Source organism: Mitsuaria sp. WAJ17 (genome assembly GCF_014174515.1).
Taxonomy (GTDB): Bacteria; Pseudomonadota; Gammaproteobacteria; order Burkholderiales; family Burkholderiaceae_C; genus Roseateles_B.
The window spans coordinates 1-56,394 of record NZ_JACJUG010000010.1 but is presented as its reverse complement, the minus strand read 5'-3'; the positions used below and the strand labels follow the sequence as shown (position 1 = coordinate 56,394).

Sequence of the window (56,394 nt, the reverse complement as noted above, 5' to 3'; positions counted from 1 at the left end):
AGCTCTTCCACCAGGACCTCGAAGCGGTCTTCTTTCAGCAGGTAGCCATCCGCGCCGCACTGCAGGGCAGGGAAGAGATGGTCGTCATCGGAGTACAGCGTGGTGACGATTTTGATGGCCGGGCTGTTGGCAATCTCGGCCAGCAGCTCCATGCCATTACCGTCTGGCAGCTCCAGGTCAACGAGGACCAGACGGAAGCCCTGTTCCGGCGGCAGGGAGGCCACGCGGGCCAACTGCTTGCGAGCGCCTTCCAGGTCGCCTGCTTCGACGAGTTCCATGGTGTCGCTGAAGCTTTCCCTCACCACGCGGCAAAGGAAGCTGCGGGCAACGGGGTTGTCTTCGAGGATGAGTACTTTGACGGCCATGGTCCGAGGGGCTCAGAAGATCTGCATCCTAGCGCACCGGACTCTCGAACAAAGCCCCTGAAAGCGGGGAGTCGACAAGCAGTCGTTTCCGGCTCGCGAAAGGCGCTCGCAGCCGAATGGGCCCTGCCCATGCGGTCTTTCGGGCGCCACGTTGCGTCAGTGATCGTTGAGCAGCAGCACCTTGCCCGTCACCTGGCGAGACTGCATGCGTTCGAAAGCGGCAGGAAGCTCGCGCATGGAGAAGCGCTGGTCGATCACGGGTGTGATGCGCCCGTCGAGGTGCAGGTGCACGAGATCACCCAGCATGACGGCATTACGCTGAGGTTCCCGCTTGGCAAACTCGCCCCAGAAGACACCGACCAGTGACGCGCCCTTGAGCAGGCAGAGGTTCAGGGGTAGGGCAGGAATCTGCCCCTGCGCAAAGCCCACGACCAGGTGCCTTCCGCGCCAGGCGATGGAGCGGAAGGCTGCTTCGCTGAGTTCGCCGCCCACGGGGTCGTAGATGAGGTCGGGCCCGCGTCCCCCTGTCAACTCTTTCAGGGTGGTTCGCAGGTCCTGGCTGGAGAGGTCGATGACGTGGTCGGCACCGATGTCCAGGCAGCGCTGGCATTTTCCAGCACTGGAGGCTGCGGCGATCACGCTTGCGCCAGCAGCCTTGGCCAGCTGGATGGCCGCGGTGCCTACGCCGCCTGCGGCGCCCAGCACCAGCACGGTCTCGCCGGCCTGCAGCTGGCCGCGGTCCATCAAGGCGTGCTGGCTCGTGGCATAGGTGCAGATGAAGGCGGCGGCCATGTCCAGGTCGAAGCCGTCCGGCAAGGGCAGGAGCAGGGCAGCGCTGATGCAGGCATGGGTGGCGAAGGCGCCGGTGCCGCTGAAGCCGGCAACGCGGGTGCCGGCGTGCAGGTGGCGCACGCCGGCACCCACGGCCTCCACGATGCCCGAGAACTCGGCGCCGGGCACGAAGGGCAGCGGCGGGCGCATCTGGTACTTGCCTTGCAAGATCAACAGGTCCGGGAAGTTCAGGCTGGCGGCGTGGATCCTGACGCGGACTTCCCCAGGGCTCGGCTCGGGCAGGGCCTGCGGCTCCCATCGCAGGGTCTGGACGCCGGCGGCGTCGGGGCTGATCCAGGCTTGCATGACGGTCTCCTTGTTGTCGGCTCGCGGGGCGGGAGCGGCATCGGTGTGCTAGCTCTCGGCTAGCGGTGCATGCTAGGGGCAAGTCGTGCGCCATGGCGTCACCCGCGTGACGCAAGTCAAGCCCGTGCCAGCACCGACCCGAAGCGGAGCGCCGCTCAATAGAATCGCGCCATGCGGATTCTCATTTCCAACGACGACGGCTACCTGGCTCCCGGCCTTGCAGCCTTGGTGAAGGCCTGCGAGGGCTTGGGGCAGATCGATGTCATCGCGCCTGAGCAGAATGCTTCTGGGACCTCCAATGCCCTGACCCTGTCCCGGCCGTTGTCGGTCTATACCGCAGCCAACGGTTTTCGCTATGTCAATGGCACGCCCTCGGACTGCGTCCACCTGGCCCTGACCGGTGTGCTGGGCTACCGGCCCGACCTGGTGCTCTCCGGCATCAACAACGGGGCGAACATGGGCGATGACACGCTCTATTCCGGCACGGTGGCGGCAGCCACGGAGGGCTATCTCTTCGGTATTCCGTCCGTCGCCTTCTCGCAGGCGGACAAGGGCTGGGCGCATCTCGACGCCGCAGCCGCCATGGCCCGTTCCCTGGTGGAGCAGCTCGTTGCGGGCGGGCTCGGCGAGCCCTTCCTGCTGAACGTCAATGTGCCCAACCGCGCCGACGCAGCGTCCCTGCCGCGGAGCCTGACGCGCCTGGGTCGGCGCCATGCCAGCGAGCCCCTCATTCACCAGTTGAACCCGCGTGGCGAGTTCATGTACTGGATAGGCCCGGCAGGCGATGCGCGCGAGGCGGGCGAGGGCACGGACTTCCATGCCTGCGCCAATGGCAGGGTGTCCATCACGCCGCTGCAGATCGACCTCACCGACCATGCCTGCCTGCCACACTGGCGCCAGCGCCTGGCGGGAGCGCAGCAGTGAACGCAGGCACGCCCAAGCCGCGCCGCTTTCCGCTGGGCCTGGAGCAGGTCCAGGCGAAGCCGTCCGCGCCCGCCCGTGAGCTGCTGCGCCCGCAGGCGCACCTGCACATGGCGGCTGCAGATGCTGCGCGGCTGCAGGTGCCCCAGGGCCTTGGGCTGGACTCCGTCGGCGTGCGTCAACGCATGGTGCAGCGCCTGCAGCGTGAAGGCCTGAGGGATGAGCGCGTGCTCCAGGCCCTTGTCGAGGTGCCGCGCCATGAGTTCGTCGATAGCGCACTGGCAATCCAGGCCTACGAGGACACCAGCCTGCCCATCGGCCATGGTCAGACCATTTCCAAGCCATCGGTCGTGGGGCGCATGCTGGCCCTGCTGCTGGCTGGTGAGGGGGCGCGCCAGCAGGGGCGCCTGGGCCGTGTGCTGGAGATCGGCACCGGCTGCGGCTACCAGGCCGCGGTGCTCGCCCGCCTGGCCCGTCAGGTGGTGAGCATCGAGCGGCTCAGGCCCTTGCATGACAAGGCCGTGGACACGCTGGCGCGCCTGCAGGTGCCAGGTCTGAAGCTCATCCATGGCGACGGGCGCCTGGGCGATGCGGGGGCGGCTCCTTACGATGCCATCATTGCAGCCGCAGGCGGCGAAGACCTGCCGCCCGCCTGGTTGGCTCAATTGGCGCCTGGCGGGCGTCTGGTCGCGCCCATGCAGGCGCCCGGTGGCAAGGGGCAGGTGCTGGTGGTCGTCGATCACGTGCGGGATGCGAGCGGTCAACGTTTTGTTCGTACCCAGCACGAGGCAGTGCTTTTCGTGCCCCTAAAATCCGGCGTCATGTGAGGGCGAGGCTTCGCCCTGTGATGTCGTCCCGCCTTGGCGGGCTTTCAGGGTGATTGCAAGAACATGTCTTTCCAACTCCGCCCACTGTCGCTCGTGCAGACGCCGTTGATGTCCCTCGGGGGGCGCCTGCGCGGCGTCGCAGCCTTGGGCTTGCTGGGCCTGCTGGTGGCTTGCGCCGTTCCGCCGCACCGCGCGCCAGTGGAGGATCGCAGCACCGGTTCTGCCGGCAAGTCCGCCGCCTCCACGCCTGCGTCCTCGACCACCGGTGCCGTGCCCGCCGTGGATCCCAAGCTCCTTCCCGGTGCCGAGAACGCCGGCAAGCCTGGCTACTACACGGTCAAGCAGGGCGACACGCTGATCCGCATCGCGCTGGACAATGGCCAGAACTGGCGTGATCTCGTCAAATGGAACAACCTGCCCAACGCCAACCTGATCGAAGTGGGTCAGGTCTTGCGCGTGATGGCTCCGGGCGCCAATCCCGTGGTGAGCACCAAGCCGGTGAACACGGCCAAGGTCGAGACCCGACCCCTGGATGGCAAGCCACCCGCTGTCGCGACTGCGGCTTCAGTCGGGGGCTCGGCGCCTTCGTCCGCGGCGGCCTCGTCCGCGCCTGCCAGCGCCCCGGCTTCCGCAGCCTCGTCCAGCGTGCCTGCCGCCGGCGTGCCTGCCGCCCGGGGTTCCGAGGACGAGGTCGCCTGGGCCTGGCCCGTGCCTGGTGCGGTGATCCAGTCCTTTGACGACAGCCGCAACAAGGGCGTGGATCTCGGCGGCAAGGCTGGCGACGCCGTGCTTGCCGCGGCCAGCGGGCGTGTCATGTACGTGGGCTCGTCCCTGCGTGGTTACGGGAACGCCATCATCGTCAAGCACGCGAATGACTACCTCAGCGTCTATGCGCATAATCAGACCATGCTCGTGAAGGAGGACCAACTGGTCCACCGCGGTCAGAAAATTGCCGAGATGGGGTCAAGCGATGCCGATCAGGTCAAGCTTCATTTCGAAGTCCGCAAGAGTGGCAAGCCCCTGGATCCCGCCAAGGTGCTGCCACCGCGCTGAACACGCCTAGCACAAGGGGCTGATCATGGAGAATCCTCTGGAATCCGCCCCCGAACTGCCGCGCCTGCCGCTGAACGGCGCCCCGGGCCTGGCCGATGAAAGCTCAGTACCTGATGATGCCGATGAAGCGGATGAGGCGGACGGTGTGCGTCCCCCCGATCTGCTGGCCCAGGGTGACGTCGAGCTGGGCAATGCCCTGCAAGCCTATCTTCGCGACATCCGGCGCACGCCATTGCTGACGCCTCAGCAGGAGTTCGATACCGCCATGCGGGCGCGGGCGGGCAGCTTCGAGGCCCGCCAGGCCATGATCGAGCACAACCTTCGCCTTGTCGTGAGCATTGCGAAGAACTACTTGGGCCGAGGCCTGCCGATGAGCGACCTCATCGAGGAGGGCAATCTGGGCCTGATGCATGCCATCGGCAAATTCGAGCCCGAGCGCGGCTTCCGCTTCTCGACCTATGCCAGTTGGTGGATCCGCCAGGGCATCGAGCGCGCCCTGATGCACCAGGCCCGACTGGTGCGTCTGCCCGTGCATATCGTGCGCGAACTCAACCAGGTGCTCAAGGCGCGCCGCGCGCTCGAGGCCCTGGCCAGTCAGAAGGGCGCCGAGGCGCAGGTCCGGGCCGATGAAATCGCCCATCTGCTCAATCGCCCGGTGGGCGAGATCAATGAGCTGCTGGCCTACGCCGAGCTGCCCAGCTCGCTGGATCTGCCCGTGGATCGTGGCAACGAGGGCGGCGAGGCCATGGTGGACCTGGTCGCCGACGAGCAGTCGCCCGACCCCATGGGCTCGCGCCTCAACCATGAGATCGAGGACCTCTTGGCGCATGGCCTGGCCTCGCTCAGCGAACGCGAGCGCGAGGTGCTGTCAGGCCGCTACGGCCTGGCGGACCGCGAGCCGGAGACCCTGGACGTGCTGGCGCAGCGTCTGGGCCTGACGCGCGAACGCATCCGGCAGATCCAGATCGAGGCCCTCACCAAGCTCAAGCGCAACATGATGCGGCACGGCATCAACCGCGACGCCATCTTCTGAGGGCTCCAGCCCGGGCTCCCCAGTCGGTATCGCCGGCCCTGGGATAATCGGCCCATGACGCAACAATCAGAATGGCTCAAGGTCGAGTCCCTGGACATCGAGGCGCAGGGCATCGCCCACAACAGCGAAGGCAAGGTGGTCTTCATCGAGGGCGCACTGCCTGGTGAAGAGGTGCAAGTCACCGTCGGCCGCAAGAAGAACAACTGGGAGCAGGGCAGCCTCGTCGCCCTGCGCCGCGAAAGCTCGCAACGGGTGACACCGGGCTGCCCGCACTTCGGCCTGCATGCCGGCGCCTGCGGTGGTTGCAAGATGCAGCACCTGCACGTCGCGGCCCAGGTGGCCGTGAAGCAGCGGGTGGTCGAGGACAACCTCTGGCACCTGGGCAAGGTCAAGGCCGAGCGCCTGCTGCGCCCCATCGAAGGGCCGGCTTGGGGCTACCGATACCGTGCGCGCTTGTCGGTGCGCTATGTCGCGAAGAAGGGCGAGGTGCTGGTGGGTTTCCACGAGCGCAAGAGCCGCTACATCGCCGACATGCAGCAGTGCCGCATCCTCCCGCAAAAGGTGAGCGACCTGCTGATGCCCCTGCGGGCCCTGATCGCCAGCATGGATGAGCGCGACCGCCTGCCGCAGATCGAGCTGGCCATGGGTGATGTGGATGGGCGGCAGATCACCGCCCTGGTACTGCGCCACCTCGAACCGCTGGGCGAGCCCGACAAGCAGCGCCTGCGCGATTTCGCCGCGCAGCACGAGGTGCAGTGGTGGCTGCAGCCCAAGGGCCCGGACACTGTCCGGCTCATGGACGACGGCGGCGCCGAGCTGGCCTACACACTGCCCGAGTTCGGCATCCTGATGCCCTTCAAGCCCACGGACTTTACCCAGGTCAATCACCACATCAATACCGTGCTGGTGGGGCGCGCGCTGCGCCTGCTGGAGGTGCACAAGGATGAACGTGTGATTGACTGGTTCTGCGGGCTCGGCAACTTCACGCTGCCGCTGGCCACGCAGGCGCGCGAGGTGCTGGGCATCGAGGGCAGCGAGGCGCTGGTGCAGCGCTCGCGTGAGAATGCCCGGCGCAACAAGCTGGACCACAAGACCCGCTTTGTGGCACGCAATCTCTTCGAGATGACGCCCGCCATGCTGGTGGCTGATGGCGATGCTGATCGCTGGCTGGTGGACCCGCCTCGGGAGGGCGCCTTCGCCCTGGTCAAGGCCCTGGCAGACCTCTGCGCGGATCCCAGCCTGGCACCGGGCTGGCAGCCGCCACGGCGCATCGTGTATGTGTCCTGCAATCCGGCCACACTGGCGCGCGATGCGGGTCTGCTGGTCAATGTGGGCGGCTACCGCTGCACGGCGGCCAGTGCGGTGAACATGTTCCCGCATACGGCCCATGTGGAGAGCATCGCCGTCTTTGAGCGCTGAGCCGCGGCGCCAGTGCCAAGAAAAAGGGCTCCGATATCGGTGATATCGGAGCCCTTTGTTCTTGAGTGCTCCCTGCACGCCTTGGCTCGCAGGGGCGCTGTCGCTCAGTCGCGTTCGCCGCCGAAGATGCCCAGCATCGCCAGCAGATTCTGGAATACGTTGTAGATGTCCAGGTAGATGGCGAGGGTGGCGCTGATGTAGTTGGTCTCGCCGCCATCGATGATGCGCTTGACGTCATACACCATGAAGGCCGAGAACACGGCCATGGACAGCACCATCAGCGTCAGCATCAGGGCTGAGGACTGCAGGAAGACGTTCACCAGGCCGGCCACGAACATGATGATCACGCCGACGAACAGAAACTTGCCCATGGCGGACAGATCGCGCTTGATCACCGTGGCGAGGCTGGCCATGGCGAGGAAGATGGCGCCAGTGCCTGCGAAGGCCGTCATGATCAGCGTGGGGCCGTTGGAGAAACCCAGCACGAAGCTCAGCAGGCGGGAGAGCATCAGGCCCATGAAGAACGTGAAGGCCAGCAACGAGGCCACGCCGGCTGCGCTGTTCTTGGTCTTTTCAACCAGGAACATGAGGCCGAAGGCGCCTACAAGGAACAGAAGCAAGCTGGGGCCGCTGCCCAGGGTGGCCAGGATGCCGGTGCTCACGCCGATCCAAGCACCCAGCACGGTGGGGACCATGGAAAGCGCCAGCAGCCAGTAGGTATTGCGCAGCACACGCTGCCGGTCGGCGGCCAGGCCTTGGGCAAAGCTGCCGATCTGACCTTGAACGTCGTACATGAATTTCTCCGGTTTTATTGACAGGCTGCCCGGACGGGGCAGGCCCGACCGATTCTAGGGTGAGCAGAGCGACAGTTTTGCCATCTGCGTGCCGAATCCCATGACGGGTCAAGGCTAAAGTGAGGCCTTGTCTGCATTTTTCAAGTTCACGAGATCCCCTATGAAGCATAAGCCCTATCTCGCCCTGGAAGACGTCAAGCGCATTGCCGCCGCAGCCGAAGCCGAGGCGGCAAAGAACAACTGGGCCGTCAGTATCGCCATCGTGGACGATGGTGGTCACTTGCTGTGGCTGCAGCGCCTGGACGGCGCCGCGGCCATCTCCGCCCAGATCGCTCCAGCCAAGGCGCATACGGCAGCCTTGGGACGTCGCGAGTCCAAGGTCTACGAAGACATGATCAACCAAGGGCGCGTCTCCTTCCTGAGCGCCCCCGGCCTGTCTGGTCTGCTTGAGGGTGGCGTGCCCGTGATGGTTGATGGCTTCTGTGTGGGTGCTGTCGGTGTCAGCGGTGTGAAGTCCAGCGAGGATGCTCAGATCGCACGCGCGGGCATTGCGGCGCTGGGCTGAAGCCGAGCCGTTGGGCGAGGCGAGGGTTCGTTTCCCGCGAATGTCCCTGCCGTCGATGACGGGACTTTTTGTGCGGAACTTCGCTCGGTAATTACCCTGCTCGGTTATACTTAGCAGGTTTACCCGCAACCACCCCGCACCCAGCGAAACTCGAACCGTTTCCCCATCGGATTCAGGTCTTTCGGAAGCACTTCCCAGGACCGCACAAGCCGCCTCAGACCTCTGGTGTGTGGCGGCTTTTTCAGAGCAGAGCTGGGTGCGCACAATAACGGAGAATCCCGTGCTGCCCGATCTGCTTTCCTCCCCCTCAGCGATCCTCGCCCTGGCAGACGGCACGGTCTTCAAAGGCACCTCGATCGGCGCCGCCGGTCATACCGTCGGCGAAGTGGTGTTCAACACCTCGCTCACCGGTTACCAGGAAATCCTCACCGACCCCAGCTATTGCCGGCAGATCGTCACCCTGACGTACCCGCATATCGGCAACTATGGCGTCAATGACGAGGATGTCGAGGCCCAGAAGATCTTTGCCGCAGGTCTGATCGTCAAGGAAGTCCCCGTCCTTGATTCCAATTTCCGAAAGACGCGCAGCCTCCAGCAGTACTTGAAGGATGAAGGCACGGTGGCCATCGCCGGCCTCGACACCCGGCGCCTCACCCGTGTGCTCCGCGCCCATGGCGCCCAGAACGGTTGCATCCTGGCGCTCCCAGTGGGTGAAGCGATCACCGAGACCCATGTTGCCGACGCCATCGCCCGCGCCAAGGCGGCCCCCAGCATGGCTGGCCAGGACCTGGCCAAGGTGGTGTCCCGCACGGAGCGCGAGAGCTGGACTCAGACCGAGTGGGTCCTGGGCAAGGGCTACGGCGACCAGGCTGCGCCCAAGTTCCACGTGGTGGCCTACGACTTCGGCGTGAAGCGCAACATCCTGCGCATGCTGGCCTCGCGCGGCTGCAAGATCACTGTCGTGCCTGCCCAGACGCCTGCCAGCGCGGTCTTCGATCTGGAGCCGGATGGCGTTTTCCTCTCTAACGGCCCCGGGGATCCTGAACCCTGTGACTACGCCATCGAGGCGGCCCGCCAATTGATCGATGCAGGCATTCCGACCTTCGGCATCTGCCTGGGTCACCAGATCATGGCCCTGGCCAGCGGCGCCAAGACCTTCAAGATGAAGTTCGGTCACCACGGCGGCAACCACCCCGTGAAAGACCTGGACAACCAGCGCGTCTCCATCACCAGCCAGAACCATGGCTTCGCTGTGGACGCCGCCACGCTGCCAGCCAATCTGCGCCCCACGCACATCAGCCTGTTTGACGGCACGTTGCAAGGCCTGGCCCGCACCGACAAGCCTGCCTTCTGCTTCCAGGGCCACCCCGAGGCGAGCCCGGGTCCGCATGACATCGCTTACCTGTTCGACCGGTTCATCGGTCTGATGGCCAAGGCCTAAAGCCGAAGAGAAGGAGAACAAACAATGGCAAAACGCAGCGACATCAAGAGCATTCTCATCATCGGCGCCGGCCCCATCATCATCGGTCAGGCCTGCGAGTTCGACTACTCCGGCGCCCAGGCCTGCAAGGCCCTGCGCGAGGAAGGCTACAAGGTCATCCTGGTCAACAGCAATCCTGCGACCATCATGACGGACCCGGACACGGCCGATGTGACCTATATCGAGCCCATCACCTGGCAGGTGGTCGAGAAGATCATCGCCAAGGAGCGTCCGGACGCCGTCCTGCCCACCATGGGCGGCCAGACCGCGCTGAACTGCGCCCTGGACCTGCACAAGCACGGCGTGCTGGCCAAGTACAACGTGGAGATGATTGGCGCGAACGAGAAGGCCATCGAGAAGGCGGAAGACCGCCTGAAGTTCAAGGACGCAATGACCAAGATCGGCCTGGACTCGGCCAAGTCCGGCATTGCCCACACCATGGAAGAGGCCTGGGCCGTGCAGAAGCGCATCCATGCCGAGATCGGCGGCGCGGGCTTCCCCATGGTGATTCGCCCCAGCTTCACGTTGGGCGGCACCGGCGGTGGTATTGCCTACAACCCCGAGGAATTCGAGGAAATCTGCAAGCGCGGCTTGGACCTCTCGCCTACCAACGAGCTGCTCATCGAGGAATCGCTGATCGGCTGGAAGGAATACGAGATGGAAGTGGTCCGCGACAAGGCGGACAACTGCATCATCGTGTGCTCCATCGAGAATCTGGACCCCATGGGCATCCACACCGGTGACTCCATCACCGTGGCCCCGGCGCAGACGCTGACCGACAAGGAGTACCAGCTGCTGCGCAACGCTTCCATCGCCATCCTGCGCGAGATCGGCGTGGACACCGGTGGCTCGAACGTGCAGTTCTCGATCAACCCCAAGAACGGTCGCATGATCGTGATCGAGATGAACCCGCGCGTGTCGCGCTCGTCGGCGCTGGCCTCCAAGGCCACGGGCTTCCCGATCGCCAAGGTGGCCGCCAAACTGGCCGTGGGCTATACGCTGGACGAGCTGAAGAACGACATCACCGGCGGTGCGACCCCGGCGTCCTTCGAGCCCTCGATCGATTACGTGGTCACCAAGATTCCGCGCTTTGCCTTCGAGAAGTTCCCGATGGCCGATTCGCACCTGACCACGCAGATGAAGTCCGTGGGTGAAGTGATGGCCATGGGCCGCAGCTTCCAGGAATCGTTCCAGAAGGCTCTGCGCGGCCTGGAGACCGGCATCGACGGCCTGACCGAGCGCTCGACCGATCGTGAAGAAATCGTTCAGGAAATCGGCGAGCCCGGCCCCGAGCGCATTCTCTTCCTGGCCGACGCTTTCCGCATCGGCATGAGCCTGCAGGAGGTTTTCGACGAGACCGCCGTGGACCCCTGGTTCCTGGCCCAGATCGAGCAGCTGATCCAGATCGAACAAACCCTCAAGGGCCGCGCCTTGGCCTCGCTGAGCAAGGATGAGCTGCGCTTCCTGAAGCAGAAGGGCTTTTCCGATAAGCGCATCGCCAAGCTGCTGGGCACCAACCAGCACGAAGTGCGCCGCGCTCGCCACGCACAGGGCATCCGCCCGGTCTACAAGCGGGTTGACACCTGCGCCGCCGAGTTCGAGACGCAGACCGCCTATATGTACTCCACCTATGACGAGGAGTGCGAGGCCGCGCCGACGGACAAGAAGAAGATCATGGTGCTGGGCGGTGGCCCGAACCGGATCGGCCAGGGCATCGAATTCGACTACTGCTGCGTCCATGCCGCTCTCGCCATGCGCGAGGACGGCTACGAGACCATCATGGTCAACTGCAATCCTGAGACCGTATCGACCGACTACGACACCTCGGACCGCCTCTACTTCGAGCCGGTGACCCTGGAAGACGTGCTGGAGATCGTCGATAAGGAAAGGCCCGTCGGCGTGATCGTGCAATACGGCGGCCAGACGCCGCTGAAGCTGGCCCTGGACCTGGAAGCCAACGGCGTGCCCATCATCGGCACGACGCCCGATTCCATTGACATCGCAGAGGACCGCGAGCGCTTCCAGAAGCTGCTGCATGAGCTGGGCCTGAAGCAGCCGCCCAACCGCACTGCGCGCAGCGAGGACGAGGCCGTGGCCCTGGCCCAGGAGATCGGCTACCCGCTGGTCGTGCGCCCGAGCTATGTGCTGGGCGGCCGTGCGATGGAGATCGTGCACGGCGACAAGGACCTGGAGCGCTACATGCGCGAAGCGGTGCGCGTCTCCGACAAGTCCCCCGTGCTGCTGGACCACTTCCTGCAAGACGCTGTCGAGGTCGATGTGGACTGCATCTCCGATGGTGAGGCGGTGATGATCGGCGGCATCATGGAGCACGTGGAGGCCGCTGGCATCCACTCGGGCGACTCCGCCTGCTCGCTGCCGCCGTACACCCTGTCTGCCGAGTTGCAGGACGAGCTTCGCCGCCAGTCGGCGGCCATGGCTCGCGCACTGAAGGTGGTCGGCTTGATGAACGTGCAGTTCGCGATCCAGGGTGACGTCACCAAGGGCCTGGGCGAGAACCAGGTCTACGTGCTGGAAGTGAACCCGCGCGCCTCGCGCACCGTGCCCTTCGTGTCCAAGGCCACGGGCCAGCAACTGGCCAAGATCGCGGCCCGCTGCATGGCCGGCCAGAAGCTGGCCCAGCAGAAGGACCGCAAGGGTGAGGTGCCCCACGAGGTGGTGCCGCCGTACTTCAGCGTCAAGGAAGCCGTCTTCCCCTTCAACAAGTTCCCCGGCGTGGACCCCATCCTCAGCCCGGAAATGCGTTCGACGGGCGAAGTCATGGGGGCCGGACGCACCTTCGGCGAGGCCATGCTCAAGAGCCAGTTGGGGGCTGGCAGCCGCCTGCCGCGCCAGGGCAATGTGCTGATCACGGTGAAGAACAACGACAAGTCCCGTGCGGTCGCCGTTGCTCGTGATCTGCATGCGCTGGGCTTCGGCGTTGTCGCCACCAAGGGCACGGCTGCGGCCATCAGCGAGGCGGGCGTGCCGGTGCAACTGGTCAACAAGGTCAAGGACGGCCGCCCTCACATCGTTGACATGATCAAGGGCGGCGACATCCAGCTCGTCTTCACCACCGTGGACGAGACCCGCACTGCCATCGCCGACAGCCGTCACATTCGCCAGGCCGCCCTGGCCAACCGCGTGACCTACTACACCACCATGGCGGGCTGCGAGGCTGCCGTGGAGGGGATGAAGCACAAGGATGGCCTGCTCGTGCAATCCCTGCAGGAACTGCACACCGAACTGCACTAAACTGCAGACCTGCCGGACCGCTCCCAAGCTTTGGGCGCCGGTCCGGCCTCAAAAACCGCCGCTGCGGCTCCTAGCGAGTCCCTGCGGCGGTCTTGTTTTGTCAATCAAGGTTCTATGTATGGCCACGATCCCTCTGACCAAGCGCGGCGCTGAAAAGCTGAAGGAAGAACTGCATCGACTCAAGACAGTCGAGCGTCATGCCGTGATCAATGCCATCGCCGAGGCGCGTGCCCAGGGTGATCTGTCTGAGAACGCCGAGTACGAGGCTGCCAAGGACAAGCAGGGCTTCATCGAAGGCCGCATCCTGGAGATCGAGGGCAAGCTGGCGGCCGCCCAGGTCATCGACCCGGCGGACGTGGATGCTGGCGGCAAGGTGGTGTTTGGCACCACGGTGGACCTGGAGGAGGAAGCCTCCGGCAACGAAGTGACCTACCAGATCGTCGGCGACGACGAGGCCGACCTGAAGCTGGGCCTGATCTCCATCTCCTCGCCCATCGCGCGCGCGCTGATTGGCAAGGAAGCCGGCGACGTGGCCGAGGTGCATGCGCCTGGGGGTGTCAAGCGCTATGAGATCGTCGAAGTCCGGTATGTCTGACCGCCCCCTACCGGCTTCGCCGGCCCCCTCGAGGGGGCAAGGCCGAGGGCCCGGTAGAGCCGGATCCCCGGCCTTCACTCGGGAAGGCCGTGCGGGGGCTCAGGGTGTGGTGGCTCCTGTCAACGGAGCCTGCCGATGCTGATACGTGTTCGGGCCTTGCTGGCCGCCCTGTGGGGCGGCTTTCTTCTATGCGTGGCTGGTGTCGCAGCGCCGGTGGCGTTTGGCGTGCTGGCTCGGCCGGAGGCGGGGCACTATGTGGGGCGGCTGTTCGAGCTGGATGCGCAGTTGGGTCTGCTGCTCGGGTTGCTGCTGGTGATGATGGAGCGGCGCGTGCAGCGCGAGGCCGAGGCTTCGCGCATCACCACGCCGGAGCTGTTGCTGCCGTTGGGGGCGCTGTTCTGCGTGGTGCTGGGCTACTACGGCTTGCAGCCGCTGATGGCTCAGGCGCGGGCAGGGCAGGGCGCCCTCAGCTTTGGTGCCCTGCACGGCCTCTCGTCCGCGGTGTTCGCGGTCAAGCTGGTGCTGGTGCTGGGCCTGGCCTGGCGCACCAGCCGCCGCTGAGTCATCGATTGCAAAAAAAGAGGACCGGCGCCCGAGGGCGGCGGTCCTGGCCGGCTGGTGTCGGCGGTGTTCAGTCGGCGACGCGCTTCTTCACGCTGCGCTGCTTGGGCTTGGCACGCTTGATCTCGCCACCTTGGGCCACGCGCTGGTTGCCCAGCAACTGGACCTTCTTGATGGTGGGGCGGCTGTTGCCGTTCTTGGAGAACTTGACGATCTTCACCACCTTGGGCGCGGGCATGCCGCCTTCGCGCTCGTTGCGCTCCTTCTCGGGGATGGGGCGCCACAGGATCAGCAGCTTGCCGATGTGCTGGATGGGGGCGGCGTCAAGCTCGTCGGCGAGCTGGTCGAGAATGGCGCCACGCATCTCGCGGTCATCCGACATCACGCGGACCTTGATCAGGCCGTGGGCCTTCAGGGCGTGGTCGGTTTCCTTCACGACAGCGGGTGTGAGTCCATCGGCGCCAATCATCACGACGGGGTCGAGGTGATGGGCGTCGGCACGTTTTTCCTTGCGCTGGGCAGGGGTCAGTTGAATCGCAGGCATGGCCGTATTATCGGGCCAGACGCTCCAAATCATGAAAATCGACAGCAAAAGCAAGAAGATCAACAAGGCGTGGCTCAATGACCACGTCAACGACCCTTATGTGCGCCAGGCCCAGAAGGAGGGCTACCGCTCCCGTGCGGCCTACAAGCTCAAGGAGATCGACGAAGAGCTGCGGCTGATCAAGCCGGGCCAGGTGGTCGTCGATCTGGGCGCCTCGCCCGGTGCCTGGAGCCAGTACCTGCGCCGCAGGTTCGCGCCCAAGCAGGCGGGGGCGGGTGGCGCTGCGGTGGGTGAGCTCAATGGCACCATCATCGCGCTGGACCTGCTCGAGTTCGAGCCCGTCGAGGGCGTGCAGTTCATCCAGGGTGACTTCCGCGAGGAGGCCGTCCTCCATGCGCTGGAGGCAGCGCTGGACGGCAAGCCGGTGGACGTGGTCGTCTCGGACATGGCGCCCAACCTTTCCGGCATCGAGATCACCGATGCCGCCCGTATCGAGCACCTGATCGAGCTGGCCATCGATTTCTCCCAGCAACACCTCAAGCCCGAGGGCGCTCTGGTGGCCAAGGTCTTCCATGGCAGTGGCTACAACCAATTGGTGGAAATGTTTAAGAAGGCTTTCAGGAAGGTGAGAGCCGTCAAGCCCAAGGCCTCCCGAGACCGCTCGGCCGAGACCTTTCTGGTCGGCATGGGTTTGAAGTAGATCAAGCCCCGGTGACGCCCAGATCGCAAGCGCGACTTTTGGCTATAGCGCGGCAAGGATTTGACAATCCGGCCTCAGCTCTTGACTGCAATAGAATCAACCCCATATGCCGTGCATCAGCCGCTCCCTGCGGCATGTGGAATGGAATAAGGAGTCGCGGTGAACAATCAGTGGTTCTCGAAGGTAGCTGTTTGGCTGGTGATCGCTTTGGTGCTGTTCACCGTGTTCAAGCAGTTCGACAAGCAGCGCCCTGTCGATGCCGTGACCTATACCCAGTTCATGGACGACGCGAAGGCCGGCAAGATCAAGCGGGTCGAGACGCAAGGGCGCGTGGTCAAGGTCACCCCCAACGATGGCGTGCCCTACACCATCGTCCAGCCGGGGCACATCTGGATGGTCGATGACCTGATGAAGTACGGCGTGCAGGTCGTTGGCAAGGCCGATGACGAGCCCTCCGTGCTGCAGACCCTGCTCATCAGCTGGGGGCCCATGATCCTGCTGATCGGCGTGTGGATCTACTTCATGCGCCAGATGCAGGGCGGCGGCAAAGGCGGTGCCTTCAGCTTCGGCAAGTCCAAGGCCCGCATGCTGGACGAGGCCAACAACAACATCACCTTCGCTGACGTCGCGGGCTGCGACGAAGCCAAGGAAGAGGTCAAGGAGCTGGTGGACTTCCTCAAGGATCCACAGAAGTTCCAGAAGCTCGGTGGCCGCATCCCCCGTGGCGTGCTGATGGTCGGCCCTCCGGGCACCGGCAAGACGCTGCTGGCCAAGTCCATCGCTGGCGAGGCCAAGGTGCCTTTCTTCACGATCTCGGGCTCGGACTTCGTCGAGATGTTCGTGGGCGTGGGCGCTGCCCGTGTCCGTGACATGTTCGAGCAGGCCAAGAAGAGTGCGCCCTGCATCATCTTCATCGACGAAATCGACGCCGTCGGCCGGCACCGTGGCGCCGGTCTGGGCGGTGGCAATGACGAGCGTGAGCAGACCCTCAACCAGATGCTGGTCGAGATGGACGGCTTCGACACCAACCTGGGCGTCATCGTGATCGCCGCCACCAACCGTCCGGACATCCTGGACCCGGCACTGCTGCGCCCCGGCCGCTTCGACCGTCAGGTCTATGTGACCCTGCCGGACATCCGCGGCCGCGAACAGATCCTGAACGTGCACATGCGTAAGGTGCCCATCGGCCAGGACGTCAATGCGTCCATCCTGGCCCGCGGCACGCCCGGCATGAGCGGTGCTGACCTGGCCAACCTGGTCAACGAGGCCGCGCTGTTCGCGGCTCGCCGCAACGCCCGCACTGTTGAGATGATCGACTTCGAGCGCGCCAAGGACAAGCTCTACATGGGCCCCGAGCGCAAGAGCATGGTGATGACCGACGAGGAGAAGCGGGCCACCGCCTACCACGAGTCGGGCCATGCGATCGTGGCCGAGTGCCTGCCAGGCACGGACCCGGTGCACAAGGTCACCATCATGCCGCGCGGCCGCGCCCTGGGCGTGACCTGGCAATTGCCCGAGCGTGACCAGTACAGCCGCTACTACAAGCAGATGCTCAACGAGATCAGCATCCTCTTCGGTGGCCGTATCGCCGAGGACCTGTTCGTCAAGGACATCTCCACCGGTGCTTCCAACGACTACGAGCGTGCCACCCGCATCGCCCGCGACATGGTCACCCGCTACGGCATGAGCGAGCTGCTGGGCCCGATGGTCTATGCAGAGAACGAGGGCGAAGTCTTCCTCGGTCGCAGCATGACCAAGACCGCCAACATCAGCGAGAACACGCAGCAGAAGGTCGATGCCGAGATGCGCCGCATCCTCGATGAGCAGTACGCCGTGGCGCAGAAAATCCTCGAGGACAACCGCGACAAGGTCGAGGTGATGACCGACGCCCTGATGAAGTGGGAGACCATCGACCGCGACCAGGTGCTGGACATCATGGCCGGAAAGCCCCCGCGCGGCCCTGGTGAATCCCCCAGCACCAGCAGCGGCCCCAGCAACGGCGGCACGCCGCCGGTCAGCACGGATGGCGCACCTGCCGCCGCCTGACCTGCTGCTTTGAAGCGCGAGGCCTGTCTCCCAGAGACGGGCCTTTTTCTTTTCACCGACCTGACGGAGCCGGCGCTGGCTCCCTTAACGATGTTCTGGCAGACCACCCGCTTTCGCATTGACCTCCGGACCCCGCAGGTCATGGGCATCGTCAACGCGACGCCCGATTCCTTCTCCGATGGCGGCCGGCATGCTGGCACTGCTGCGGCGCTGGCGCACTGCGAGCAGCTGCTGAAGGAGGGGGCGCACATCCTGGATATCGGGGGCGAGTCCAGCCGGCCGGGTGCGCCGCGGCTCAGTGCGGACGAGGAATGGCAGCGCATCGAGGGCGTGCTGCGCGGCGCGCTGAGCCTGGGCGTGCCGGTGTCCATCGATACCTGCAAGGCGGAGCTGATGCGTCGTGCAGCCGACCTCGGCGTGGACATCCTCAATGACATCCTCGCCCTGCGTGACCCTGGCGCCGAGGCGGTGATGCTGGCGCATCCGCAACTGGGCGCCTGCCTCATGCACATGCGCGGGGACTCCGGCAGCATGCAGTCCCTGACCGACTATGCCGATGTGGTGGCGGAGGTGGCTCAATTCCTGAGCGAGCGTGCCCAGGCCCTGCGGACAAAGGGCGTGGCCGCCGAACGCATCGTGCTGGACCCGGGCTACGGATTCGCCAAGACTGTCGAGCAGAACTTCGAGCTGCTGCGCCGTCAGGCGGAGCTGAAGGCCCTGGGCTACCCCCTGCTGGCGGGTCTTTCGCGCAAGTCGGCCATCGGAGTTGTTACGGGGCGTACGGTTGAGCAGCGACTGCCTGGCAGTCTGGCGGCAGCGCTGCTGGCCCTCAGCCATGGGGCGCGGGTGCTGCGCGTGCACGATGTGGCCGCCACCGTGGACGCCCTGCAGGTATGGGGGGCCGGCGGTGGCGCAGGCGCCTGAGCCGGTCTGATCGGCGAGAATGCCACCCATTCAAAATTCGGAGGAAGCTCGCAATGAGCCGTAGCTATTTCGGGACTGACGGTATCCGCGGTACCGTCGGCCAATCGCCGATCACGCCGGACTTCATGCTGCGCCTGGGCCATGCCGTGGGCAAGGTGCTGCGCCGCAATGGCGCCGCACGCCCCAGTGTGCTGATCGGCAAGGACACGCGCATCTCCGGCTACATGCTGGAGTCCTCGCTGGAAGCCGGCTTTGCCTCGGCCGGCGTGGACGTCTGGCTCACGGGTCCGCTGCCCACGCCAGGCGTCGCCTACCTCACGCGCGCTCTGCGCCAGGACCTGGGTGTGGTGATCTCGGCCTCCCACAACCCCTTTGCGGACAACGGCATCAAGTTCTTCTCCGCCAAGGGCGAGAAGCTGCCCGATGCCTGGGAGATCGCCGTCGAGCAGGCCCTGGAAGAGCCGGCCTCCTGGGTGGACTCCGCCAGCCTGGGGCGTGCCCGCCGCCTGCAGGATGCCCGTGGCCGGTACATCGAGTTCTGCAAGGCCTCCTTCAGCCAGGACTTGAGCCTGCGCGGCCTGAAGCTGGTGGTCGATGCGGCCCATGGCGCGGCCTATCACGTGGCGCCCGACGTGCTCCATGAGCTGGGCGCCGAGGTGATCTCCATTGGCTGCAGCCCGGACGGCTTCAACATCAATGATGGCGTGGGCGCCACGGCACCGGCTGCGCTGGTGAAAGCCGTCAAGGAACACGGGGCGCACTACGGCATCGCGCTGGATGGCGACGCTGACCGCCTGCAGTTCGTCGATGCCGCTGGCCGTCTCTACAACGGCGACGAGCTGCTCTATGTGATGGTTGCAGACCGCCTGGCCCAGGGCCAGCGTGTGCCGGGCGCCGTGGGCACCCTGATGACCAACATGGCCGTCGAGCTTGCCCTCAAGAGGCGCGATGTCGATTTCGTCCGCGCCAAGGTGGGTGACCGCTACGTGCTGGAAGAGCTGATCTCGCGCGGCTGGCAGCTGGGCGGCGAGGGCTCGGGCCACCTGCTGGCCCTGGACAAGCACACCACGGGCGACGGCATGGTCAGCGCGCTGCTCGTGCTGTCCGCCATCTGCCGCACCGGCAAGAGCCTGGCCGAGCAGTTGGAGGGGGTGACCCTGTTCCCGCAGACCCTGATCAACGTCCGCATGCAACCCGGGCAGGACTGGAAGGGCAACGCCGAGCTGGCCCGCGTGCAGGCCGAGGTGACGGCTGAGCTGGGTGAACGTGGCCGCGTGCTGATTCGCGCCTCCGGCACCGAGCCGCTGCTGCGTGTGATGGTCGAGGCTAGCGATGCGGCTCTGGCCCAGTCCTGCGCCGAGCGCATGGCGGCTACCGTGCGCGGCTGATTCGTTCAGCGCGCGGTCAAAAAAAGGGCGCCTGTGAAGGCGCCCTTTGCTTTGGTGCTTGGTCTTGAGATGCGCCGGCCGAGGAGCCGTCCGCCGGCTTACTTCTTGGCCGGCAGCAGCACGCGGTCGATCACATGGGCGACACCGTTGGTGGCGCCGATGTCGGCACGCTGGACCACGGCATCTTCCACCGTCACGAAATCACCCGCGCGCGCCAGGGCCAGGGCGCTGCCTTGCAGGCTCTTGGGGGTGCTGTTCTTCACCTCAGCAGCCGGCAGCTTGCTGGCCAGCATGTGCAGGTGCAGGACGGCCTTGAGCTGCTCCTTGTCCTGGCTGAGCTTGTCCAGGGTGGCGGCGGGCAGGGCCTTGAAGGCCTCGTCGGAGGGTGCGAACACGGTCAGCGGGCCGGCGGCGCGCAGTTCCTCGGTGAGGCCGGCCTGCGCGACCAGGCGGTTGAAGGTGCTCAGCTGGGGATCGCGGCCCAGGGTGTCGGCCAGCGGGGCCGGTGCCGGGGCGGTGGCGCAGGCCACCAGGCCGAACAGGGTGGCGCTGAGCGCCAGGAAGCGGGTCAGATGGGTCATGTCGAGTCTCCAGCTTGGCTGTAAAAGGGCGATGCCCGGCAGCGTAGGCAGGTGACATGACAGGGCGGTGAACGCCGTATGACAATTCAGCTGCCCCGGTCAGCAGGGGGAATGCGGCTGTCATCTGTGTCACGTACCCGTCACAGAGCGGTCATAGCATTGCGTTCATCGCTCAACAACCCATAACGCGATAGGACTGAAATGACAAACAAGCTGATCCGCACCGGCCTCCTGATGACTGCATTCGCCGCCGCCTGCGGCCTGGCTCAAGCGCAGGACGTGACGGGCGCTGGCGCCTCCTTCCCGGCGCCCGTGTATGCCAAGTGGGCCGATGCCTATCACAAGGCCAATGGCGCACGCATCAACTATCAGTCGGTGGGCTCCGGTGCAGGCATCCGCCAGATCAAGGCCAAGACCGTGGACTTCGGCGCCTCCGACGCGCCCCTGAAGGACGACGAGCTGGCCAAGGACGGCCTGCTGCAGTTCCCCACCGTCATTGGCGGCGTGGTCCCCGTGGTGAACATCAAGGGTGTGAACCCTGGTCAGCTGAAGCTCACCGGGGCCGTGCTGGGCGACATTTACCTGGGCAAGATCAGCAAGTGGAACGATGCTGCCATCACCGCCCTGAACCCCGGCGTGGCTCTGCCTGACGCCGCCATCGCCCCGGTGCGCCGTGCTGATGGCTCGGGCACCAGCTTCCTCTTCACCAACTACCTCTCCAAGGTCAATGCCGAGTGGAAGAGCAAGGTGGGCGAGGGCACGGCCGTGAACTGGCCGACGGGTACGGGCGGCAAAGGCAACGAGGGTGTGTCGGCCTTCGTGATGCGCCTGCCCAACTCCATCGGTTACGTGGAGTACGCCTATGCCAAGCAGAACAAGATGGCCTTCGTGCAGCTGAAGAACGCCGCCGGCAACTATGTCTCGCCCAGCGATGATGCCTTCAAGGCAGCGGCCGCCGGCGCCGAGTGGAACAAGAGCTTCTACCAGGTGCTGACCGAGCAGGCTGGCAAGGACAGCTGGCCCATCACCGGTGCCACCTTCATCCTGATGCACAAGGTGCAGGACAAGCCCGCCGCCGCCGCTGCCAGCCTGAAGTTCTTCGACTGGGCCTACAGCCAGGGCGACAAGATGGCCGATGACCTCGACTACGTTCCGCTGCCGGCCTCGGTCAAGGACCTGATCCGCAAGCAATGGGCGGACCAGATCAAGGACGCTGCCGGCAAGGCCATCAGCCTCAAGTAAGCACAGAGAAGCAGCCGCCCATGCGACACAGACCCCGACGCTGCAGCCCGGCGCCGGGGCTTGTGCGTATCGCCTGAACTGCTCAAGCACCGTATCGTGGAGGTTCCCATGGCCGCCGTACTGACTCCCCCTATGACCGACACCACCGACCGGGACCGTGCCCAGAAGAGGGTGCTGCCCCAAGGCCAGCCGCCTGAGCGCCGTCGCACCCTGCCGTGGGCCGATGCGCTGTTCGCTGGCCTTGCGCAAGGCGCCGCCTGGCTGACGCTGGCGCTGCTGGCCGGTATCCTGCTGTCCCTGCTGCTGGGCGCCATGCCGGCGATCCGCGAATTCGGCCTGGGCTTCCTGCTCAGCAAGGATTGGGACCCCGTGCAGGAGAAGTTCGGTGGCCTGGTAATGATCTATGGCACGCTGATGACCTCCTTCATTGCGTTGCTGATCGCTGTGCCGGTGAGCTTCGGCATCGCAATCTTCCTGACTGAGCTGTCCCCCGGCTGGCTGCGCGGCCCGCTGGGCATCGCGGTGGAATTGCTGGCAGCTGTGCCCTCCATCGTCTACGGCATGTGGGGCTTGCTGGTCTTTGGGCCCATCCTTTCGACTTTCGTGCAGCAGCCGCTGCAGAAACTGTTTGACGGCGTGCCCTACATCGGCGCGCTGTTCACCGGCCCGCCGGTGGGCATTGGCATCCTGTCGGCCGGCATCATCCTGGCCATCATGATCATTCCCTTCATCGCCTCGGTGATGCGCGACGTTTTCGAGGTCACGCCGCCCATGCTGAAGGAATCGGCCTACGGCCTGGGCGCCACGACCTGGGAAGTGGTGTGGAAGGTCGTGCTGCCCTTTACAAAGACCGGCGTGGTCGGTGGCGTGATGCTCGGCCTGGGTCGAGCCCTGGGCGAGACCATGGCCGTCACCTTCGTGATCGGCAACATGAACCAGCTGAACTCGCCCTCCATTTTCGAGGCCGCCAACAGCATCACCTCGGCCCTGGCGAATGAGTTTGCCGAAGCCGGCGAGGGTCTGCACCAGGCCTCGCTGATCTACCTGGGCCTGGTGCTGTTCTTCATCACCTTCGTAGTGCTGAGCTTCTCCAAGATTCTGCTGAGCCGCCTGAAGAAGGGCGAAGGAGCCCGCGCATGAATACCTCTGTTGCTCCGGCGATGGACGCGCAGCGTCTGCGCCACCATGCGCGTCGCAAGCGCACCAATGCCATCGCGCTGACCCTGTCCCTGGCGGCAATGGCCTTTGGCGTGTTCTGGCTGATCTGGATCCTCTTCGAGACCGTCCGTCTGGGGCTGGGTGGCCTCAACTGGGCCACCTTCACCGAGATGACGCCGCCCCCGCAGGCGGAAGTCGGCGGCCTGGCCAATGCCATCTTCGGCTCCATCACCATGGTGGGCCTTGCCACGCTGCTGGGCACGCCCATCGGCATCATGGCGGGCGTCTACCTGGCCGAGTACGGGCAGAAGACGCGCCTGGGCTCCGCGGTGCGCTTCATCAACGACATCCTTCTGTCGGCGCCGTCCATCGTGATCGGCCTCTTCGTCTACGCGGTGGTGGTCTCGCGCATGAAGACCTTCTCCGGCCTGGCTGGCGTGCTGGCCCTGGCCCTGATCGTGATCCCGGTGGTGATCCGCACCACCGAGAACATGCTGAGCCTGGTGCCCAATGCCCTGCGCGAGGCCGCCTATGCCCTGGGCACGCCCAAGTGGAAGGTCATTCTCTCGGTGACGCTGAAGTCGGCCCGTGCCGGCGTGATCACCGGCGTGCTGCTGGCCCTGGCCCGCATCTCCGGCGAGACCGCGCCGTTGCTGTTCACGGCCCTGTCAAACCAGTTCTGGACTTCGTCTCTGGGCGAGCCCATGGCCAGCCTGCCGGTCACCATCTTCAAGTTCGCGATGAGCCCCTATGAAAACTGGCAGAAGCTGGCATGGGCGGGTGTCTTCCTCATCACCATGGGCGTGCTGGCGCTGAACATCCTGGCGCGCGTCCTGTTCAAGAAAAAGCACTGAAGCGAGAGACTCATGGATACCAAGGTCGAAATGCCCGTGACGGAGCGTGCCAAGCTGTCGGTGCGCAACCTGAATTTCTATTACGGCAACTTCCACGCCCTCAAGAACATCAACCTGGACATCCCGGAGAAGAAGGTCACCGCCTTCATCGGGCCGTCCGGCTGCGGCAAGTCCACGCTGCTGCGCACGCTCAACCGCATGTTCGAGCTCTATCCCGAGCAGCGCGCGGAAGGCGAGATCCTGCTGGACGGCAGCGACATCCTCTCCAGCGGTGAGGACGTCTCCCTGATCCGCGCCAAGGTGGGCATGGTCTTCCAGAAGCCCACGCCTTTCCCCATGTCCATCTACGACAACATTGCCTTCGGCGTCCGTCTCTTCGAGACCCTGCCGCGCGTGGAGATGGACGAGCGTGTGGAATGGGCCCTGAAGAAGGCCGCGCTGTGGAACGAGGTCAAGGACAAGCTCAATCAGAGCGGCTCCGGCCTCTCCGGCGGCCAGCAGCAGCGCCTGTGCATCGCCCGCGGCATCGCCATCAAGCCCGAGGTGCTGCTGCTGGATGAACCCTGCTCGGCACTGGATCCCATTTCCACGGGCAAGATCGAGGAACTGATCCACGAGCTGAAGACCGACTACACGGTGGCCATCGTCACCCACAACATGCAGCAGGCCGCCCGCTGCTCGGACTACACGGCCTATATGTACCTGGGCGACCTGATCGAGTTTGGCCCCACCGCCGAGCTCTTCATGAAGCCCAAGCGCAAGGACACGGAGGACTACATCACCGGGCGCTTTGGCTGAGGCCGTGGCCCTGTTGATGTTGGGGCGCAGGCCAGGCCTGCGCCGAGGAATGCACAGGCGGTCGGCCCCATGCGCCAGCCGCCCCAAGGAGCAAAAGAATGAGTGACAAGCATCTCTCCACCCAGTTCGATGCCGAGCTGAGCGGCATCTCCACGCGCGTGCTGGAGATGGGGGGCCTGGTCGAGGCCCAGGTGGCGCAGTCGGTCGAGGCCCTGATCAACTTCAGCGGCGACCTGGCTGCGACCGTGCTCAAGACGGAGGAGCGCGTGAATGCCATGGAGGTCGAGATCGATCGCGACCTTTCCAGCATCATCGCCCGACGTCAGCCCACGGCCCGCGACCTGCGCCTGCTGATCGCGGTGTCCAAGACCATCGCCAACCTGGAGCGCGTGGGCGACGAAGCTGCGCGCGTGGCCCGCACCGTGCAGCGCCTGATCAACGAGGGCGTGTCCGGCCGGCTGCGCCTGCCCATGTCCGACCTCAGCTTTGAGGCCGAGCTTGCCACCGCCCAGCTGCGCAAGGCCCTGGATGCTTTTGCACGCCTGGATGTGGATCGTGCCCTGGAAGTGTTGAAGCAGGATGACGCCATCGACAAGGAGTTCGACGGCCTGATGCGCAAGCTGATCACCTACATGATGGAAGACCCCCGGACCATCTCGGCCAGCATCGACCTGATCTTCGTGGCCAAGGCTATCGAGCGCGTGGGTGATCACGCCAAGAACCTCGCCGAAGTGATCATCTACGTGGTGAAGGGCACGGACGTGCGTCACAACACGCCGGATGCCGTGGCCACCATGGTCAAGCCCTGACCCTCAACGACAAGGAGTACGAACCATGAGCCGCATTCTCGTCGTCGAGGACGAAGCCGCAATCGCCGAACTCATTTCCATCAACCTGCGCCACGCCGGCTTCGAGGTGACCCTGGCCGGCAGTGCCGATCAGGCCCAGCTTGAAGTGGACCGTGTGCTGCCGGACCTGGTGGTCCTGGACTGGATGCTTCCGGGCCAGTCCGGCATCGGCCTGGCGCGCCAATGGCGCTCGGCCGCTCGCACCAAGGAGCTGCCCATCATCATGCTGACGGCGCGTGCCGAAGAGAGCGACAAGGTCTCCGGCCTGGACGCCGGTGCAGACGACTACCTCACCAAGCCCTTCTCGACCAACGAACTGCTGGCCCGCATCCGCGCCGTGCTGCGCCGCAAGGCGCCCGAGGCGCTGGACTCGGTGGTGGAGGTCGGCCCGCTGAGCCTGGACCCCGGCACACGCCGCGTCAGCCGTGACGGCGTGGAGGTGAAGCTGGGTCCGACCGAATTCCGCCTGCTGCACTTCTTCATGACGCACCCAGAGCGCGTGCACAGCCGCTCGCAGCTGCTGGACCGCGTGTGGGGCGACCACGTCTTCATCGAGGAGCGCACCGTCGATGTGCACGTGAAGCGCCTGCGCGAGGCCCTGGAGAAGGTGCAGTGCCAGCGCATGATCGAGACGGTGCGGGGCGCCGGCTACCGGCTGACGCAGCAGGTGGCCGCAGTTTCCGCATGATCGAGCGACGCACAAGGACGTCTGGTATCGACCCTAGGCGGGTCATGTTGCAGGAATTGAAATGACCTGGATGTTGCCTCGCATCGTGCTTGCGGCGCTGGCGGTACTGTTGGGGGCAGGTCTTGCCTGGCTGCTGGGCAGCTGGTGGCCGCAGCTGCCGTGGTTGCCGCCGTTGACGGGCTCGTTGATCGGCGTGGCCGCGCTGTTCACGGTGGACTCGCTGCGCGCGCACCGCCTCATGCAGTGGCTGCGGGGCGCGCTGGCCGGTTCGGCGCCGCGTGACCGCGGGCTGTGGGGCGAGCTCGCCTACCGCGTGGAGCGCGCCGTGCGCGACCGTGACCGCGCCATCGAGCGGGAGAGGCAGGAGCTGCTGCAGTTCCTGTCCGCCATCGAGGCCTCACCCAATGGTGTGCTGATGCTGGATGCCGAGGACCACATCCGCTGGTGCAACCGCGTCGCGGCCGATCATTTCTCGCTGGACCCGCACCGTGATCGCGACCAGCGCGTGACCAACCTCGTGCGTTTCCCGGCCTTCGTGGCCCTGCTGCAGTCGGGTGACTACGGCCAACCCCTGGTGCTGCCGCATGTGCGAGGCCGCCTGACCCTGGCCGTGGTGGTGCGGGCCTATGGCGAGGGCATGCGCCTGGTGCTGACCCAGGACATCACCGAGCGCGAACGCGCCGAGGCCATGCGGCGCGACTTCGTGGCCAACGTCTCGCACGAGATCCGTACACCGCTGACTGTGTTGGCCGGCTTCATCGAAACCATGGCGTCCCTGCCGCTGACGGAGTCGGAGCGCAAGCGTGTGCTGAGCCTCATGAACCAGCAGACGCAACGCATGCAGGCCCTGGTAAGCGACCTCCTGACCCTGGCGCAGCTGGAAGGCAGCCCGCGGCCGGATGCGGACCGTTGGCTGGTGGCCCAGGCCCTGCTGCAGCGCGTGCTGAGCGACGCCTCGGCTCTGTCCAACGGCCGCCATGAGCTGGTGCTGCACAGCGGGCCGGCGGCCGAGCTGGCCGGTGTGGAGGCGGAGTTGCTCAGCGCGGTCGCCAACCTGGCCAACAACGCGGTGCGCTATACGCCGGACGGCGGTCGCATCGAGCTGAGCTTCGCGCTGCTGGCCGATGGCTCGGGTGAGATCAGCGTGTGCGACACCGGCCCCGGCATCGCCCGAGAGCATCTGCCGCGCCTCACTGAACGCTTCTACCGTGTCGATGGCAGCCGCAATCGCGATACCGGCGGCACGGGACTGGGCCTCTCCATCGTCAAGCACGTGGCCCAGCGCCATGGCGGCGAGCTGAAGATCGACAGCGAGGTGGGCAAGGGCTCGCGCTTCCGCGTGGCCTTGCCGGCGGCGCGGGTACGTTCCGTGGAGGCGCTGGGCATCGAGGCCGCGCGCGTGCCCGAAGGGAGCTTCTGAGCGCCTCCTTGAGGACGGCGCCTGCTGAGGGCCGCCCGGGACTGTACAGCGGCACAGGGCAGGGCAGGGTGCCCCGCGCTCGCGCCGCTCAGCGTGGCTCTCGCTGATACAAGCGGTAGGACTGGGTCCGGTCCGTTGGTCGCTTGACCGTTGCGATCAGCTGCCAGCCGGCGGCGGGCGCCGAGGCACTGGCGTCGTCGGATTGGAGCAGCAGCAGCGGGCACTGCGTGTCAGCCGCGCTGCGCAGGGCATCGACCTTCCAGTGCCCCTGGACTTCCAGCGCCGCCACCAGCGACAGCGCCTGGCCCGGTGTGGCCAGGCAGAGCGCATCCGGCGGCATGACGCGGGCCAATCGCTCGATCAGGGGCCGGTGGCTGCGCGCATAGTCCAGCACTGGCAGCCACAGGGTCAGGGCCAGCAGCCAGGCCAGGGCCACGCCGCCTGAAGGCAGCACCATGCTCTTCCACAGCGCATGCCGGTGGCGCGCTGTGCGCCAACGCAGCAGCCCCAGCCAGGCCGCCGTCCCCAGGGTGGCAAAGAGCAGTGCCAGGGGGTGGAAGGTGGGCTCGAAGCCCTTGGCCAGGTTGCGCACATTGGCCAGGGGCTGGGCCGGCCAGCCGGTCTGCATGGAGAGGTAGTAGAGCCAAATGAACAGCGCGATGGCGCTGAAGAAGAACATGGAGAACCAGTCCAGCATGGCGCTCATGCTGCGGCTGAAGGTGGGTAGGGCGAAGCTCGCCAGCACGGCCAGAGCGGGCAGGCCCAGCATCAGGGCGCGGTCAGAGCCGCCCATGCTCAGGCAGCTGAGCAGGGAGACCAGCACGGCCAGCAGCGGCACGCTGACATGGCGGCGTTGCAGATAGGCGCGCCAGCGCCACAGCGTCCATAGGGCCAGCGGCCAGACGGGCCAGGCGAACCACAGCAGCAGGGTCCCGATGCGCAGCGGAAAGTCGGCACCGGGCAGGGCCTGCAGGCGCCAGGCCCAACTGCCCAAGGCCCAGGCCAGCAAGGCGGACAGCACCGTCGCCAGCACAACCCAGAGGATGCTGGCGCGCACCGGCTCATAGGCAGAGCGCCAGCAGATCAGCGCGCCGCCCACTCCCAGCATCAAGGCCACGGCCGGTGCGGCGGAGGCAGCCAGGATGGGCAAGGCCAGCAGCAGGGCCAGGCGCGCCTTCAGGGCCCGGAAGGGGGCCGCCGCCATGCCGTAGACGAACAGCGCCATGCCCAGCAGTTGCAGCAGCTCCGGCGTGGTCTCATGGCCCAGCAGCAGCAGGCCCAGCGAGGCCACCAGAGCCAGCAGGGCGCCGTCGGCCAGGGCGCGGGCATAGTCCACCGCCTGCGCCTCGCCGCCGAAGGCAAAGGCCACCGGCTGAGCGGCCTCCGTCCGGGCGAAATGGAAGCTGCTGTACCAGACCAGGGCAATCACGCCTACCAGGATCAGCGCGAAGGGGATGCGGGCCGCCAGGGCGGGATCCAGCATGGGCAGCAGCTTGATGAAGAGGGCGCCCACCCAGTAGGGCAGCAGTCCGCCATCCGTCGTGACGCCGCCGAGTTCGGGGTGGTGCCAGGGGCTGAGGCCGGCGGCAATCTTGGCCATGAAGCCGTAGGCCGTGAGGTCGGCATTGCGCCAGGGGTCGCGGCCGAAGACGCCGGGGATCACATAGGCCGCGCAGAAGAGCAGCAGGGCCAGCCGGGGCAGGCGCTGGGCGCCGCGTTCGGCAACAATGGCGGGAGTGGCTTGATTCACGCAGGCGGCAGAGGGCTTGAAGGCCGCATCATGCCCCAAATACGGGCGGATGCAGGGCCGGTGGCATGCGGCAGCTGGCGCCAGGCGCATGTGCATGGGACGTGGACATGAAAAAAGGCAGCCAGGGCTGCCTTTCGTGTGGGGCTCGACGCTCGAAGCGCGACCGCGGGCTTTTACTTCTTGATGCCAACGCGAGCGAACTTGTTGCGGAACTTCTCGACGCGGCCACCCAGGTTATCGACGCTCTTTTGAGTGCCGGTGTAGAAGGGGTGCGACTCGCTGGTGGTTTCCAGCTTGACCAGCGGGAATTCCTTGCCGTCGACGGTGATGGTTTCCTTGGTCTGGACGGTCGAACGCGTCACGAACTGGAAGCCGTTGGACTGGTCCACGAACACCACGTCGCGGTAGTTGGGGTGAATGCCTTCTTTCATGGGAAACCTCTCGCCGTAGCTGGTTCAGTGCCGGGAGCCACGTCACACCATGTGACGCACTTTCTGGCGGCGGAAAAACTCGGATTATAGCCACAAATGAAAACGCCGCCTACCCGGCGTGGGAGGCGGCGCTCGAAGGCCGGAATTACCCGCCTCTTCGCATCATGTCGAAGAAGTCGTGGTTGTTCTTGCTGGCCTTCATCTTGTCGAGGATGAACTCCATCGCCTCGATCTCGTCCATGTTGTAGAGCAGCTTGCGCAGGATCCAGCTCTTTTGCAGGATCTCGGGCTTGAGCAGCAACTCCTCGCGGCGGGTGCCGGACTTGTTGATCAGGATCGAGGGGTAGACACGCTTTTCGGCCATGCGGCGATCCAGGTGGATTTCGCAGTTGCCGGTGCCCTTGAACTCTTCGTAGATCACCTCGTCCATGCGCGAGCCGGTGTCGATCAGCGCGGTGCCGATGATGGTCAGCGAACCGCCTTCCTCGACATTTCGGGCCGCGCCGAAGAAGCGCTTGGGGCGCTGCAGGGCGTTGGCATCCACGCCGCCGGTCAGCACCTTGCCGGAGGAGGGCAGGACGTTGTTGTAGGCGCGGGCCAGGCGGGTGATGGAATCCAGCAGGATCACCACGTCCTTCTTGAGCTCGACCAGGCGCTTGGCGCGCTCGATCACCATCTCGGCAACCTGCACGTGGCGGGCGGCGGGCTCGTCGAAAGTGGAGGAGATCACCTCGCCCCGCACGGTGCGCAGCATCTCGGTCACTTCCTCAGGGCGCTCGTCCACCAGCAGCACGATGAGGTGCGCTTCCGGATGGTTGGCCGTGATGGCGTGCGCCAACTGCTGCATCATCATCGTCTTGCCGGTCTTGGGCTGGGCCACCAGCAGGGCGCGCTGGCCTTTGCCGATGGGCGCGATGAGGTCGATGATGCGGCCGGTGATGTTCTCGTCGCTCTTGATCTCGCGCTCGAGCTTGAACTGCTCCTTGGGGAACAAGGGCGTCAGGTTCTCGAACATGATCTTGTGCTTGCTCTCCTCGGGGGTGAGCCCGTTCACGCGATCGACCTTGACCAGGGCGAAGTAGCGTTCCCCGTCCTTGGGAACGCGCACTTCGCCTTCGATCATGTCGCCGGTGTGGAGGTTGAAGCGGCGGATCTGGCTCGGGGAGAGGTAGATGTCGTCGGTGGACGCCATGTAGCTGGTGTCCGGCGAGCGCAGGAAGCCGAAGCCGTCAGGCAGTACTTCGAGGACGCCGTCACCAAAGACTTGTTCGCCCGCCTTGGCGCGCTTCTTCATGATCGCGAACATCAGCTCCTGCTTGCGCATGCGGGCGACGTTGTCGATCTCCAGCTCCTCGCCCATCTTGATCAGGGCGGAGACGTGAAGCGCTTTCAGTTCAGAAAGATGCATGGGGAAACCCGGTTGGGTCGTCCAGGGTCTGCCAGAAACCCGGGACAGGATCTTCGGTCGCCATCGCCATCGCCGCCCATGCGCAGCGCATCAGGGCAGTCAACACAAACAAAAGGTGCGGGAGCTTGGGCGCCGAGTCCATGCCCCGAAGCCGGACCGGCTGGGGCATGTTGGCCATTCAAGCCCGGCCGAGTGGGGCCGGGCATGTGGGGGAGATTATAGGTTGGCGTCGAGGAAGGACGTCAACTGGGCCTTGGAGAGGGCGCCAACCTTGGTTGCGGCCAGCTGGCCGTCCTTGAAGAGCATGAGAGTCGGAATGCCACGGATGCCGAACTTGGCGGGCACTTCACGGTTCTCGTCCACGTTCATCTTGGCGACCTGCAGACGGCTGCCGTAATCCTTGGCCACTTCGTCCAGGATGGGGGCAATCATCTTGCAGGGGCCGCACCATTCGGCCCAGTAGTCCACCAGCACGGGCGTGGCGGATTGGAGGACATCGGCGTCGAATGACGCGTCGGAGATGTGTTTGATCAGTTCGCTGCTCATGGATGAGTCCTTGGACAGGCTGCACGCAGCCGGGGCCCGAGTCACTATTTGCAAGCCCGCCAGGGGGCAGGACTCAGGGCACAATGATTCTGACACAAGAGCCAAGGGCCCGAGGTGATTGGGGTTCATGGCTGGTGAACCGCCCCTTGCCGGGCGCCAGGGATGTCGGGACGGAGCCTTGCACGGCGTGACTGCAGAACAACAGATCGAGACGCAACACCTGCCCCTGGGCTTGGGCGATGGGGCCCGGCCCTTCTGGGAGGCGGCCGTCCAGCGCATGGCCGGCTGGATGCAGGCGCGGGGCGTGCAGAGCCGCGATGCCGTCGTGCTGCTGCCTTTTGCCCAGCACCTGGCCTCTGCGCGCAGGGCCTGGCGCAGCACCGGCCTCTGGCAACCCCGCATGGAGACCACGCACAGCCTGGCCTCCGCCCTGGGGCCCAGCCCCCTGTCGCAGGGCCTCCAGATCAGCTTCGATGCGGCCATCGACGTGCTCAATGCCCGCCAACTGCTCGCAGGCCAGAGCTGGGCCGAGGATCTGCGCCGGCAGGACGCGCGAGCCTGGCAACTGGCTTTGCAGCATCTCGTGGAGGCCGCGCAGGCCTTGGCCCGCCATGCCCATGCCCTGGGCCCGCAAGGGCGGCAGGCCTTCTGGCCGCGCGCCCGCCAGGCCCTGCAGCAGAGCGGTCCTGCCGACCTGGAGCAGGCCCTGGCCCTGGTGGCGCTCGAATGGGCCGCCAGCGACAGCCGCGTGCCGGCGACGGATGCCCTCTTCAGCCTGCGTCCCAGCGCCTGGGTGCTGATGCGCGCCGGCGGCGTCGATCCTCTTAGCGACGCCCTGCTGTCGGCCGCAGCCGCCGACGGCATTCCCTGCCTGCTGCTGGATGCCGACCGCACGCTGGAGCAGTTGGCTTCGGATCTACCGCCAGTGCGCCTGCAGGAGGCGCGCTGCGAGGACCCCGAATCACTGGCCCAGTGCACCGCCGCCACGGTGCTGGAGCACATCCGCCGGCAGGAGCTGCCCGTGGCCCTGATCGCTCAGGACCGCGTGCTGGTGCGGCGCGTGCGAGCCTTGCTGGAGCGCCAGTCCGTGCGCCTGGGCGACGAGACCGGCTGGACCCTGGCAACCACGCCCGAGGCCGCCCAGCTGATGGCGCTGCTGCGCGCGGCCCAGCCTCGGGCCAGCATCGACGAGCTGCTGCAGTGGCTCAAGAGCGATCTGTCACGGGGACTGCGCGAACGCCAGGCCGCCGATGCCGTCGACCAGCTCGAATCGCAATGCCGCCGCCTGGGCTGGGTGCAGTCAGGCACGGTCCAGGCTACGCATCTGAAGGGCCCGGCGAGCCGTCTGTGGCAGGACGCCCAGGAGCTGCTGGCCATCCTGCGCGCAGGACCCGCTCAGCGTAATCTGGCGCAATGGTTGGATCAATTGCGCCGCCTGCTGGAGCGCCTGGGCGCCCTGGCCTGGCTTGGCGAGCAGGCCGCGGGGCGCCAGTTGCTGCTGGCCTTGTGGCTGCAGCGGGAGCCCTGGCCGGACTCCGCCCATCAACTGGCCCTGCAGAGTACGCTGCTGGGCAGCACGGATTTCGTCCAGTGGGTCAACGAGACCCTGGAAGCCCAGCAATTCGTCCCTGAACTGCCTGCGGACCTGCAGGTGCTGGTGACGCCCATGGCACGGGCCATGCTGCGCCCCTTCGCCGCCATCGTGCTGCCCGGTGCGGATGCCCTGACCCTGGGCCAGGTGGCCGCGGGTCCCGTGCTGCTGCCCGACACGCTGGCCAGACAGCTGGGCATGCCCGATCAAGCCGGGCGACGCGCCCAGCTCGCGGCGGGCTTCGTGCAACTGCTGCGTGCGCCGCACCTGACCGTGCTGCGTTGCGACCGGGCTGGCAGCGAGCCCCTGGCCCGCAGCCCCCTGCTGGAGCGGCTGGAAGCCGCCCGCGAGCAATCCGGAGCCGGTGCCATTCCCGCCTGGCAAGACCCGCGCCCGCGGCGTGCCCTGGCGGCCCAACCCATGCACAGGGCCCAGGCGAGTGCCGCGGGTCAGCTACCGCGGGCCCTCAGCGCCAGCGCCCTGGAGGCCCTGCGCAACTGCCCCTACCAGTTCTTCGGCCTGCAGCTGCTGGGGCTTCGCGAGGACGAGGAGCTTGTCGAGGAGCTCGACAAGCGCGACTACGGCAACTGGCTGCACGCCGTGCTGCATCGCTTCCATGAGCTGGCCCGCGAGCAGCGCCCCGACGATGCCGCCCAGGCCCTGGCCGATGCCGCCGAGCACGAGCGCCAGCGCATGGGCCTGTCCGAGGCCGAGTTTCTGCCCTACCTGGCCAGCTTCCGGCGCCTGCAGCCGCGCTACCTGGCCTGGCTGGCCGGCCATGAGGCGGCGGGCTGGCAATACGAGGGTGGCGAGCAGCCCCGCCAATGCCAGCCCTGGACGCACCCAGTGCTGCGCGAGCTGCGCCTGCAGGGGCGCCTGGACCGCTTCGACGAACAGCTCGGGCGGCGCCTGCTGCTGGACTACAAAACCGGGTCCACGGAGGCGATCAAGGACAGGCTCAAACGCCCGCTGGAGGACACCCAACTGGCCGTCTACGCCCTGCTGAGTGCCGAGGAGGCCGCCGCGAGTGGTGCCACACTGGAGGCCGCCTACCTGATGCTGGATGACAGCAAGGGCCTGCAGCTGCTGCCGCATCCCCAGGTGGCGCTCAATGCCGAGCTGCTGCGTCAGGGACTGGAACAGGACCTGGCCGAGGTGCAGGCAGGGGCCGCCTTGCCTGCACTGGGCGAGGGCCGGGCCTGCGCCTTGTGCCCGGTGCGCGGCCTGTGCCGCAAGGACGACTGGTGGGAGGGCAGTCCCTGATGTCGGCGCCCCAGATGAATGCGGCCTACACGGTCGATGCGCGGGTCGTGCCGCGCGAGCGCTTCTATCAAGTCGCCTGCGATCCGCGGCGCAGCGTGGTGGTGGAGGCCTGCGCCGGTGCGGGCAAGACCTGGATGCTGGTGTCGCGCATCCTGCGGGCGCTGCTGGATGGCGCCGAGCCCCAGCAGATCGTGGCCATCACCTTCACCCGAAAGGCCGCTGGCGAGATGCGCCAACGCCTCGCGGAGTGGCTCGCCGAGTTCGCCCGTGCAGACCACGCCGGGCGCTGCGAGGCCCTGGTCCAGCGCGGCATGGACGCCGACGAAGCCCAGCGCGCGGCGCCGCTGCTGCAAGCCCTGCAGCAGCGGTTGCTGGAGGGCGGGCGGCCGGTGGAGATCCGCACGTTCCACGCCTGGTTTTCACAACTGCTGCGTGCCGCGCCCATGGCCTTGCTGCAGGCGCTGGGCATCGCGCCGGAACTGCAGCTGCTGGAGGACGAGAGCGAGCTGATGCCCGAAGTCTGGCGCGGCTTTCACGCCCGCGTGCTGGCCGATGCCGCGCTGCTGGCCGACTACCAGGCCCTGGTCGATGACTGCGGCCGCAGCAAGGTCCTGCGCTGGCTGGAGGCGGGCTTCGGCAAGCGCGTGGAGCTTCGCCTTGCAGAGGCGCAAGGCGTGCTGATGGACAGCGTCGAGGGGCCGGCCTCGGTGTCCGCGCGCTTCGCCGAGGAGACGCCACTGGACTGCGTCGGGTCGATGCGCGCGCGGTGGCAAGACCTGGCCCTTGAGCTGGGCCAGGGGCGCAACGAGACCATGCGCAAGGCGGCCTCAGCCATCGAGCAGGCCCTGAGCGAAGGGGCGTCGGCCGCCGAGCTGTTCGAGGTGCTGCGCGCCAGGCTGCTGACCAAGGCCGGCACGCCCGTGAAGGCCCTGGCCACAAGCCCCCTTGCCGTGGCGCTGGCGGATGAGATCGCCCTGGTCCAGCGCGGCCTGGACCAGCAGGAGGCGCAGCGCCTTCACCAGCGTTTGGCGCGGCTGAGCCTGGTGCTGGTCGATAGCTTCGACCATCTGAAGAAGCAGCGCGGCCTGGTTGACATGAACGACCTGGAGCGTGGCGCTCTGGCCGTGCTGGGCGATGCGGCACTGGCCGGCTGGGTGCAGGAGCGCCTGGACGCCCAACTGCGCCACCTGCTCATCGACGAGTTCCAGGACACCAGCCCCCTGCAGTGGCAGGCGCTTCATGCCTGGCTCTCGTCCTATAGCGGCGCCGGAGGAGGGGGCAGCGGCCAGCGCCCACTGTCGGTCTTCATCGTGGGCGATCCCAAGCAGAGCATCTACCGCTTCCGTCGCGCCGAGCCGCGCGTGTTCGCGGCCGCGCGGGACTTCCTCCAGCAAGGCCTCGATGCCGCCGTGCTGGCCTGCGACCACACGCGCCGCAATGCGCCGCAGGTGCTGGCGGCCGTGAATGCGGCGTTGTCACAGGCCCAGGCCCTGGGGGAGTACCAGGGCTTTCGCCCGCACACCACCGAATCGGGCGGTATCGACGGGCTTGCCGGCGTGTACCGTCTGGATGCCGAGCCGACAGCCGATCCTGCGGCAGCGGAGACCGCCGCCACGGCCGAACAGACCACGGACGACGAGTCGGCACTGCCCTGGCGCCCCAGCCTGAGCGAGGCCCGGCATGAGCCCGAGCTGCAGCGCCGCGCTGGCGAGGCCCAGCGCATCGCGCAGGCCCTGGGCGAGCTGCTGGCCCAGGGCGGGCTGCAGCCCGGCGACATCTTTGTGCTGGCCCGCAAGCGCGAGGGCCTGCGCGTGCTGGCACAGGCACTCAAGACGCAGGGCATTGCGCACGTGGCGCCGGAGGAGCTGGCCTTGCTGGACTCGCCCGATGTGCGCGACATGCTGGCGTTGCTGGACGCACTGGCCTCGCCTTCGCATGACCTGTCGCTGGCCCATGCTCTGCGCAGCCCGTTGTTCGGTGTCAGCGAAGCGGCCCTGCTGCAGCTGTCACTGGCTGCACGGTCTGTGCGGCGGCTCGGGGCCGCGGAAGTGGAAGACGCGGAAGTGGAAGACGCGGGGGCTCCGCGCCGCAGCTTCTGGCAGGCCTTGATGCTGTCCGATGAGGGCGAACTGGAGCCGGCCTTGTGCCGCGCTCGAAGTCTGCTGTCGGCCTGGTCTGCGCGCCTGCAGCAGAGCACGCCCCAGGAGCTGCTGGACCGCATCTTCGCCGAGGGCGACCTGCTGGCCCGCGTGGCCCAGTGCGCGCCGCCCAGCGAGCGGCGCAGCCGCCTGCATGCACTGCAGTCTCTGCTGGGTCTGGCCCTGGATCTGGACGGTGGGCGCTACGCCACCGTCTACGGTTTCGTGCGTGCGCTGCGGCAGCGGGCGCTGAGCCTGCCGGCCCACAGTGAAGCCGATGCTGTGCAACTGCTCACCGTGCACGGCGCCAAGGGGCTGGAGGCACGGGTCGTGGTGCTGATGGACTGCGATGCCGCCCCGGCCCGGGCCGACCACGCCACGCTGCTGATCGACTGGCCTGTGGACCTGCCCGGGCCCCGGCGCGTGGCCTTCATTGCCTCGGAAAGCAGCCCGCCGCCCGCGCTGGACCCGCTCATGCGCTTCGAGCAGGGTGAACGCCAGCGCGAGGAACTCAATGCGCTGTATGTGGCCATGACCCGCGCCAAGTCACGGCTGGTGATCAGCCGCAGCCTTTCTGTGCGGGGCGGTGGCGCGGGCAGCTGGTGGCAGCGCCTGCACGAGCAGGCCGAACCCTGGCAGCCGGCGGCCGCTGCGCCCTTGCCCGCCGCCGGCCAGGAGGTCAGCCTCCTGGAGCTGCCCCTGCTGCCCGAGGCACCACCGCCGACGCAAGACCTGGCACGCGCCGAGCCCGCCGAGCTGGTGGTGCGCACGGCCGAGCTCGACGAGATGGCCGCCCTGGGCGAGGCCATGCACCGCGTGCTGGAGTGGGCCAGCGGGCCGCGGGGGCAGGGCGCTGCGCTGGAAACGCTGCTGGGCGCCGCAGCCCAGATGTACGGCCTGGATGCCCGGCGTAGCGAGCGCCTGGAGCGCTGCGTGCGCGCCATCCTGACCAGCCCCGACTGCGCTCCTTTTTTCGATGCCGCCCAGCTCCAGTGGGCCGGCAACGAGGTCCCGGTCAGCCATGAGGGCCAGGACTTGCGCCTGGACCGCCTGGTGCTGCGTCGGCCGCAGGCTGGCGCGCCAGCCCAGTGGTGGGTGCTGGACTACAAGCTGCACGAGGCGCCGCAGCGCCAGCCCGAGTATGTGCAGCAACTGCAGCAGTACCGCGCGGCGTTGCAGGCCCTGCAGCCCGGAGCGTCCGTGCGCACGGCCTTCGTCACCGGCCAGGGGCGGCTGGTCGAGGTGGATTGATGGGCCGCCAGCGTTGTCTGGGAGAAGGGCAGGGCGGGTTTTTCCGGAAGACTCCAAATCCCGGGTTAGAATGCAAAGCTTCGTCGGGGCGTAGCGCAGCCTGGTAGCGCATCTGCTTTGGGAGCAGAGGGTCGCGAGTTCGAATCCCGCCGCCCCGACCATCAAATGTGATTGATTCTGTAGAGGAATCTGGAACAGCCCGCCTAGCAATAGGCGGGCTGTTTTTCTAACGGAATCCGGTCCTTCCAATCGGCGAGCGATGAGACGTTGGCCTTGGTCAAGGATCCGGCGCCTGCCAGGCCTTCCGAGTGCTTCCAGGGCCGTCCCCTACTGGACAACCCCCTGGCTGCGGCGCGAAGGCGGCTGACACAATCCGCGCACCTTTTGCGGCAGGGCGCCACGAGCGCCCGCAACTGCTCAGTCGGCTCGCCGACGTTCATCATCAAGAACAGCATGGCCATTCAACATCTCAGCGACGAACAGATTCGCAGCTGGAGCCGGGCAGAGAAAGACGCCTGGTGGTTCAACAACGTCTTCCAGAAGGACATGCCGCAGCTGACGCTGCGCTCCGCCCTGACGGGCTTCCTGCTGGGCCTGGTGCTGACGGCCACCGCGCTGTACATCGGTGCCAAGACCGGCGTGGGCATCGGCGTGGGCCTGACCTCGGTGATCCTGGCCTTCGCTCTGTTCAAGTCCCTGTCCAATGCCGGCATGGCCCGCGACTTCAGCGTGCTGGAGAACAACTGCACCCAGTCCATAGCCACCGCAGCGGGCTACACCGTGATGCCGCTGATCGCCGGCCTGCCGGCCTACATGATGATGACGGGCCACATCATCCCCTGGTGGCAGCTGATGGTCTGGCTGATCGTCGTGTCGGTGCTGGGCGTGCTGGTGGCCTTCCCGATGAAGCGCCGCTTCATCAACGAGGACCAGCTGCCCTTCCCGGAGGGCCGCGCCTGCGGCGTGGTGCTGGACTCGCTGTACTCCGGCGATGGCGCTGAGGGCCTGTACAAGGCCAGCCTGCTGGGCAAGGTGGCGGGCATTGCGGCCGTCTACCAGGCCGTGGTGAGCGACGGCTGGATGAAGCTGATCCAGTTCAAGATCCTGCGCATGGACCAGTGGGCCGGCATGAAGGAGCCCTGGTACCTGCATGAGAAGCTGGACCACTACTACTATGCCTGGGCCACCAAGGCCGAGGCCTACATTCCCAAGATCCTGGGTACCGACCTGCGCGTGCTGGGTCTGCGCCTGACCTTGGACATGGCCATGCTGGGCGTCGGCGGCCTCATGGGCATGGCCGTGGCCACCAGTTGCCTGATCGGCACGCTGCTGAACTTCGGCGTGCTGGCGCCGCTGATGATCCAGATGGGCGACATCGCCCCGCGCGTGCGCCTGGACGGCACCGCCGTGCCCCTGAACCGCGCCGAGATCGTCAACCAGTGGTCCCTGTGGTGGGCCGTCACCATGATGGTGGTGGGCGCCTTGGTGGGTCTGCTGGCCAAGCCGGAGCTGATCACCAGCCTCTTCAAGCGCAAGTCCAAGGCGGACAAGGCCAATGAGGGACCCGACCTGTTGCGCGACATCGAGATGCCCCTGTGGCTGTCCTACGTGGGCGTGCCCCTGCTGAGTGCCGTCAGCGTGTGGCTGACCCACACCTTCTTCGGGGTGCCCTGGCTGCTGGGCCTGATCTCGCTGCCCCTGATCCTGGTGCTGACCGTGATCTGCGCCAACGCCATGGCTCTGACTTCATGGACGCCCACCGGCGCGCTGTCCAAGATCACCCAGTTCACCGTGGGCGCCCTGGACCGCAGCAACCCGGCATCCAACCTGCTGCCGGCAACCATGACCTCGGACATCGCGTCCAATGCCTCCAACCTGCTCTCGGACATCAAGCCCGGCTACATGCTGGGCGGCAAGCCGCGCCACCAGGCCGTGGGCCACATCGTCGGCATCCTGGCAGGCACCCTGTCGGCCGTGCCGCTGTTCTTCCTGCTCTTCCTGCCGCCTGACGCGAACGGCGTGCGCAGCGCAGCCACCATCGTCAGCGACCAGTTCGCCTTCCCGGCGGCGCTGCAGTGGAAGGGCGTGGCCGAACTGATCGCCAAGGGCCTCAGCCAGCTGCCGACTTCCGCGCTGATCTCCATGGCCGTGGCGGCCGTGACGGCCGTGGTCATCGAGGTGCTGCGCATCCGTACGCGCGGCCGCTTCCCGTTGTCCTCGGTCTCCATCGGCCTGGGCGTGGTGCTGCCGCCGGATGCGGTGATCTGCATGTTCATGGGCGCGCTGCTGTTCTGGATGATGCACAAGCGCAACGAGGCCGATCCCAAGAGCGCCGGCTACCGCCGCTGGGTCGAGGGTGGCGAGTCCATCTGCGCCGGCCTCATTTCCGGCGCCGCGCTGATGGGTATCGGCAATGCCCTGCTCAATGTGCTGATCTGAGCCTGCGGGCCGGCCCCGCATGGCACAATTCCGGACTGCTGATGCACGCCGAGTCGGGAGACTCGGCGTTCACATTTCTGCCCGTAGCTCAACTGGATAGAGCAGCTGCCTTCTAAGCAGCAGGTCGGGGGTTCGAGTCCCTCCGGGCAGGCCATGGGCGTGTCCTGGGCCCATCAAGAGCCCATTGCGGGCATTCCCTGTCCATGACTTCCAGGCGATGCCGTATCAACCGCGGCATGGAATGATGAGCGCCTTCAACGATCTCGCTCCCGGGAGATTGCCGATGCGGCCAATGATTGCCCCTCTCCTGCGTCTCGGTGCCTTTGTGGGGCTGATGGCGGCGGTCCTGCCGTCCCAGGCTGCGCCGCAGGCAACGGCCGACGCCGAACTTTGGCGCCGCGAATGCGCCTTTGCCGCCACCATGGCGGACCGCGACCTGCAGGCCTTTGCCGGCTTTGTGTCGGAGCAGGCGGTCTTCCACAGCGGCCCCACGCCGCTGAAGGGCAGGGAGGCCGTGCGAAGCTTCTGGCAGCGCTTCTATACCGAAGCTGCGGCACCCTTCAGCTGGTACCCGGATCAGGCCGAGTTGCTGGAGCCTGGCCGCCTGGCCTACACCAGTGGGCCCGTCTTCGGTGAGGACGGCAGGCTGATCGGACGCTTCCACACGATCTGGCGCAAGGAGTCCGACGGGACCTGGCGCGTACTGCTGGATCACGGCGGCACGCCAGACGCCAAGGATCGCGAGCGCCACGCGCGACCCGATCCCGAAGCCTGCCGCTGAGCGGGAGCGGAGCCCGTTTCCGGTCTTCCCGGGCCTCCCCGGGCCTTCTGCGCCAGCGCAACTGTCCGACGGAATCGGGCTTCATCGGACTTTCCATTGCCAGGCAAAAGCGTTACACCTAAGGGGTACGCGCCTGCGATCGGGCAGCGCCCCCACAAGGAGAAGCTGATGCAAGCCACGAACGAGGCCCAGGCCCCTGGCTCCCCCGCAACGGACCTGACCGCCGCCCGCATGCGGGCCCTGATGGTGCGAGCGCCCAACGCGCTGTGCTTCGTCGATCAGGGGACCTTCCAGGTGGTTAGCGAGCAGTTCAACCACCTGTTCGGCCATGGCGACGACACCGACCTCTGCCTGCAGCCCACGCGCAGCATCTTCGTGTCCGACCTGTCCCACCAGGGCCTCATGGAGCGCATGGGTGCGGCCTTCGGCGCCGGGCGCCCGCTGGACGAGGAAATCGAGCACGTGCGCCGCGACGGCTCCCGCTTCTGGGGCCGCCTTCAGGCCACGCCCCTGCACTGGGACAAACCGGCTGGCGAGGCCCTGTGGCTGATTGAGGACGTCACCGCCGCCCGCCAGCTGCGCATGCAGCCCACCTGGACTGCCAAGCACGACGTCCTGACTGAGCTGGCCAACCGGCGTGAATTCGAGCGCAGGCTGTCCGAGCATGTGGGCAGTCGTCGCCATGAGCCCGTCTCCGTGCTGTGGGTGGACGTGGACAAGTTCAGCGAGGTCGTTCACGGTATGGGCACCGAGGTGGCCGACCATTTCCTCTACGGCCTCGGTCAGATGCTGGTGACCAAGGTGCGGGCTTCGGACCTCGTGGCGAGGCTGGAGAACGACCACTTTGCCGTCCTGCTGCCCGACTGCGACCAGCACTATGCCCAGATCGTCGCCGACAAGGTCCGTTCCTCCATCGCTGCCTACCGCCTGCGCTGGGGCCTGCATCGAACACGGGTCAAGGCCTGTGTCGGCGTGGTGCAGCTACAGCCCACCCTGGAAACCGTCGATGCCGTGCTGGGCGCTGCGGCACTGGCCTGCACCGAGGCCAAGGCTGCAGGTGGCGACAGCGTGCGCGTCTACGTGCCGGCCGGCACCTTCGAGGAACTTGCAGGCTGAGCCTGGCTCATGCCGCGCAAGGGCCCGCTTCGGCGGGCTTTTTCTTGTCCGCGTTCGGTGAAAGTCGACGAAGCGCGGCTTTTCCTGGCCCTGCCGGGTGTCGGATCTCCGAAATTCCTCAACTTTTTTCCAGACGAGGGCTAAAGTTCCGGCGTGATCGGCCGAAAAGGCGGCCAATCACGGTCCATCTTTCGGAGATTCTTCATGGCCATCAGCTTGAGCACGGCGCTTTCCGGCATGTCCGCGGCGAACGAGCGCCTGCGTGCCAGTTCCGAAAACCTGGCCAGCGCAGCCAAGCGCCCGGAGTCCATGGACGGGCAGGACCAGAAGCAGTCCGACACCCTCACGCGCGAAGCGACCAATGCCACAACCTCCGTGCAGGTCGAGAAGGAAATCGTCGAGCAGCGCTCGGCCACCTATGCCTTCGTGGCGAACCTGAAGGTGCTGCAAACCCAGGTGCGGGCCGAGGGCGCGCTGCTGGACATCAAGGCCTGACCCCCCAGCCCTGGCTCAGCCGCTGAGCCTCCCTTGCTGCCCCCGTTTGCGGCCGTCTTTCAGTGGCCCGCCCCTCGCACGCTGGCCGGTTGCTGGCCGAAGAGAACCTCGCGAGCCTTGTCCGTGGTGAGGGGCTGCCGCTGGTCGGCCAATACCTCCAGGCCGCGCTGCACCGCCGGGCGCCGGGCGATTTCGTCAAACCAGCCCTTGAGGTGGGGATAGTCCGACAGTTCCACGCCCTGGTTCTTCCAGGAGCGCAGCCATGGGAAGACCGCGATGTCCGCGATGCTGTACTCCTTGCCACCCAGGTAGGTGCTGGCGGCCAGCCGGCGGTTGATCACGCCGTACAGGCGCCGGGCCTCCCTGGTATAGCGCTCGATGGCGTAGGGCAGCTTTTCGGGCGCATAGAGCCTGAAGTGATGCGCTTGCCCCAGCATCGGGCCCACCGAGCCCATCTGGAACATCAGCCACTGGAGCACTTCGTACTTACCACGCACGTCGGCGGGCAGCAGGCGGCCGGTCTTGCCCGCCAGATAGAGCAGAATGGCGCCAGACTCGAACAGCGAGATGGGTTTGCCATCCGGCCCCTCCGGATCGACGACGGCGGGGATCTTGTTGTTGGGGCTGATCTGCAGGAAGTGTTGTTCAAACTGTGCACCGCTGCCGATATCCACTGGAACGACGCGATAAGGCAGGGCACACTCCTCCAGCATGATGTGGACCTTGTGGCCGTTGGGCGTAGCCCATGTGTAAACGTCGATCATCGTCGCTCTCCTGTCTGCCGCGATCGCGGTGCTCCTGGATGCACACTGCCTGCCCATGGTAATCAAACAACTTCAGCATTGGTTCGTGGCGCGTGCCAACGCGGCGCGCTGGAAACCCATCGCCGACTGGGCAGAGTCGCTCGGGGGGCAGTTGCGGGTCGTTGCCGAGGGGCAGGGCTTCATCATGGACATGCCGCCCGGCCGCGCTGGAGGTGCGGTGCGCATCGAATGGGGCCCCTCGCAGCGGGCCTACATTCCCGGCCATGAGCTGAGGATCCGCTACGAGGCGCGCCTGCACGGCGACCTCCAGATGATGGTGATCGAGCAGCAGCTTATGGAACAGCTGGAGGGCGCCGTCTTCGAGGCCTACACCGACACCCTGCGCACCCGCGTCGATACCGACACGCCCGAGGAGATGCGCTGGCTGGTGATGTTCCCCAAGCTCACGCAGATCAGCTCCAAGATCGTGCGCACACAGTTCGGTGTGCTGGGCATCGCACGCGAACTGCTGCATGTGTGGATCGAAGGCCGCTTCAGCGAGGCGCTGGCGCGGGTGTCCCAGGACCTGGTGACGCCGGGGCGGCCCTTCGTGCTGATGAGCATGCGTGGCAATCTCTACCTGCGCATGGCCATGGAGGAGCCGCGGCTCAACGATGTGCAGTCGCTCTACAAGCTCTGCGAGATCGCGGTCGAGGCCGCTGAGCGCGTGAGCCAGGCCCTGGGCGATTCCAGCCCCTGGCCCAGCGTGCCCTCCAGCACCACGATGCACGGCACCCTGCCGGAGCCCGATTCCTCGCAGTGAGGGGAGGGCGGCGGGCCTGCGCCAGGCCCGGTCCGCCACAAGGCCTTCAGGCCGCCTTCTGCGCGAACTGCCAGGCCAGCTCGGCCAGGGGGCGGGCGCCTGCGCCGGCCTCGCGGGCACGCTCGCTGGAGGCTGTACCGTCCTCCACCCGCTTGGCAATGCCCTGCAGGATGGCGGCGATGCGGAACAGGTTGTAGGCCATGTAGAAGTTCCAGTCGCGCTGCACGGCGGCCACGTCGCTGCGGCCCGTGCGCTCGCAGTAGCGGCGGATGTAATCGGCCTCGCACGGGATGCCCAGCGCCGCCAGGTCCAAGCCGGCCAGGCCCTGCGCGGCGCCGGCCTTGCGGATGTGCCAGGACATGCAGTGGTAGCTGAAGTCCGCCATCGGGTGGCCCAGCGTGGACAGCTCCCAATCCAGGATGGCCAGCACGCGCGGCTGGGTGGGATGGAAGACCAGGTTGTCCATGCGAAAGTCGCCATGCACGACGGAGACTTCGGCGTCCGAGCGCGCGGCCTCGGGCACATGCGCGGGCAGCCAGCCGATCAGCGCGTCCATGGCCGGGATGGGCTGCGTCACTGTGGCCAGGTATTGCTTGCTCCAGCGGCCAATCTGGCGTTCGAAATAGTTGCCAGGCTTGCCGTAGTCATCCAGGCCCACGGCCTCGGGCCGCACGCTGTGCAGGGCAGCGATGACGCGGTTCATCTCGTCGTACAGAGCGGCCCGCTCGGTGGGCGGCATGCCCGGCAATCCCTGGTCCCAGAGCACGCGGCCTTCGACGAATTCCATGAGGTAGAAGGCGCGGCCGATGACGGATTCGTCCTCGCACAGCGCCAGCATGCGGGGCACGGGCACCTCCGTCTGGCCCAAGGCCTGCATGACCTTGAACTCGCGCTCGATGGCATGGGCCGAGGGCAGCAGCTTGGCCACTGGTGCCGGCTTTGCGCGCATCACATAGGTGCCGCCGGGTGTGATCAGCTTGTAGGTAGGGTTGGACTGCCCGCCCTTGAACTGCTCGATCTGCAGCGGGCCGGCGAAGCCGGGCACATGGGCCTGGGCCCAGGCGGCCAGGCGCTCCGCGTCAATGGCCTGTGAAGGAGGGCGGGTGCCGGTGAATGCGTCCATGGAGGTCCGATCGGAAGAAAAGAAGAGGGCGCAGGCGCCGACCACAGGCGGTTCGGGCAAGACCTGACCCTCCCTTCCCGATCAGCGCCCCGCGATGGCGAGCAGCTTTTCCTTGCTGAGCACGACGAGGCGCGTGGGCTCCACCCGTACCGCCCCGTCGCGCTCGAAGCCTTTGAGCTCCTGGTTCACGCGCTGGCGCGAGGCACCCAGCAGCTGCGCCAGGTCCTCCTGGGCCAGCTGCAGGCCGATGCGGATCTCCTCCCCCTGCGCGATGCCATAGGAGCGCGCCAGCAGCAGGATCTGCTTGGCCAGACGCGCCGCGAGCGGCCGGGTGTTGAGGTCCTCGACCGCGTCGAACATCAGCCGCAGCCGGCGGCAGTTCAGGCGCAGCAGGGCTTCGTAGAGCTCGGTGTGGTGCTGCAGCAGCGCCTTGAAGTCGGGCTTGCGCACCACCAGCAGGGTGGTCTCGCCATGGGCGGCCGCATCGTGGGTGCGCGGCATGCCATCGAAGAGAGAGATGTCGCCGAACCAGGTGCCGGGCTCGACATAGGTCAGCGAGACCTGCTTGCCGGCCAGGGACACCGAGCTGATGCGCACGGCACCCTTGGCGACCCCTACCCATTCCTCGGCGGGCTCGCCCCGGCAGGAGAGCATGGTGCCGTCCGGCACCCGCTTCACCACGGCCCTGGAGAGGATGTCGTTGCGAAGCGGCAGGGACAGCTTGGAAAACCACGAACCCGACTCGATATTGCTGCGTTCGGAAATTGTAAGAACAGTGCTACTCATGCTTTGTCACGGCTGCGACAGCCCCCGGTACGACGTCATTCCGGCCTGGACCGGGCTCTCCTGGCCGATTGTCCATGAAGCGTCAACTATTCGTGCGGCGTCGCGGAAACACGGTGCTAGCGTGGCAATTCAGTGCTTGGCGAGCTCACGGCTGGTGCTAGAGTCTGTTGCAAAGTACTTACATGTCGCATGCGCCGAACCACGAAGCCCGAGACGCCCGATCCACGTTCCGCGAGCCCCTGGCTGGCGGTCTTGGGCCTTGGCCTCGTGCTCGCGATGCCGGCCTCCGCGCTGACCGTTGGTGCTCCGCAGACGCATTCGGCGCTGTTTCAGCCGCTGAGGCTGGTCTTCCCGATTCAGCTGCTGCCCGGCGAAAGTCTGGGCCCGGAGTGCGTGCGGGCCGTCCTGGTCGCGGGCGAGACGCGGCTTGCGACGGACCAGGTCCAGGTGCAGCTGCTGGGGCGCACGGAAGGCGAGGTCAATGCGGTGCGCGTGAGCAGCCTGGTGCCCATCGACGAGCCCATGGTCAACGTCAGCCTGAGCCTGGGCTGCCCGACCCGCTACACGCGCCAGTTCACCGCTCTGATCGATCCGCCTGCGGCAGTCACCCGCAGCGAGCCGCCGCCGGTCATGCTGGAAGGCGACGAGCTGTATTCGCCGGCCCTGCGAGCCGCCCTGGCCACACCGGGTTCCCGAGCTAGCGACCTGCTGGCGCCCGGCCGGACCGTGCCTGTGCCGGAGCAGGGCGGCGGCAGCGCTGCGGCACCCACCACGCAAGGCGTGGCCCCAACCAAGCCCGCTGCCTCTCGCAGTGCATCGGCGTCGCAGACCAGGGCCCGGCCCAAGGAAGGCGTCAGGCCGGATGCACTGCCGCAGGCCGAGGTCCGCGGCGCTGCGGTATCGATGCCGGCGGTGTCCAAGGCACCGCGCCTGCAGCTGGAGGCGCCCGAGCTGCTGTCGGCTGCATCGACGCCTGCTGCGGCGTCCGAGGCGGCGCAGGCGCAGGAGTCCCAGCAGCGCGTGAAGCAGCTTGAGACCGAGCTGGCCCGCGTTCGCGCCGAGGCTCGTGAGGTGCAGGACACGCTCAAGCAGCTCACGGCGCAGCTGCGCCAGCCCCAGGGCCATGACCGCAGCTGGCTGCTGATGCTGGCTGGTATCAGCCTGCTGCTGGCGGTGGCCTGCACCTGGCTGTTCATGCAGCTGCAGAGCCTGCGCCGTGCCACGCACGAGGCCTGGTGGGCCCACATGCCCGAGCCGGACGGCGGCCATCCCACCGGCGTGCGGCCCACGAGGCTCTCCGGCAGGGTCCCGGCTGCCGAAGCCGGGCCCACGCCCACCGTGAACGATGCCGCGGGCGCCCTACAGTCGGCCGCCTCCGCCAAGGAGGACGACGCCGGGCAGGACTTCCTCAACAGCGACCTGCCCCCCATGGATGAGGACACCGAGGCCGCCCCCTTCACGCACGCGCTCCCCCCATCTGACGAGGGCGCCGACGGAGACGCCGACGCCGTCAGCCTGCAGCTGCTGGACATGCCGCAGGCCAACACCGACCTCCAGCCCCTGCAGGCTCTCCCCGAGCGCGCGGTTGCGGAGGGCGTCAGTGTCGAGGAGTTGATCGACCTCGAGCAGCAGGTCGATTTCTTCATGGTGCTGGGCCAACAGGAGGCGGCGGTCGAACTGCTGTCGCAGCGTCTGCACGAGAAGGGCCGCCACACGGCCTTGCCTTACCTGAAGCTGTTGGAGATCCTGCAGCGCCACGGCGACCAGGCCGGCTTCGAGCGCGTGGCCGGTGAGTTCAGCGAGCGCTTCCATGCCCAGGCCCCGGTGTGGAGTGACGACATCGCCGCTGGCGAGGGCCTGCTGGCCTATGCCCAGGCCACCGAGCTGATCGTGCAGAGCTGGCGCGATGCCGCCATGACCATGCAGCTGATCCAGACGCTCCTCGCCCATGGTGACCCGGACGGCCGTGCCTTCAATCTGGCGGCCTACCGTGACATCCTGATGCTCTACGCCGTCGCCCGCGACATCTCTGAGCATGAGGTCCGTGGCGAGGACATCGACCTCTTCCTTCCCTTGGACGCCGGCCGCCAGGGCAGCCCGACCTCCATGATGGCCACCATGCCTTTCCAGCGCACCGGCGGCCCCGCCCCGGCAGCGGGACCAGTGGACCTGGACCTGGACCTCTCCAGGGGCGACGCCACGCGCTGAGGCCCGGCGGCGCGGCGCCTCAGAGCCGGCGCAGCTGGTCCAGCGCCGCCTGCAGGGTTTCGTCCTTCTTGGCGAAGCAGAACCGGATCAGGCGGTCGTCACCAGGTTCCGCGTAGAAGGCCGACAGCGGGATGGCCGCCACACCGATCTCCTGCGTGAGCCAGCGGCAGCACTCTTCGGGCGCCATGCCCGAGGCCGCTCCCACATCGCTGTAGTCCACGCTCTGGAAGTAGGTGCCTTCGCAGGGGAGCAGGCGCAGGCGTGTCGAGGCCAGTCCGGCTCGGAAGAGGTCCCGCTTGCGCTGGTAGAAGGCCGGCAGGTCCAGGTAGGGACGCGGATCGCGCAGGTACGTGGCCAGCCCGTGCTGCACGGGTGTGTTGACCGTGAACACGTTGAACTGGTGGATCTTGCGGAACTCGGCCGTCAGCGCGGCCGGCGCGGCCACGTAGCCCACCTTCCAGCCCGTCACGTGGTAGGTCTTGCCGAAGCTGCTGACCACGAAGCTGCGCGCCGCCAGCCCTGGATGCAGGGCCGCGCTCTGGTGCTGCCGGCCGTCGAACACCATGTGCTCGTAGACCTCGTCGCTGATCACCAGCACCTCGGTGCCGGCCAGCAGCTCGGACAGGGCCTGCAGGTCCTCGGCCGGCCAGATGCGGCCGCTGGGGTTGTGCGGCGTGTTGATCATCAAGGCACGGGTGCGCGGCGTCAGGGCGGCGGCGATGGCAGGCAGGTCGGGGCGGTAGCTCTCGGGCTTGAGCTTCACACGCACCACGCGGCCGCCGGCCAGTTCGATGGCGGGGCCGTAGGCGTCGTAGCAGGGCTCCAGCACGATGACCTCGTCACCTGGGTGCACGGTGGCCAGCAGCGTGCTCAGCAGGGCCTGGGTGGCCCCGGCGGTGACGGTGATCTCGCGGTCCGCGTCATAGCGTTGGCCGTACAGCGCCTCCATCTTGGCCGCGATGGCCTGGCGCAGGGCCGGCACGCCGCTCATCAGCGGGTATTGGTTGTGCCCTGCCCGCATGGCCTGGTGAACGGCCTCGACCAGGGCCGGGTCACAGTCGAAGTCCGGGAAGCCCTGGCCCAGGTTGACCGCGCCATGCTGCTGGGCGAGGGCGGACATGGTGCTGAAGATGGTGGTGCCCACGTGGGGCAGGCGGGACTGTATCGCGGGTGTCAGGCTCATGGAGACGAAGGGATGGACGGGCCCCGCGGGGCTCAGAGGTCGTAGTCGCTGGCCTCGCCGCTGAGGGCGCGCTGCAGCAGACTGCGGTTGAGGCGGTCGGACAGCAGCTCGGCGAAGGCGTAGACGTAGTTACGCAGGAAGGCGCCGCGCTTGAAGGCGATGCGGGCGGTGTTGAAGCCGAAGACATGACCCAGCGGCCGCGCCACCAGGTCGCCGCCGGGCGGGTCGTCGCGCACCGCCATCTCGGCGACGATGCCCACGCCCATGCCCAGGCGTACATAGGTCTTGATGACGTCCGAGTCGATAGCCTCCAGCACGATGTCCGGGCTCAGCCGGCGCGCCGCAAAGGCCTTGTCGATGCGGGTGCGGCCCGTGAAGCTGGGGTGGTAGGAGATCAGCGGCTCCTGCGCCAGCTGCTCCAGGCTCGGCCGCTCCACCTGGGCCAGGGGATGCTGGGCTGGTACGACCAGCACGTGCTGCCATTCGTAGCAGGGCAGGGTCACCAGGTCCTCGAATTCGGCCAGGGACTCGGTGGCCAGGCCCAGGTCGGCGGTTTCGTCCAGCAGCATGCGGGCCACCTGCTCGGGGTTGCCCTGGTGCAGGCTCACCTGCACCTGCGGGAACTGCCGCCGCAGCTGGGCCACCGGCGTGGGCAGCACATATCGCGCCTGCGTGTGGGTGGTGGCAATGCTGAACTTGCCGGCGTCCTGCTTGGAGTACTCCTCGCCGATGCGCTTGAGGTTGTTGACCTCGCGCATGATGATCTCGATGGACTTGAGCACCTGCAGGCCGGGCTCCGTCACGCGACGCAGGCGTTTGCCGTGCCGCGAGAAGATGTCCACGCCCAGTTCCTCCTCCAGCTCCAGGATGGCCTTGGAGACGCCCGGCTGCGAGGTGAAGAGCGCTTTGGCGGTCTCGGTGAGGTTGAGATTGCGGCGCACCGCTTCCTGGACGAACTTGAACTGGTGCAGGTTCACGGCAGGGCTCCGGGGTCAGGTCTTGCTGCTGGGGGCGGCCAGCGGGGTCATGCAGGCCTCGGCCATGGCGTCGATGACGCTGGTGATCTCACCCAGCGGTGCCTGCAGCGTCCACTCGATGCGCCCGCCGTGCAGGGCGCGCTGCTGTTCCACCAGCCCCGGCAGGTCGCGCTGCACATGGCCGCCGCTGCCCAGGAACATGGGCACCACGTGGATGCGCGTGCAGCCCTGGGCGATGAGGCTGGCGGCCGCGCCGGCGAAATCCGGCTGCATGAACTCGAGGAAGCCCAGCGCCACGGCCTGGCCGGGGCGCTGGTGCGAGATGCGTCGGGCCACAGCCTCGAAGGGGCCGGCCCAGCGTGGGTCGCGGGCGCCGTGTGCAAAGAGGAGCAGTCCATCCATGGGCGGTTCTCAGCGGTAGCGCACCAGCCAGCCGAAGGCGGCCAGAGAGATGCAGAGGTAGAGCAAGCTGGGTGCGGAGGCCACGGCCCAGGGCGACCATTGCTTGAGCAGGCCCAGGTGGCCGGCCAGGTTGTTCAGCAGCACGAAGCTGATGCCGCCCATGATGCCGCCGAAGACCTTGAGGCTGATGCCGCCCGAGCGGCCATGCAGGTAGGCGAAGGGCAGGGCCAGGGCAACCATCACAAAGCAGGCCAGGGGGTAGAGGGCCTTGCGCCAGAACTGGATGTCGTACTGCTGGGCGGACTGCGCCTGGGCGGAGAGGTGCCGCGTGTAGCGGTACAGCTCCAGCGTCGACATGGACCAGGGCGGCAGCACGGCAGCGCTGACCACATTGGCGCTCAGGCCACCATGCCATTCCCACTCGTCCAGGTGGCTCTCCCAGACGCGGGCACGCTGGCCGTTCTCGCCGGGCGTCCATTGGCTGCGCTCGACATCGAACAGGCGCCAGAGCCCGTCCTTATCGACCTGGGCGCGCTGGGCCTGCGTCCGGCTCAGCAGGCGGCCCTGGGAGTCGAACTCGAACAGGCGCACGCCGCTGAGCTCGCCGCCCACGGTGGCCGACTTGACGTTGATGGAGAAGCTGCGCTCGCCCTCCGGGCTGGACTGACGGTCCTTGAGCCAGACCCCTGGCGTGCCCGAGGCCACGGCCTCCTTGGGGTCGCGCTTGAGCATCTCGGCCTTCTTCTCGGCCCAGGGTGCCACGTAGTCGCCCACGACAAAAGTCAGCGCGCCGAATAGAGCGGCCAGCACCGCCAGCAGGCCCAGCGCGCGGCCCGGTCCCAGGCCGCCGGTGCGCAGGATGGTGAACTCGCTGGACTGCGCCATGCGGGCCAGCGAGAAGATGCTGCCGATCAGCACGGCGATGGGGAAGATCTCATAGAAGTGCGAGGGCATCTCCAGCAGCGCCAGCAGGCTGGCCAGCATGGCGCCACCGCCGCGCCTGTTGGCGCGGTCCAGTTCCTCGATGAAACCGATGAAGAAGAACAGGGACAGAAAGGCCACGGCCACGAAGACCACGGCCGTGATGATGTCGCGGTAGAGCAGGCGGCGGACGGTCCTCATGCCTTGGCCTCCCGCTGCTTGCGTGGGCCGCGGGCCAGACACAGGCGATTGCTGTTGTCCCGCCACCAGAGCAGGAGCAGGGCCAGCACGAAGGCCGTGCCATGCAGGGCCAGCAGGGCTCGGGGCAGGGTGGTGCGCTCGGTGGCGACCCAGGTCTGGGTCATGTTGATCAGGTTGTAGTAGATGATGAAACTCAGCAGCGCCACCAGCAGGTTCCAGTTGCTGGCGCGGCGCGGATTGCTGGCCGACAGCCCGATGCCTAGCAGCACGAGGTTGACCGCACCGAGGGCCAGGCCCAGGCGCCAGGTCAGCTCACCCATGTTGCGCGGCGTGGGCTTGCGCAGCAGGTCCAGGGTCGTGGTGGCCTTGGGCGGCAGCTCGGTGTCGCCGCGCTCGACCTGGGTGTCCATCAGCACGCGGTAGTGCTCGAAGCGGGAGAGGGTCTTGTCGCCGCTGTCCTTGTCGATCTCGTTGCGCTGTCCTTGCGAGAGCGTCAGGAAGCGGTCATTGCCCTGGAACTCGATCTGACCGCGGTGCGCCGTCGTGACCGATTCCTGGGCCTTCTGCTCGGTCAGGATGAAGACGTTGCGGCCCACGCTGCCGTCCTTGCTGTCGCGGTCGATGAAGAAGACGCGGCTGCCATCGCGCGAGGTCTGGAACTGGCCGGGCGAGACGCGCGAGAGGTCCGAGCGCTTCTCGTAACGTTCCCGCAGCTGCTCGCTGTTCTGGTTGCCCCAGGGCCAGACCACCAGTTGCAGCGCGGCCACGGCAAGCAACACCGGCGCGGTCATGCGCAGCACGGGCTTCACGAAGCGCGACAGTCCCAAGCCGCTGGCGAACCAGATGGTCATCTCCGACTCGCGGTACATGCGGCCCAGGCAGGCCACGACGGCAATGAACAGGGCCAGCGCGAAGATGATGGAGAGATAGCCCAGGCTGGTGTAGCCCAGCAGCAGGAGCACGTCCTGCGGCGCCACGCTGCCGCCCGCTGCCTGGCCCAGGGTGCGGATCAGCAGATAGGTGAGCACGACGGTCAGGATGACGATCACGGTCACGCCGAAGCTGCGCGCCAGATCCTTCCTCAGGGTGGAATCGAATAACATCCGAGCACTTTACTAATTGCACCGCATTATGGACTTCCGTACTCAGTCTGCGTCCCTGGACGCCCTGGCCGGCATCAATGCCGACGCCCTGATCGTCGTGATCGCCGGTGAGGCCCTGCCGGCCAAGCTGGACAAGGCCGTGGCCGATGCGGCCAAGGATGCCATCAAGCTCGGCGACTTCGAGCTGAAGGCCGGCAAGGCCTTGCTGGTGCAGCGCGCCGCCGGCGTGAAGAGCGCCCGCCTCGTGCTGGCCGCCGCAGGCAAGCCCAGTCTCAAGAGCGCCAAGGCTGCCGTGGCCGCTGCGCTGGGCCTGGTCAAGGCGCGCAATGCCGCGCACGCTGCGGTGATCTACCTGGGCTTTGACGGCATGGACGAGGCCCTGGCCGAGCAGACCGCCCTGGCCGCCGCCGATGCCGTCTATGCCTACCGCCACACCAAGCCCAGCGCACCGGCTGCCTCGGCTCTGAGCAAGCTCACGCTGCTGGCCGACAAGGCCGCTGCTCGGGCAGTCAAGCTGGGTCTGGACCGCGGTCAGGCCATCGCCGCTGGCGTGGAACTGGCCAAGGAGTGCGGCAATCGCCCGGGCAACTACGCCACGCCGACCTTCCTGGCCGAGCAAGCCAAGGGCCTGGCGAAGAGCCACGGCATCAAGGTTGAAGTGCTGGACAAGAAAGCCGTCGAGAAGCTGGGCATGGGCTCCTTCCTGGCTGTGGCCCAGGGCTCTGACGAGCCGTTGAAGTTCATCGTCGCCAAGTACGAGGGCGCGCCCAAGACTCAGGCGCCGGTGGTGCTGGTGGGCAAGGGCCTGACCTTCGACTCTGGCGGCATCTCGCTGAAGCCTGGCGCCGAAATGGACGAGATGAAGTTCGACATGGGCGGTGCCGCCGGCGTGCTGGGCGCCCTGCGCGCCGTTGCCGAACTGAAGCCCAAGCTGAACCTGGTGGTGCTGATCCCTTCCTGCGAGAACATGCCCAGCGGCAAGGCCCTGAAGCCGGGCGATGTGGTCACCTCCATGGCCGGCCAGACCATCGAGGTGCTGAACACCGACGCTGAAGGCCGCCTGATCCTGTGTGATGCGCTGACCTACGCCGAGCGCTTCAAGCCCGCCGTGGTGGTGGATGTGGCCACCCTGACCGGTGCCTGCGTGATCGCCCTGGGAGCCGTGCGCTCGGGCATGTATGCCAGCGACGACGAACTGGCCGCGGCCCTGACTGCTGCCGGTGAACAGGCCCTGGATCCCTGCTGGCGCATGCCGCTGGACGAAGAGTACGAGGAAGGCCTCAAGAGCAACTTCGCCGACGTGGCCAATGTGGGTTCGCGCGCCGGTGGCTCCATCACCGCGGCCCTGTTCCTCAAGCGCTTTACCAGCAAGTACCGCTGGGGTCACCTGGACATCGCCGGCACGGCCTGGAAGGGCGGCGCAGCCAAGGGCGGCACCGGCCGTCCCGTGGGCCTGCTGACGCACTTCGTGCTGTCGCACGCCAAGTGAAGCTGAGCCGGCCGGTGGACATGCATCATGGCATCGGCCGCCTGGCGCCTGCGGAAGGCGACGGAGGCTGGCATGGCCGCTGAGGTGAGCTTCTACACGGGCGTCTCGGATCGCCTGCACTTCGCGACCCGTCTGCTGCGCAAAGCCTATGGCAGCGGGGCGCAGGTTCTGGTGCTGGGGCCGGCGTCCTTGCTGTCTCGACTGGATGTGGCCCTTTGGACGCTGGAGCCTACCGACTTCGTGCCGCATCTGCTGGTGCGCAGCGATGTGGACGCAGCGCTGCTGCGGGCGACGCCCATCGTGCTGGCCGAACGTCAGGACGCGGCGCCTCATTGCCGCACGGTGCTCAACCTGGGCGCCGATTTCATGGCCGACGTGGCCGCGCTGGATCGTGTGCTGGAGGTGCTGTCGAGCGAGCCGGAGCAGGTCCAGGCCGGCCGCCGCCGCTACAAGGCCTATCGCGAGATGGGTCTGGACATCAAGCATCACGAGGTCAATGCATGAGTTCGACCGGCACCCGCGTGGTGCCCACCCTGACGGAAGTGCTGGACGAGCAACGGCTCTCCAAGCCCGCATCGAACCTGAGCACCGAAGCCTGGCCATCCAGCCGGCGTGGTGACGAGGAACTGGTGCCCATCAGCCTGGACTGGGGCGACGAAACTGCAACCCCCGAGGCCACGGGCCCGGCGGCGGACGCCGGGGGCGTGATGACGCCCTGGCAGGTGGTGCAGCCCCGCGCGGCCAGCGGCTTCACGGACGACGCGCCCTTCATCGACCTCTCCATTGACGTCGCCCCTGTGCAGGCACCTGCGCTGCACGATCAGATGCTGGACGTCTTCGCGCTGCCGCCGGCCTCCGCCAGCGACATGCCGCCGAGTGCCGCCATCGCCTGGCCATCGGCCGACCTCGAGATGCCGCTTCCGGCTGCGGATGGGCCTGGCCCGGCCGTCGATGCCTATGCCGCGGCTCTTCATGCAGCGGAAGTGATGGGCGAGCCTGCACTGGCACAGCTCCCGCCGGCCTTGACGGAGACGGGCCCTGCCCCCCTCACGGACACGGCGGGTGATCTGGTGGTCGAAGCTGTTGCACCAGCACCGGCGGGCGACACGGCCGTGCCAGTGGCTGAGGCCGCCGCCGCATCCGCTGGCATGCCCGCCGCCGTGCCTGTGGAGATGCCCGTTGCAGCGCCTGCGGAGGTGCCCGCGGCCGTGCTGAACATCCTGGCCGCGGCCGGCGCTGCGGCGGCGCTGGCGCCCTCGTCGATGGCTCGGGCGCATCACGGCACGCAGGCGTCATCCCCTGCGCTGGATCCTGGCATGCATGCGGTCCGCCAGGGCGGTGAGCATGTGCCAGGCATCAGCGAGGAGCGCCTGCAGGCCATCCTCCAGCAAGCCCTGGACAGGCTGCTGCGCGACGAGCTCCCCAGTGCACTGGTGGAGACGTTGATCCGCCTCTCGCCGCAGTTGTCGGAGTCCCTGATTGAATCGCTGAAGCCTAGCCTGCACCTGCATGTGATGGAGGCGCTCAGCGCCGAAGCCCTGTCATCGCACGAAGGGCGCCCCAAGGCTTGAGCGCGGCGCAGGTGGTGTGCAAGCCGCTGCATCGGAGCACCGTCAGCGGGCATGCTGCACCGGGCACGCTCGCTTCCGCACAGGCCCGGTGAAGGCCTCGCCCGAGGTCAACCGAACAGCGGCCAGAGCGTTGGTGTGGTCGGCACAACGCCGACGCGACGCAGGCGGTTTTCCATGCTTTCCCCATAGAGCACGCCTCGGAATTGGAGTATGGTCTGCGGCGTTGAGCAATCGACAACATAACGCTCTCCTTCTTCCAACTCGGAGGTTATTCATGCAAGTCAAGTTGAATGTGGTTGTGGGTGCCGTCGCCCTGATGCTGGGCGGTGCTGCCATGGCTCAAGACCTGGTCGTCAAGATCGGTCACGTCGGACCCACCAGCGGCGGCATTGCCCACCTGGGCAAGGACAATGAGTTGGGCGCCCGCATGGCCATCGACGAACTCAACGCCAAGGGCGTGAT

49 protein-coding genes, 2 tRNA genes and 1 pseudogene (1 of these 52 only partly in view) are annotated in these 56,394 nt (G+C 66.8%); 35 read left to right on the top strand and 17 right to left on the bottom strand.

Going from position 1 to position 56,394, the window contains the following annotated elements; all coding sequences use genetic code 11:
• Positions 1–365, bottom strand: partial view of a response regulator transcription factor gene (locus tag H5407_RS10130; protein ID WP_183104329.1) — the 5' end (the start) only. The gene continues 379 nt to the left of window position 1, outside the view; 365 of the gene's 744 nt are visible here — the first part of the coding sequence; it begins with the start codon at positions 363–365; the stop codon falls past the left edge of the window.
• A gap of 156 nt (positions 366–521) precedes the next feature.
• On the bottom strand, positions 522–1,502 hold the full coding sequence (locus tag H5407_RS10125; protein ID WP_183104328.1) for an NADPH:quinone oxidoreductase family protein: 981 nt from the start codon (positions 1,500–1,502) through the stop codon (positions 522–524).
• Positions 1,503–1,673: 171 nt separating this feature from the next.
• Between H5407_RS10125 and surE the strand changes: the two genes are divergently transcribed.
• From surE to rlmD, 5 genes are all read left to right on the top strand, one after another.
• Positions 1,674–2,426 carry a 5'/3'-nucleotidase SurE gene (gene surE, locus H5407_RS10120; RefSeq protein WP_183104327.1) on the top strand — a complete coding sequence of 251 codons (753 nt, stop codon included), beginning with the start codon at positions 1,674–1,676 and terminating at the stop codon, positions 2,424–2,426.
• Positions 2,423–3,250, top strand: a complete 828-nt coding sequence (locus H5407_RS10115) for a protein-L-isoaspartate(D-aspartate) O-methyltransferase (protein ID WP_310737635.1) — start codon at positions 2,423–2,425, stop codon at positions 3,248–3,250. Before surE ends, H5407_RS10115 begins: the two co-directional genes overlap by 4 nt.
• Before the next feature lie 108 nt (positions 3,251–3,358).
• Complete coding sequence (locus H5407_RS10110; RefSeq protein WP_183104422.1) at positions 3,359–4,303, top strand: peptidoglycan DD-metalloendopeptidase family protein; 945 nt, start codon at positions 3,359–3,361, stop codon at positions 4,301–4,303.
• Between the two features lie 25 nt (positions 4,304–4,328).
• Positions 4,329–5,336: an RNA polymerase sigma factor RpoS gene (rpoS, locus tag H5407_RS10105; RefSeq protein WP_183104326.1), complete on the top strand. Its 1,008-nt coding sequence runs from the start codon at positions 4,329–4,331 to the stop codon at positions 5,334–5,336.
• 54 nt (positions 5,337–5,390) lie between these two features.
• Positions 5,391–6,755 (top strand): 23S rRNA (uracil(1939)-C(5))-methyltransferase RlmD, encoded by a 1,365-nt coding sequence (gene rlmD / locus H5407_RS10100; protein ID WP_183104325.1) that lies wholly within the window; start codon positions 5,391–5,393, stop codon positions 6,753–6,755.
• A 104-nt stretch (positions 6,756–6,859) separates the two neighbouring features.
• Here the strand turns inward: rlmD and H5407_RS10095 are convergent, their stop codons facing one another.
• Positions 6,860–7,549: a Bax inhibitor-1/YccA family protein gene (locus H5407_RS10095; RefSeq protein ID WP_183104324.1), complete on the bottom strand. Its 690-nt coding sequence runs from the start codon at positions 7,547–7,549 to the stop codon at positions 6,860–6,862.
• A gap of 160 nt (positions 7,550–7,709) precedes the next feature.
• Here H5407_RS10095 and H5407_RS10090 point away from each other — a divergent pair, with 160 nt between their 5' ends.
• The 5 genes from H5407_RS10090 (at position 7,710) to H5407_RS10070 (ending at position 14,002) form a co-directional block, all read left to right on the top strand.
• Positions 7,710–8,114, top strand: a complete 405-nt coding sequence (locus H5407_RS10090) for a heme-binding protein (RefSeq protein ID WP_183104323.1) — start codon at positions 7,710–7,712, stop codon at positions 8,112–8,114.
• 280 nt (positions 8,115–8,394) lie between these two features.
• Positions 8,395–9,555, top strand: a complete 1,161-nt coding sequence (gene carA, locus H5407_RS10085; RefSeq protein ID WP_183104322.1) for a glutamine-hydrolyzing carbamoyl-phosphate synthase small subunit — start codon at positions 8,395–8,397, stop codon at positions 9,553–9,555.
• Between the two features lie 24 nt (positions 9,556–9,579).
• Positions 9,580–12,846, top strand: a complete 3,267-nt coding sequence (carB, locus tag H5407_RS10080; protein WP_183104321.1) for a carbamoyl-phosphate synthase large subunit — start codon at positions 9,580–9,582, stop codon at positions 12,844–12,846.
• A gap of 118 nt (positions 12,847–12,964) precedes the next feature.
• Positions 12,965–13,441 carry a transcription elongation factor GreA gene (greA, locus tag H5407_RS10075; RefSeq protein WP_183104320.1) on the top strand — a complete coding sequence of 159 codons (477 nt, stop codon included), beginning with the start codon at positions 12,965–12,967 and terminating at the stop codon, positions 13,439–13,441.
• Positions 13,442–13,576: 135 nt separating this feature from the next.
• Positions 13,577–14,002, top strand: a complete 426-nt coding sequence (locus tag H5407_RS10070) for a DUF4149 domain-containing protein (protein ID WP_183104319.1) — start codon at positions 13,577–13,579, stop codon at positions 14,000–14,002.
• A 70-nt stretch (positions 14,003–14,072) separates the two neighbouring features.
• On the opposite strand, the gene yhbY is transcribed toward H5407_RS10070, so the two are convergent.
• Positions 14,073–14,546: a ribosome assembly RNA-binding protein YhbY gene (gene yhbY, locus H5407_RS10065; RefSeq protein ID WP_183104318.1), complete on the bottom strand. Its 474-nt coding sequence runs from the start codon at positions 14,544–14,546 to the stop codon at positions 14,073–14,075.
• 31 nt (positions 14,547–14,577) lie between these two features.
• Between yhbY and H5407_RS10060 the strand changes: the two genes are divergently transcribed.
• The 4 genes from H5407_RS10060 to glmM all read left to right on the top strand — a co-directional run bounded on the left by H5407_RS10060 (position 14,578) and on the right by glmM (position 19,604).
• The gene (locus H5407_RS10060; RefSeq protein ID WP_183104317.1) at positions 14,578–15,246 is read left to right on the top strand and encodes an RlmE family RNA methyltransferase; all 669 of its coding nucleotides are present in this window, start codon (positions 14,578–14,580) and stop codon (positions 15,244–15,246) included.
• A 159-nt stretch (positions 15,247–15,405) separates the two neighbouring features.
• Positions 15,406–17,292: an ATP-dependent zinc metalloprotease FtsH gene (gene ftsH / locus H5407_RS10055; RefSeq protein WP_183104316.1), complete on the top strand. Its 1,887-nt coding sequence runs from the start codon at positions 15,406–15,408 to the stop codon at positions 17,290–17,292.
• Between the two features lie 90 nt (positions 17,293–17,382).
• A complete protein-coding gene (gene folP / locus H5407_RS10050) occupies positions 17,383–18,216 on the top strand; it encodes a dihydropteroate synthase (RefSeq protein WP_183104315.1) in 834 nt (277 codons plus the stop codon).
• 53 nt (positions 18,217–18,269) lie between these two features.
• Positions 18,270–19,604 carry a phosphoglucosamine mutase gene (gene glmM / locus H5407_RS10045; RefSeq protein WP_183104314.1) on the top strand — a complete coding sequence of 445 codons (1,335 nt, stop codon included), beginning with the start codon at positions 18,270–18,272 and terminating at the stop codon, positions 19,602–19,604.
• A gap of 98 nt (positions 19,605–19,702) precedes the next feature.
• Here the strand turns inward: glmM and H5407_RS10040 are convergent, their stop codons facing one another.
• On the bottom strand, positions 19,703–20,185 hold the full coding sequence (locus H5407_RS10040; RefSeq protein WP_183104313.1) for a fasciclin domain-containing protein: 483 nt from the start codon (positions 20,183–20,185) through the stop codon (positions 19,703–19,705).
• Between the two features lie 201 nt (positions 20,186–20,386).
• On the opposite strand from H5407_RS10040, the gene pstS reads away from it, so the two are divergent.
• The 7 genes from pstS to phoR all read left to right on the top strand — a co-directional run bounded on the left by pstS (position 20,387) and on the right by phoR (position 27,193).
• Complete coding sequence (gene pstS, locus H5407_RS10035) at positions 20,387–21,427, top strand: phosphate ABC transporter substrate-binding protein PstS (protein WP_183104312.1); 1,041 nt, start codon at positions 20,387–20,389, stop codon at positions 21,425–21,427.
• Positions 21,428–21,559: 132 nt separating this feature from the next.
• A complete protein-coding gene (pstC, locus tag H5407_RS10030) occupies positions 21,560–22,567 on the top strand; it encodes a phosphate ABC transporter permease subunit PstC (RefSeq protein WP_255501177.1) in 1,008 nt (335 codons plus the stop codon).
• Entirely contained in the window at positions 22,564–23,439 is an 876-nt protein-coding gene (gene pstA, locus H5407_RS10025; RefSeq protein ID WP_183104310.1) for a phosphate ABC transporter permease PstA, read from the top strand. The genes pstC and pstA overlap by 4 nt, the downstream gene beginning before the upstream one ends.
• A gap of 12 nt (positions 23,440–23,451) precedes the next feature.
• Positions 23,452–24,237: a phosphate ABC transporter ATP-binding protein PstB gene (pstB, locus tag H5407_RS10020; RefSeq protein ID WP_183104309.1), complete on the top strand. Its 786-nt coding sequence runs from the start codon at positions 23,452–23,454 to the stop codon at positions 24,235–24,237.
• A 98-nt stretch (positions 24,238–24,335) separates the two neighbouring features.
• Positions 24,336–25,046, top strand: coding sequence for a phosphate signaling complex protein PhoU (phoU, locus tag H5407_RS10015; protein ID WP_183104308.1), 711 nt, complete (start codon positions 24,336–24,338; stop codon positions 25,044–25,046).
• A gap of 25 nt (positions 25,047–25,071) precedes the next feature.
• Complete coding sequence (gene phoB, locus H5407_RS10010) at positions 25,072–25,773, top strand: phosphate regulon transcriptional regulator PhoB (protein WP_183104307.1); 702 nt, start codon at positions 25,072–25,074, stop codon at positions 25,771–25,773.
• A gap of 61 nt (positions 25,774–25,834) precedes the next feature.
• Positions 25,835–27,193, top strand: coding sequence for a phosphate regulon sensor histidine kinase PhoR (gene phoR, locus H5407_RS10005; RefSeq protein ID WP_183104306.1), 1,359 nt, complete (start codon positions 25,835–25,837; stop codon positions 27,191–27,193).
• Between the two features lie 88 nt (positions 27,194–27,281).
• Here the strand turns inward: phoR and H5407_RS10000 are convergent, their stop codons facing one another.
• The 4 genes from H5407_RS10000 to trxA all read right to left on the bottom strand — a co-directional run bounded on the left by H5407_RS10000 (position 27,282) and on the right by trxA (position 31,328).
• Positions 27,282–28,943: a hypothetical protein gene (locus tag H5407_RS10000; RefSeq protein WP_183104305.1), complete on the bottom strand. Its 1,662-nt coding sequence runs from the start codon at positions 28,941–28,943 to the stop codon at positions 27,282–27,284.
• 173 nt (positions 28,944–29,116) lie between these two features.
• Positions 29,117–29,374 (bottom strand): type B 50S ribosomal protein L31, encoded by a 258-nt coding sequence (locus H5407_RS09995; RefSeq protein WP_183104304.1) that lies wholly within the window; start codon positions 29,372–29,374, stop codon positions 29,117–29,119.
• Between the two features lie 145 nt (positions 29,375–29,519).
• Positions 29,520–30,782, bottom strand: coding sequence for a transcription termination factor Rho (rho, locus tag H5407_RS09990; RefSeq protein WP_183104303.1), 1,263 nt, complete (start codon positions 30,780–30,782; stop codon positions 29,520–29,522).
• Positions 30,783–30,998: 216 nt separating this feature from the next.
• Positions 30,999–31,328, bottom strand: coding sequence for a thioredoxin TrxA (gene trxA, locus H5407_RS09985; RefSeq protein ID WP_183104302.1), 330 nt, complete (start codon positions 31,326–31,328; stop codon positions 30,999–31,001).
• 187 nt (positions 31,329–31,515) lie between these two features.
• Here trxA and H5407_RS24665 point away from each other — a divergent pair, with 187 nt between their 5' ends.
• The 8 genes from H5407_RS24665 (at position 31,516) to H5407_RS09945 (ending at position 42,402) form a co-directional block, all read left to right on the top strand.
• Positions 31,516–34,182, top strand: a complete 2,667-nt coding sequence (locus tag H5407_RS24665; protein ID WP_183104301.1) for a PD-(D/E)XK nuclease family protein — start codon at positions 31,516–31,518, stop codon at positions 34,180–34,182.
• A complete protein-coding gene (locus H5407_RS09975; RefSeq protein WP_255501176.1) occupies positions 34,182–37,571 on the top strand; it encodes an exodeoxyribonuclease V subunit beta in 3,390 nt (1,129 codons plus the stop codon). Before H5407_RS24665 ends, H5407_RS09975 begins: the two co-directional genes overlap by 1 nt.
• Before the next feature lie 84 nt (positions 37,572–37,655).
• Positions 37,656–37,732, top strand: a tRNA-Pro gene (locus tag H5407_RS09970).
• 292 nt (positions 37,733–38,024) lie between these two features.
• Positions 38,025–40,010, top strand: a complete 1,986-nt coding sequence (locus tag H5407_RS09965) for an OPT family oligopeptide transporter (protein WP_183104300.1) — start codon at positions 38,025–38,027, stop codon at positions 40,008–40,010.
• 77 nt (positions 40,011–40,087) lie between these two features.
• Positions 40,088–40,164 (top strand) — tRNA-Arg (locus H5407_RS09960).
• Between the two features lie 138 nt (positions 40,165–40,302).
• Complete coding sequence (locus tag H5407_RS09955) at positions 40,303–40,791, top strand: nuclear transport factor 2 family protein (protein WP_183104299.1); 489 nt, start codon at positions 40,303–40,305, stop codon at positions 40,789–40,791.
• A 168-nt stretch (positions 40,792–40,959) separates the two neighbouring features.
• The gene (locus H5407_RS09950; protein ID WP_183104298.1) at positions 40,960–41,907 is read left to right on the top strand and encodes a sensor domain-containing diguanylate cyclase; all 948 of its coding nucleotides are present in this window, start codon (positions 40,960–40,962) and stop codon (positions 41,905–41,907) included.
• Positions 41,908–42,111: 204 nt separating this feature from the next.
• Entirely contained in the window at positions 42,112–42,402 is a 291-nt protein-coding gene (locus H5407_RS09945; RefSeq protein WP_183104297.1) for a flagellar basal body rod protein, read from the top strand.
• A 59-nt stretch (positions 42,403–42,461) separates the two neighbouring features.
• Here H5407_RS09945 and H5407_RS09940 read toward each other — a convergent pair whose 3' ends face one another.
• The gene (locus tag H5407_RS09940; RefSeq protein ID WP_183104296.1) at positions 42,462–43,166 is read right to left on the bottom strand and encodes a glutathione binding-like protein; all 705 of its coding nucleotides are present in this window, start codon (positions 43,164–43,166) and stop codon (positions 42,462–42,464) included.
• 55 nt (positions 43,167–43,221) lie between these two features.
• On the opposite strand from H5407_RS09940, the gene H5407_RS09935 reads away from it, so the two are divergent.
• Positions 43,222–43,968: a hypothetical protein gene (locus tag H5407_RS09935; RefSeq protein WP_183104295.1), complete on the top strand. Its 747-nt coding sequence runs from the start codon at positions 43,222–43,224 to the stop codon at positions 43,966–43,968.
• Positions 43,969–44,014: 46 nt separating this feature from the next.
• Here H5407_RS09935 and H5407_RS09930 read toward each other — a convergent pair whose 3' ends face one another.
• Both H5407_RS09930 and H5407_RS09925 read right to left on the bottom strand, forming a co-directional pair.
• Entirely contained in the window at positions 44,015–45,091 is a 1,077-nt protein-coding gene (locus tag H5407_RS09930) for a phosphotransferase (RefSeq protein WP_183104294.1), read from the bottom strand.
• Between the two features lie 81 nt (positions 45,092–45,172).
• On the bottom strand, positions 45,173–45,877 hold the full coding sequence (locus H5407_RS09925) for a Crp/Fnr family transcriptional regulator (RefSeq protein WP_183104293.1): 705 nt from the start codon (positions 45,875–45,877) through the stop codon (positions 45,173–45,175).
• Between the two features lie 189 nt (positions 45,878–46,066).
• Here H5407_RS09925 and H5407_RS09920 point away from each other — a divergent pair, with 189 nt between their 5' ends.
• Positions 46,067–48,085, top strand: coding sequence for a FimV family protein (locus H5407_RS09920; protein WP_183104292.1), 2,019 nt, complete (start codon positions 46,067–46,069; stop codon positions 48,083–48,085).
• 19 nt (positions 48,086–48,104) lie between these two features.
• Here H5407_RS09920 and H5407_RS09915 read toward each other — a convergent pair whose 3' ends face one another.
• The 5 genes from H5407_RS09915 to lptF are packed head-to-tail and all read right to left on the bottom strand — an operon-like array spanning position 48,105 to position 52,872.
• A complete protein-coding gene (locus tag H5407_RS09915; protein ID WP_183104291.1) occupies positions 48,105–49,268 on the bottom strand; it encodes a pyridoxal phosphate-dependent aminotransferase in 1,164 nt (387 codons plus the stop codon).
• A gap of 32 nt (positions 49,269–49,300) precedes the next feature.
• On the bottom strand, positions 49,301–50,245 hold the full coding sequence (locus H5407_RS09910) for a CysB family HTH-type transcriptional regulator (protein ID WP_183104290.1): 945 nt from the start codon (positions 50,243–50,245) through the stop codon (positions 49,301–49,303).
• A 15-nt stretch (positions 50,246–50,260) separates the two neighbouring features.
• Positions 50,261–50,647 (bottom strand): sirohydrochlorin chelatase, encoded by a 387-nt coding sequence (locus H5407_RS09905; protein WP_183104289.1) that lies wholly within the window; start codon positions 50,645–50,647, stop codon positions 50,261–50,263.
• Positions 50,648–50,656: 9 nt separating this feature from the next.
• A complete protein-coding gene (lptG, locus tag H5407_RS09900; RefSeq protein ID WP_183104288.1) occupies positions 50,657–51,769 on the bottom strand; it encodes an LPS export ABC transporter permease LptG in 1,113 nt (370 codons plus the stop codon).
• Positions 51,766–52,872 carry an LPS export ABC transporter permease LptF gene (gene lptF / locus H5407_RS09895; RefSeq protein WP_183104287.1) on the bottom strand — a complete coding sequence of 369 codons (1,107 nt, stop codon included), beginning with the start codon at positions 52,870–52,872 and terminating at the stop codon, positions 51,766–51,768. Before lptF ends, lptG begins: the two co-directional genes overlap by 4 nt.
• Positions 52,873–52,900: 28 nt before the next feature.
• Here lptF and H5407_RS09890 point away from each other — a divergent pair, with 28 nt between their 5' ends.
• The 4 genes and pseudogenes from H5407_RS09890 to H5407_RS09875 form a co-directional block, all read left to right on the top strand.
• Positions 52,901–54,361 (top strand): leucyl aminopeptidase, encoded by a 1,461-nt coding sequence (locus tag H5407_RS09890; protein ID WP_183104286.1) that lies wholly within the window; start codon positions 52,901–52,903, stop codon positions 54,359–54,361.
• Between the two features lie 72 nt (positions 54,362–54,433).
• A complete protein-coding gene (locus H5407_RS09885) occupies positions 54,434–54,865 on the top strand; it encodes a DNA polymerase III subunit chi (RefSeq protein ID WP_183104285.1) in 432 nt (143 codons plus the stop codon).
• On the top strand, positions 54,862–55,932 hold the full coding sequence (locus H5407_RS09880; protein ID WP_183104284.1) for a hypothetical protein: 1,071 nt from the start codon (positions 54,862–54,864) through the stop codon (positions 55,930–55,932). Before H5407_RS09885 ends, H5407_RS09880 begins: the two co-directional genes overlap by 4 nt.
• A gap of 274 nt (positions 55,933–56,206) precedes the next feature.
• Positions 56,207–56,394 (top strand): annotated as a pseudogene (locus H5407_RS09875) (branched-chain amino acid ABC transporter substrate-binding protein); the annotation flags it as partial.

What these genes read in the sequence shown, in the direction of transcription:
- H5407_RS10125 (WP_183104328.1), bottom strand. Translation starts at nt 1,502, where the DNA reads ATGCAAGCCTGGATCAGCCCCGACGCCGCCGGCGTCCAGACCCTGCGA.
- surE (WP_183104327.1), top strand. Translation starts at nt 1,674, where the DNA reads ATGCGGATTCTCATTTCCAACGACGACGGCTACCTGGCTCCCGGCCTT.
- H5407_RS10110 (WP_183104422.1), top strand. Translation starts at nt 3,359, where the DNA reads ATGTCCCTCGGGGGGCGCCTGCGCGGCGTCGCAGCCTTGGGCTTGCTG.
- rpoS (WP_183104326.1), top strand. Translation starts at nt 4,329, where the DNA reads ATGGAGAATCCTCTGGAATCCGCCCCCGAACTGCCGCGCCTGCCGCTG.
- rlmD (WP_183104325.1), top strand. Translation starts at nt 5,391, where the DNA reads ATGACGCAACAATCAGAATGGCTCAAGGTCGAGTCCCTGGACATCGAG.
- H5407_RS10095 (WP_183104324.1), bottom strand. Translation starts at nt 7,549, where the DNA reads ATGTACGACGTTCAAGGTCAGATCGGCAGCTTTGCCCAAGGCCTGGCC.
- H5407_RS10090 (WP_183104323.1), top strand. Translation starts at nt 7,710, where the DNA reads ATGAAGCATAAGCCCTATCTCGCCCTGGAAGACGTCAAGCGCATTGCC.
- carB (WP_183104321.1), top strand. Translation starts at nt 9,580, where the DNA reads ATGGCAAAACGCAGCGACATCAAGAGCATTCTCATCATCGGCGCCGGC.
- greA (WP_183104320.1), top strand. Translation starts at nt 12,965, where the DNA reads ATGGCCACGATCCCTCTGACCAAGCGCGGCGCTGAAAAGCTGAAGGAA.
- H5407_RS10070 (WP_183104319.1), top strand. Translation starts at nt 13,577, where the DNA reads ATGCTGATACGTGTTCGGGCCTTGCTGGCCGCCCTGTGGGGCGGCTTT.
- yhbY (WP_183104318.1), bottom strand. Translation starts at nt 14,546, where the DNA reads ATGCCTGCGATTCAACTGACCCCTGCCCAGCGCAAGGAAAAACGTGCC.
- H5407_RS10060 (WP_183104317.1), top strand. Translation starts at nt 14,578, where the DNA reads ATGAAAATCGACAGCAAAAGCAAGAAGATCAACAAGGCGTGGCTCAAT.
- folP (WP_183104315.1), top strand. Translation starts at nt 17,383, where the DNA reads ATGTTCTGGCAGACCACCCGCTTTCGCATTGACCTCCGGACCCCGCAG.
- glmM (WP_183104314.1), top strand. Translation starts at nt 18,270, where the DNA reads ATGAGCCGTAGCTATTTCGGGACTGACGGTATCCGCGGTACCGTCGGC.
- H5407_RS10040 (WP_183104313.1), bottom strand. Translation starts at nt 20,185, where the DNA reads ATGACCCATCTGACCCGCTTCCTGGCGCTCAGCGCCACCCTGTTCGGC.
- pstS (WP_183104312.1), top strand. Translation starts at nt 20,387, where the DNA reads ATGACAAACAAGCTGATCCGCACCGGCCTCCTGATGACTGCATTCGCC.
- pstC (WP_255501177.1), top strand. Translation starts at nt 21,560, where the DNA reads ATGACCGACACCACCGACCGGGACCGTGCCCAGAAGAGGGTGCTGCCC.
- pstA (WP_183104310.1), top strand. Translation starts at nt 22,564, where the DNA reads ATGAATACCTCTGTTGCTCCGGCGATGGACGCGCAGCGTCTGCGCCAC.
- pstB (WP_183104309.1), top strand. Translation starts at nt 23,452, where the DNA reads ATGGATACCAAGGTCGAAATGCCCGTGACGGAGCGTGCCAAGCTGTCG.
- phoU (WP_183104308.1), top strand. Translation starts at nt 24,336, where the DNA reads ATGAGTGACAAGCATCTCTCCACCCAGTTCGATGCCGAGCTGAGCGGC.
- phoB (WP_183104307.1), top strand. Translation starts at nt 25,072, where the DNA reads ATGAGCCGCATTCTCGTCGTCGAGGACGAAGCCGCAATCGCCGAACTC.
- phoR (WP_183104306.1), top strand. Translation starts at nt 25,835, where the DNA reads ATGACCTGGATGTTGCCTCGCATCGTGCTTGCGGCGCTGGCGGTACTG.
- H5407_RS09995 (WP_183104304.1), bottom strand. Translation starts at nt 29,374, where the DNA reads ATGAAAGAAGGCATTCACCCCAACTACCGCGACGTGGTGTTCGTGGAC.
- rho (WP_183104303.1), bottom strand. Translation starts at nt 30,782, where the DNA reads ATGCATCTTTCTGAACTGAAAGCGCTTCACGTCTCCGCCCTGATCAAG.
- trxA (WP_183104302.1), bottom strand. Translation starts at nt 31,328, where the DNA reads ATGAGCAGCGAACTGATCAAACACATCTCCGACGCGTCATTCGACGCC.
- H5407_RS09975 (WP_255501176.1), top strand. Translation starts at nt 34,182, where the DNA reads ATGTCGGCGCCCCAGATGAATGCGGCCTACACGGTCGATGCGCGGGTC.
- H5407_RS09965 (WP_183104300.1), top strand. Translation starts at nt 38,025, where the DNA reads ATGGCCATTCAACATCTCAGCGACGAACAGATTCGCAGCTGGAGCCGG.
- H5407_RS09955 (WP_183104299.1), top strand. Translation starts at nt 40,303, where the DNA reads ATGATTGCCCCTCTCCTGCGTCTCGGTGCCTTTGTGGGGCTGATGGCG.
- H5407_RS09950 (WP_183104298.1), top strand. Translation starts at nt 40,960, where the DNA reads ATGCAAGCCACGAACGAGGCCCAGGCCCCTGGCTCCCCCGCAACGGAC.
- H5407_RS09945 (WP_183104297.1), top strand. Translation starts at nt 42,112, where the DNA reads ATGGCCATCAGCTTGAGCACGGCGCTTTCCGGCATGTCCGCGGCGAAC.
- H5407_RS09940 (WP_183104296.1), bottom strand. Translation starts at nt 43,166, where the DNA reads ATGATCGACGTTTACACATGGGCTACGCCCAACGGCCACAAGGTCCAC.
- H5407_RS09935 (WP_183104295.1), top strand. Translation starts at nt 43,222, where the DNA reads ATGGTAATCAAACAACTTCAGCATTGGTTCGTGGCGCGTGCCAACGCG.
- H5407_RS09930 (WP_183104294.1), bottom strand. Translation starts at nt 45,091, where the DNA reads ATGGACGCATTCACCGGCACCCGCCCTCCTTCACAGGCCATTGACGCG.
- H5407_RS09925 (WP_183104293.1), bottom strand. Translation starts at nt 45,877, where the DNA reads ATGAGTAGCACTGTTCTTACAATTTCCGAACGCAGCAATATCGAGTCG.
- H5407_RS09920 (WP_183104292.1), top strand. Translation starts at nt 46,067, where the DNA reads ATGCGCCGAACCACGAAGCCCGAGACGCCCGATCCACGTTCCGCGAGC.
- H5407_RS09915 (WP_183104291.1), bottom strand. Translation starts at nt 49,268, where the DNA reads ATGAGCCTGACACCCGCGATACAGTCCCGCCTGCCCCACGTGGGCACC.
- H5407_RS09905 (WP_183104289.1), bottom strand. Translation starts at nt 50,647, where the DNA reads ATGGATGGACTGCTCCTCTTTGCACACGGCGCCCGCGACCCACGCTGG.
- lptG (WP_183104288.1), bottom strand. Translation starts at nt 51,769, where the DNA reads ATGAGGACCGTCCGCCGCCTGCTCTACCGCGACATCATCACGGCCGTG.
- lptF (WP_183104287.1), bottom strand. Translation starts at nt 52,872, where the DNA reads ATGTTATTCGATTCCACCCTGAGGAAGGATCTGGCGCGCAGCTTCGGC.
- H5407_RS09890 (WP_183104286.1), top strand. Translation starts at nt 52,901, where the DNA reads ATGGACTTCCGTACTCAGTCTGCGTCCCTGGACGCCCTGGCCGGCATC.
- H5407_RS09885 (WP_183104285.1), top strand. Translation starts at nt 54,434, where the DNA reads ATGGCCGCTGAGGTGAGCTTCTACACGGGCGTCTCGGATCGCCTGCAC.
- H5407_RS09880 (WP_183104284.1), top strand. Translation starts at nt 54,862, where the DNA reads ATGAGTTCGACCGGCACCCGCGTGGTGCCCACCCTGACGGAAGTGCTG.